The sequence below is a fragment of the Rhizobium indigoferae genome (assembly GCF_034554815.1).
Taxonomy (GTDB): Bacteria; Pseudomonadota; Alphaproteobacteria; order Rhizobiales; family Rhizobiaceae; genus Rhizobium; species Rhizobium leguminosarum.
Genome location: NZ_CP140635.1, coordinates 4,703,524 through 4,758,419, shown reverse-complemented (window position 1 = coordinate 4,758,419; position 54,896 = coordinate 4,703,524). Strand labels below are relative to the sequence as shown.

Below are 54,896 nucleotides of genomic sequence, written 5' to 3'. Positions count from 1 at the left end.
CAATCAGCGCCACCTTCATGCTGGCGAGCCTCGGCTTCATGGCGCCGGTGCTGGCGGAATATTTCGAGACGGGTCTCGTCAGCCGCATGCCGACCTGGGTGCTGTCGACGGCGCTGATGATGATATCCTTCATGCTGTTTACCGCCGGCGTCATCCTGGATTCCGTTGCGCGTGCCCGCGCCGAACAGCTTCGTATCCATTATATGGGCCTGGAGAGGCTGAGCGCGCTGAAGGCGCCGCTCAGCGACGCAGGGCCGGTATCGCGCGCCCGTCCCGGCAAGGCGGACGCGGCATGAAAAAGCTCATCCGCTTCACTATTGCCGGCGGCATCGGCTTCCTCGTCGATGCCGGCATCCTATCGGCGCTGCTCCATCTGACGCCGCTCGGGCCGTTTCTGGCGCGGCTCGCCGCGATCGCCTTCGCCATGGCGGCGACCTGGGCTTTCAACCGGCGCTTCACCTTCGATCGCACCGGCCGCTCGCTTGCCGCCGAAGGTTTCCGCTACGGCTCGGTCGGGGTGACGGCAGCGCTGGTCAATTACGGACTCTATTGCGCCCTTCTGCTGTCGCTGCCGGCACTTCAGCCGCTTGCGGCCATGGTGGTCGCCAACCTCGCCTCGATGGTCTTCAGCTTTTTCGGCTATTCGCGCTTCGTCTTCCGCGCCGAGTGATTAGAGCGCCGCGCGTCCAAAAGGACGCGCTAACACTTTAAATTGGCGCATAATCCTTTCCGAAAATCGATCCCGATTTTCGGGGTTATGCGCTAGACTGCCTCCCAGCCGTCCTTCTCGCTGGCGCGATAGATCGCGTCGATCACCTTCTGGTTCAGCTTCGAATTTTCGAGCGTGACGATCTCTTCCTTGCCGTTCGTCACCGCCCGGGCGAAGGCCTCGACCTGCCGCTTGTACTGGCGGCTGTCCTGGAAGCGGAAGATGCGCGATTCCCTGTGGCTGCGGTCGGCAAGCTCGATCTCTTCCGGGCCCCAGCGATTGGCGTTGAACGGCGACTTGACCTCGATGTAACCTTCGGTGCCGTGAAAGACCATGACCTGACGGTTGGCCATCTGCGTCGAGATATAGAAGCTCAGCTCGAAATCGCCGAAATCGGCCTTGACGCTCGAATAGATATCCGTGCCGAAATCCGCATCGCGCTCGGTGATCGCCTGGATCCAGAGCGGCTCCTTGCCAGTGGAAAAGCGCGTGCTCATGACGGGATAGACGCCGATATCGGGAAGGCCGCCACCGCCGAGCTCGGGAACGTTGCGCATATTGGCGGGGTCGCGGTTAAAATAGGTGAAGGCGCCCTGCACATGCCGGAGCGACCCGATCGCGCCCTCATCGATCAACGAGCGCACCTTCTGCCAGACCGGCGAATAGTTGATCATATAGGCTTCGGTGACCACCACCCGGTTGCGGTCGCGAGCGGCGATCACGTCGTCGATATCGCCTGATTTCAGCGCCAGCGGCTTTTCGCAAAGCACGTGCTTGCCGGCATCGGCTGATTTGATCGACCATTCGATATGCTGCGAGGTCGGCAGCGGGATGTAGACGGCGTCGATGACGTCGGAGGCCAGCATCTCCTCGTAGGAGCCGAAGGCATGCGGCACCGAGAAGCGATCGGCCATCTCCCTTGCGCGCGTCAGATCACGGCTGGCAATCGCCGTGACGACGCAATTTTCCGCATCCTGGATCGCCGGAACGACATTGTCGCGGCCGATCTTCGCCGTTGAAATGATACCGAAGCGCAGCATGATCCAAGCCTCCCAAACAGATTTCCGCGAACCATATTCAGGCCTTGGCTGCGGCGCAATGGCGCGACCTGAAATCGGAGGTTTGCCTTCCCGGATGCCCGGAATGCGCTAGGTTCTGTCAGGGCGGCGTTCTGCCGTATTCGCGATTTCAATTCCTTCACACTTCTGGAGAGCGTTATGGAAATGCGCCGGCTTGGAAAAACAGGTCTTTCGGTCGCGCCGATCGTCATCGGCGGCAATGTCTTCGGCTGGACGGCCGACGAGAAAACATCCTTCGCCATTCTCGACGCCTTCTTCGATGCGGGCCTGAACACGATCGATACGGCCGATGTCTATTCCGCCTGGGTTCCGGGCAACAAGGGTGGCGATTCCGAGGAGATCATCGGGCGCTGGCTAAGCCAAGCCAGGGTTTCCCGCGACAAGGCTGTCATCGTCACCAAGGTCGGTTCCGACATGGGACAGGGAAAGACGCTGAAGGAGACCTATATCCTCAAGGCGGTCGAGGATTCGCTGCGCCGGCTGCAGACCGACTATATCGACCTCTATCTCTCGCACTGGCCAGATGCCGATACGCCGCACGTGGAAACGCTCGGCGCCTTTGCCAAGCTGAAGCAGCAGGGCAAGATCCGTGCCATCGGCTGCTCGAACTATGACGCGAAACTGCTTCAGGCCTCGTTCGACGCTGCCGAGAAGGCCGGCCTGCCGCGTTACGATGTGCTGCAGCCGGAATATAATCTCTATGAGCGCGCCAGCTTCGAGGGGCCGCTTGCCGATCTCTGCGTCAAGGAAGACATCGGCGTCATCACCTATTTCAGCCTCGCCGCCGGCTTCCTCACCGGCAAATACCGCAACAAGGCCGATACGGAAGGCCGCGCGCGCGAGGGCCGGGTTTCGAAATATTTCGATGACAAAGGCCTGCGCATCCTGGCCGCGCTCGACAAGCTTTCGGCCGAAACCGGCGCCAAGCCCGCGGAAATTTCGCTCGCCTGGCTGCTGCGCAAGAAGGGCGTGACGGCGCCGATCGCCAGCGCGACCAGCCTTTCGCAGCTTGAAAGCCTGGCGAAATCGGCGACACTTGCGCTTTCCGATGACGCGATGGCGCTGCTCGACCAAGCCGGCGCCTGAAAGAAAGAGACGCCATGACCGTGACGATACGCGAGGCCCGCCCCGAGGACGAAGCCCGCTGGCGCGAACTTTGGGCGGCCTACCTTGCCTTTTACGAAGTCGCGGTCGATGCCGATATCACCGATCAGACATGGCGCCGGGTCTTCGATCCGGCGTCGGCAATCGCGATGCGTGTCGCCGAGGTCGACGGCAGGATGATGGGCTTTGCGCTCTATCTCACGCATGAGGGCACGTGGATCCGCGGCAAGGACTGCTATCTCGAAGACCTGTTCGTCGATGCCGAAGCGCGCGGCAAAGGCGTCGGGCGGGCACTGATGGACGATCTCGTTTCAACCTGCAAAGCCAAGGGCTGGTCGCGGCTCTATTGGCATACGAGCGAGCAGAACAGAACGGCGCGGGCGCTCTACGACAGCTATGTCGAAAGCGACGGCCATATCCGCTATCGCATCAGCTTCTGACCACCGCATCAGTTTCTGAGCGGGGGAAAGCCTTCGTAAAAGGCGGCATGATCGCCTTCCCAATTGGCCATGCCGGGTTTGGTCAGGATGCCGCGCGGACTGATATAGCCCTGGATCACCCGTTTCGGCCGTTCGTGCCATTGGATATTGAAGGCCCAGAGCTTCGGGAAGAAACAGAGCGAGGCATAAGGCAGGTGGTCGTGAATCCACCAGGCGAGCCGCTGCCAGTCACTTTCCTCGTGGTAGTGGTCGATCATCCATGGCACGGCAATGCAGACGGCTGCGCCCATGCAGCCGTCAAAGTCCCTCATATCCCAGATGTGATGCGCTGATGTGGCGGCATTGGTCGAGCAGTTCAGCTTGTTCTCATTGCCGAACCTGTTGACCGCGGGCGAGCGATAGCCGGAACGGATATGCAGGCGCCCGAACGTTGCCTCTAGCGGCTCCAGCAATTCCCCGCAGAGCCTCTTGCCCGCCTCGATCGCCAGATCGGGATCCTCGGGGATATTGGGGATGCGGTAAAAATCGGCGATTTCGGAATGCAGGAAATCGCGGAGGAAGAAGTTTTGCGACAGCCGCACGCGGCCAAGTTCCTCCAGACCCTTCATGGAATTCGGCTTTCGCATGACTTTACCTCCCACATCGACGGCAGGAATCATCGCCCGGCACCGATTTCCAGTCCACCCGAAATCGATCGGGAACAATTAGCGTGGTCTTCTCTTCTTAATGTGTCGCCGCATTCGCGGTTTTCCCCAGAACAAGGATCGAGAAAATGGCCAAGGAAAAGACGTTGGAAGATCTCTTCTACGACACCCTCAAGGACATCTACTTTGCCGAACGGCAGATATTGCGCGCCCTGCCGAAGATGGCACGCGCCGCCCAATCCCCCGAACTGAAGAAGGGCTTCGAAAAGCACCGTGAGGAAACCGAAGGGCAGGTCGAGCGCCTGCAGCAGGTTTTCGAGCTGATCGGCAAACGCGCCCAGGGCAAGACCTGCGAGGCAATCCAGGGCATCATCGCCGAGGGCGAGGAAATCATGGAGGAATTCAAGGGCACGTCAGCTCTCGATGCCGGCCTGATTTCTGCGGCTCAAGCCGTCGAGCATTATGAAATCGCCCGCTACGGCACGCTGAAGACCTGGGCCGCGACGCTCGGTCTGAAGGAGGTCGTCGGCCTGCTCGACCAGACGCTGCAGCAGGAAACGGCCACCGACAAGACCCTCTCCCAGCTCGCCACCACGGCGGCAAACCAGAAGGCAAAGGCTGCCTGATGCACATGGCGCCCTAATAAAAACGGGCGGCCCGGTCCCCATTCCTTACCGGCCGCCGCCGCCCGTATCCTGCGCGCTGTATCTGAAGAAATCGATGAAGGCGCGCAGCGCCGGGCGCATCTGCCGCCGGGTGGGATAATAGAGAAACGGCCCGGAATACGGCGCGCACCAATCCTCCAGCACCCGCACAAGCTTGCCGCTCGCCAGTTCGGCATTGACCCGCATGTCGAAGAGATAGGCAAGACCCGCACCGTTCAGCGCCGCGAGCAGGGCCAGCCGGTCCTCGCTGACGATCAGCGGCCCGTCGACTGAAACGACAAGTTCCTGCCCGTTCTTTTCGAATTCCCAGCGATAGATCGAGCCGTTGGTGAAGCGCCGCTTGATGCAGCGATGATGGACGAGATCGCGCGGATGCTCCGGCTTCGGATGATGCTCGAAATATTCGGGCGAAGCGGCGATTACCGTCGTCAGATTGGGCGAGACCCCGACCGCGATCATATCAGCCTCCAGGCTCTCCTCCAGCCGGATACCGGCATCGAAACCCTCCTTGACGATATCGGTGAAGCCATCCTCATTGGCGATCTCCAGGGTAATATCGGGATAGAGATTGAGAAAATCGCCGAGGCGCGGGGCGAGCAGGAGATCGGAGGCGAAGCGCGGCGCAGTGATGCGCAGGTTTCCGGCCGGCTTGCCGCGCGTATCGCGGACGGCCTCCAAGGCAATATCGATCTCCTCGAGTGCGGGACGAAGTCTTTCGAGAAGCAGGCGGCCCTCCTCCGTTGGCGCGACGCTGCGGGTAGTGCGCGCCAGCAGCCGCACCCCCAGACTTTCTTCGAGGCTGGAGATCGCATGGCTGACGGCCGACGGTGCGACGAGGAGTTCCTTCGCCGCGGCCCGGAAGCTGCGATGCTCCGAGACGGCGGCGAGAACGGCGAGTTGTGAGAGCTGTGTTCTGTTCATTGATCGAAATGATAGAACAACCTGTTAGAAACTGCATGTATTTTCTGATTGATGCCGCAGCGATATGGTCTGCCCGTACCGCAACAACCCCAGAACAGGATGATTTCAGGCCGGTCGGCCCAAAATCTGAATCCTGTTCTGAATTAAATAGTTAGAGCATGATGTCGTCCGAAAACCGCTCACACTTTTCGGCATCATGCTCTGGCGGTTCAAAACAGCTCAAAAAGGAGCGCATCATGAAAACCCGGAAACTCGGAAACGATCTGACCGTCTCTGCCGTCGGTCTTGGCTGCATGGGCATGAGCTTTGCCTATGGCGCCAGCGACGATGCGGAATCGATCAAGACACTGCATCGCGCCATCGATCTCGGCGTGACCTTCTTCGACACCGCCGAAGTCTATGGTCCCTTTACCAACGAGGTTCTTCTTGGCAGAGCGTTGAAGCCGTTCCGCGACCGCGTGGTGATCGCCACCAAATTCGGCTTCAAGATCGACGCCAGCAAGCCGGGTATTGCCGCCATAGCCGGCGTCGACAGCCGCCCCGAGCACGTGCGGGTGGTGGCCGAGGCCTCGCTGAAACGCCTCGGCATCGAAACCATCGACCTCTTCTACCAGCACCGGGTCGATCCCAACGTGCCGATCGAAGAGACGGTCGGCGTCATGGCAGAGCTGGTGAAGGAAGGGAAAGTCCGCGCGCTCGGACTTTCGGAAGCCGGCAGCGTCACCATTCGCCGCGCGCATGCGGTCCATCCGATCGCAGCCCTCCAGAGCGAATATTCGCTCTGGACGCGCGATCCCGAAGAGGAGGTGCTTGCGACATGCCGCGAACTCGGCATCGGCTTCGTGCCCTACAGCCCGCTGGGGCGCGGCTTCCTGACCGGGGCGATCCGCAAGGCGGAGGATCTCGACGCGGACGATTTCCGCCGGCAGGTGCCGCGTTTCCAGGCGGAAAATTTCGACGCCAATGCCGCTCTCGTGGCGACGCTCGAGCGGCTTGCCGACGAGAAAGGCGTGACGACAGCACAGCTGGCGCTGGCCTGGGTGTTGAACCAGGGCGACGACATCGTGCCGATCCCCGGCGCCCGCAAGCTTCATCATCTCGAACAGAACGCCGCGGCCGCCGATATCGTGCTGAGCCCGGCGGAACTTGCGAGGCTTGAAGAGGTCATCCCAGCCGGGCAGGTTGCCGGCAAGCGCTATTCGGACGCCTCGCTTGCCATGACGAACATCTGAACCTGAAAAGCCCGGTCGGCCACAACCGGCCGGGCTTGCCTTCGGGGCTGGCGAAACTATCTAACGCCATCTCGAAGAACGGGATGAAAATATGTCGGACAGGCAGGCAGTCGAACAGACGGTTCATCTCTATGTCGAAGGCATGGCCTTCGCCAATGAGGCAGCCTTGAAAAAGGCCTTTCACCCGAAAAGCTCGATCATCGGCCATTATGAGAATGCCGTCGAATGGCTGACGCGGGACGAATTCATCGCCGCGATCCTGGCGGAGGAGCCGGCGCCGCCCGGCACGCAGCCCTACATGGATATCCAGAGCGTCGACGTCGAGGGCGATGCGGCAAGCGTCAAGGTCACCGACGATTTCGCCGGCATGCGCTTTACCGATTATCTCTCGCTGCTGAAGATCGACGGCCGCTGGACGATCGTCGGCAAACTCTTCCATCTGCATCTGTGAAAAGACCGGCCGCTATTCGCGACCGGTCCATTATTTGACGACGCTGGGTGAAGCTCAGCTTCTGAGGACACCGCCGGTGAATTTCGTCACGCTGGCGACGATCTTCTGCGTCAGCGCCTCGAAATCTTCGTCCGTCAGCGTGCGTTCGACCGGCTGGATCTGCACCTCGATCGCCACCGACTTCTTGCCGTCGCCAACCGATGCGCCCTCGAAAATGTCGAAGACATTGACGCCGGTCACCAGCTTGCGGTCGGCGCCTGTTGCGGCCTTGACGATGGCGCCGGCTTCCACCGTCTTGTCGACGACGAAGGCGAAGTCACGCCGTACCACCTGGAAAGGCGACAGTTCGAGCGCCGGCTTGGTGCGCGTCGCCTTGCGCTTGGCGTCCGGCATGGCGTCGACATAGACCTCGAAGCCGCAGAGCGCGCCGGAGACATCAAGCGCTTCCAGCGTCAGCGGATGGAATTCGCCGAAATAGCCGAGCACGACCTTCGGCCCGATCTTGATCGTGCCGGAGCGGCCGGGATGATACCATTCCGGCCCGCCCTGCTCGATCTGGATATTGCCCATCGGCAGGCCGCAGGCTTCGATGACGGCGAGCGCGTCGGCCTTGGCGTCGAAGACATCGACCGGCTTGCCACCGCCCTTGGCGACGTTCGACCAGGCGCGACCGGCGCCGGCAAGCGAGGCCGTGCCGCGGCGAATGCCGCCGGCCACGCGGCGCTGACCGTCCGGCCGATCGTTCTCATAGGTGCCGGAGACCTCGAAGAGGGCGACGTCGGCGTAACCCTTGTCGGCATTGCGCTGGGCGGCTGACAGCAGGCCCGGCAGCAGCGAGGGGCGCATATCCGACATTTCGGCGGCGATCGGGTTGGCAAGCTTGAGGGCGGGCGAGCCGCCGCCGAACAGCTTTGCCTGGTCTTCCGGAATGAAGGACCAGGTGACGGCTTCGAGCATGCCGCGCGCGGCCAGCGCCCGCTTGGCAAGGCGGGTGCGGATCTGCAGCGTCGTCAGGATCTTGCCGTTGACGGCCGCGTGACTTTCGAGCGGCGCCGGCTTGATATTGTCGACGCCGTGGATGCGCATGACCTCTTCCACGAGATCGGCCTTGCCGTCGACATCGGGACGCCAGGAGGGAACGGCGACGGAGACCCGCTCGCCGGAACCGGAGACCGTGAAGCCAAGGCGCGTCAGAATCGTGTTGCTTTCCGCATTCGAGACGTCGAGGCCCGTCAGGCGCTTGACCTCGGAATAGGGGAAATCGACGATCTTCTGTTCATGACCCTGGTAACCAACGATCTCGGCCTTGGCGGGTTTACCGCCGCAAAGTTCCAGCACCAGTTCCGTCGTGCGTTCGAGACCGGGGACCATGTACTCCGGATCGACGCCGCGTTCGAAGCGGTAGCGGGCATCGGTGATGATGCCGAGGCTGCGGCCTGATTTGGCGATGTTCATCGGGTCCCAGAGGGCGGATTCGATCAACACGTCGACGGTGTTCTCGTCGCAGCCGGAATGTTCGCCGCCCATGATGCCACCGATCGATTCGATGCCATCCTCATCGGAGATGACGACGTTGTTCGGCGAGAGCTTGTATTCGCGCTGGTCGAGCGCCAGAACCGTCTCGCCTTCGGCGGCACGGCGGACGGTCAGGTTGCCCTTAATCTTGGCGGCATCGAAGACGTGGATCGGCCGCCCCTGATCGAAGGTCATGTAATTGGTGACGTCAACAAGCGCGTTGATGGGGCGCAGGCCGATGGCGATCAGCCGCTGCTGCATCCAGCGCGGGCTCGGGCCGTTCCTGACGCCGCGCACGAGGCGGAGCGCAAAACCCGGGCAAAGCTTCGGGTCGTCGAGATCGAGCGTCAGCTTCACCGACGTCTCGCCTTCGACAGCGAAGGACGGTGCGGGCCGCGTCTTCAGCGTACCGAGACCGGAAGCGGCGAGATCACGGGCGATGCCGTGGATGCTGGTGCAATCCGGCCGGTTGGGCGTCAGGTTGATCTCGATGAGGGGATCGTCGAGATGAGCATAGGCGGCATAACTCTGGCCGACCGGCGCATCTTCGGGCAGATCGATGATGCCGTCGTGACTGTCGGAAATCTCAAGCTCCTTTTCGGAGCACATCATGCCATGGCTTTCGACACCGCGGATATTGCCGACAGCGAGCGTCACGTCGATACCGGGAACATAGGTTCCGGGCGCTGCAAAGGCGCCGACGAGACCGGTGCGCGCATTCGGGGCGCCGCAGACGACCTGGACCGGCGCGCCGGAACCGGTATCGACCATCAGCACCTTCAGCCGATCGGCCTGGGGATGTTTTTCCGCCGAGACGACTCGCGCGATGACGAAGGGCTTGAATGCCGCCTTGTCGTCGACATCCTCGACCTCCAGTCCGATCTCGGTCAGGCGCGTGCAGATTTCATCGAGGCCGGCATCCGTTTCCAGATGCTCTTTCAGCCAGGAGAGCGTGAATTTCATCGTCCCAATTCTCCGTTCAAGCGCTGAGGCCGCCGAACAGCGTCGGCATGTCGAGCGGGCGGAAGCCGTAATGCGTCATCCAGCGGACGTCGGCGTTGAAGAAGTCGCGCAGATCGGGCATGCCGTATTTCAGCATGGCGATGCGGTCGAGGCCCATGCCCCAGGCAAAACCCTGATATTCGTCCGGATCGAGCCCGCCGTAACGCAGCACGTTCGGGTGGACCATGCCGCAGCCGAGGATTTCCATCCAGTCGGTACCCTCGCCGAACTTGACGATCGGGCCGGAGCGGTCGCACTGGATATCGACCTCGAAAGAGGGCTCGGTGAAGGGGAAGAAGGACGGGCGAAAACGCATCGTCACGCTGTCGACCTCGAAGAAGGTCTTGCAGAATTCTTCCAGCACCCAGCGGAGGTTGGCGACATTGGCCTTCTTGTCGACGACCAGGCCTTCGACCTGATGGAACATCGGCGAATGCGTGGCGTCGCTGTCCTGGCGGTAGGTCTTGCCGGGAATGATGATGCGGATCGGCGGTGTCTGCGCCTCCATGGTGCGCACCTGCACCGGCGAGGTATGGGTGCGCAGGACCTTGCGCTCGCCATTCTCATCCGGGTTGAAGAAGAAGGTGTCGTGCATCTCGCGGGCCGGATGGCCCTCGGGGAAATTCAGCGCGGTGAAATTGTAATAATCGGTCTCGATGTCGGGACCTTCGGCGATCGAGAAGCCCATGTCGGCGAAGATCGCGGTGATCTCGTCGACGATCTGGCTGATCGGATGGATGCGGCCGCGTTCGGCCGGCGAAGAGCGCACCGGCAGGCTGACGTCGACCATCTCGGCCTTCAGCCGCGCATCGATCGCCGCTTGCCGCAGCGTCGCCTTGCGGGCGCCAAGCGCCTCGGTCACTGCGTTCTTCAGAACGTTGATCGCAGCGCCCTTGCTCTGGCGCTCTTCCGGCGTCATGGCGCCGAGCGTCTTCAACAGTTCGGAGACGGAGCCCTTCTTGCCGAGGGCGGAAACGCGCACGGCTTCCAGGGCCGTTTCGTCATCGGCGGCGGCGATTTCGGCGAGCAGCGATGTGTTGAGCTGGTCGATATCTGACATTGTCACTTCTTTCCGTCCAGTATCAGGCGGGCGATCGGGAGGCAGGCGGCGCCGGCCGGCGCCAGGAATATAAAGTAAGAAAAACCCGCGCTAGCCCAAACCAGCGCGGGTTTCCCAAAATCATAAATTCAAAAGCTTGGGAAGCGCTGGTTACTTGACCGCGCCTTCAAACTCGTTCGCCGTGCCGGCTTCCTTGAGGTATTCAAGAGCCTTCTTGGCAGCGCTGACCAGCACGCCGAATGCTTCCGGCTCGTGGATCGCCATGTCGGAGAGAACCTTGCGGTCGACTTCGATGCCAGCCTTGTTCAGGCCGTCGATGAAGCGGCCGTAGGTCAGGCCGAATTCACGCACAGCGGCGTTGATGCGCTGGATCCAAAGCGCACGGAAGTTGCGCTTGTTGACCTTGCGGTCGCGGTAGGCGTACTGCTTCGAACGATCGACAGCAGCCTTGGCGGTACGGATCGTGTTCTTGCGGCGGCCGTAAAAGCCCTTTGCTGCCTTCAGAACCTTCTTGTGCTTGGCATGAGAGGTGACGCCTCTTTTTACACGTGCCATATCATGATCTCCTTAAATCTAGCGTTCGCGGACGAGTCTCAGAGACCGTTCGGCAGGTAATTCTTGATAACCTTGCGGCCATCCGGTTCTGCGAGAACCATGGTGCCACGTGCATCGCGAATGAACTTGTTGGTACGCTTGATCATGCCATGGCGCTTGCCAGCAGCGGCAGCCTTGACCTTGCCGGTTGCGGTGATTTTGAACCGCTTCTTGGCAGAGGACTTCGTCTTCATCTTGGGCATTTTGCTACTCCTTCTGTCCTCCCTGCGCGCTTTATCAAAAAAGCCCTCCTGCGAAGTCCGGTTCTCCGGCCGTCGCAACAAGGTGCGGGAGCGTTTGTTGTTGATCTGCGGCATCGGCGACGAACCGTTCCGCAAGCATTCGAAACTGCCACGGCATGCCCTGCCGGTCAGTTCGGACGCGCGCTTATAACCGCAGCGTCATGAAAGTGCAACGGGGCGGCGGAGGAATCTTCGCTCACCCGAAAACACAATGGCGCAAAGCAGAATGGCAGAAAGCACAAAAGCCGCCCTTGCGGACGGCCTTGGGCGAAAAACTGCCTTGCGCTTACTTCGGCGCCAGCACCATCATCATCTGGCGGCCTTCGAGCTTCGGTTCGGCTTCGACCTTGGCGAACTCGATCGTATCAGCCTTGACCTGCTGCAGAAGCTTCATGCCGAGTTCCTGGTGGGCCATTTCACGGCCGCGGAACTTCAGCGTCACCTTGACCTTGTCGCCTTCGTCGAAGAAGCGACCCATCGCCTTCATCTTAACCTCATAATCATGGGTGTCGATGTTCGGGCGCATCTTGATTTCTTTGACTTCGACGATCTTCTGCTTCTTGCGCGCCTCGGCAGCCTTCTTCTGGTTAGCATATTTCAGCTTGCCTAGATCGAGGATCTTGCACACCGGCGGTTCGACATTGGGGGAAATTTCGACGAGATCGAGGCCGGCTTCTTCCGCCATTCTCAAGGCCTGGTCGGTAGGCACGACGCCCATATTCTCACCGTCAGCCCCGATCAGCTGAACTTTGGGAATGCGGATTTCACGGTTCGAGCGCGGTCCGTCCTTCACGGGCGCGTCGGTTTTAAAAGGTCTGCGAATGGTCGTATTCTCCTCGCGTTGTTTCGGAACGTTGCAGCATCGCGCTCCCAATCAGGGGTGCACAAACGTGTCGCGTCATCGCTGCAACGGAGTCAATATCATCCTTTAGCGGAAAAATCACCCGCTGTCAGCCTGCCAAGAATCTGTTTTATAGGCCAAAACAACAGGAGTTTCGCCGATGTCCGATCAGTTGTCCAATGCCCAGCCGCAGTTCCTGACGGTCGGCGAGGGTGAGGCGGCGCGTGAGATCGCCATGCTTGTCCGCCCGGCGCGAGCCGGCAATGGCGCACCGGCACTCGTCTGGTTGTCCGGCTACCGCTCCGACATGAGCGGCACCAAGGCGGTGGAACTCGACGGGCTGGCGGCGGAACTTGGCGCCGCCTGCATCCGCCTCGATTATTCCGGCCACGGACTTTCCGGCGGCAGCTTCGGCGACGGCACGATCTCGCGCTGGCTGGAGGAGGCGCTTGCCGTCATCCGCCATGTCGCGCCCGATCGGATAATCCTCGTCGGCTCGTCGATGGGCGGCTGGATCGCGCTCAGGCTGGCGCAGGAGCTTGCGCGGCAGGGCGGCCCAAAGCTCGAAGGCCCAAAACTCGAAGGCATGGTGCTGATCGCCCCGGCACCCGATTTCACCTCCGAGCTGATCGAGCCGAACCTGAAGGCCAAGGAGCGCAAGTCGCTGGCCGAGCGCGGCTATTTCGAAGAGCGCTCGCAATATAGTCCCGAACCGAACATCTATACGCGGGCGCTGATCGAGGATGGCCGCGAGAACCGGGTGCTCGACGGCATCATCGAAACAGGCTGCCCGGTGCATATCCTCCAGGGCATGAAAGACGCTGATGTGCCGCATGCACATGCGTTGAAACTGGTCGAACATCTTCCCGCCGACGACGTGGTGCTGACCTTCATCCGCGACGGCGACCACCGCCTTTCCCGCCCCGGCGACATTGCGCTGCTCGTGAGCGCCGTCAAAGGCATCATCCGTTCATCAACAAATAGGCAGATGCCCGCTTGAATGGCATCGGCGGATAAATTCGCCTGATACAGGTCCCCACGCCGTTGCATTTTAACCATGTCGGCGAGTCGCAAGGTCCTACCAAGAAGTAACGATTGACTCTTTCCGGCCCTCTCCATTAACACTTTGTTAATAAATAAGGGGCGATGCAAGGAAAGAGCGGGCGTGCGGATCAAGGGTATTTTTGTGGCCATGATGGCCGTGTTTGCGATGGCAACGGCCGCCATACCGGCCCCAAGCAGAAATGCTTCAATGGTAACGGGCAATGCCACCTCACAGCCGATCGGCCACTACGATTTCTGTCAGATCCACCGCAATGAATGTGGCGCAAACCGCAACGCAGGCCCGGTCGCCATGAACCCGGGGAAGTGGTCGCTCGTCCGTTTGGTCAACGCCACGGTCAATCGCACCATCACGCCGATGACCGACAAGGAAATCTACGGCAAGGATGAGGTGTGGGCCTATCCGACCACCGCCGGTGACTGTGAGGATTTCGCTCTGCTGAAGCGCCGCATGCTGATCCAGCGCGGCTTTTCGGCGGCCGATCTGCTGATGACGGTCGTGCGCAAGCCGGATGGCGAAGGCCATGCGGTGTTGACGCTGCGCACTGCCGAGGGCGATTTCGTGCTCGATAACCTCGCCTCCGACGTCAAGCCGTGGTTTGCGACGCCCTATTCCTTCGTCAAGCGCCAGTCGAGCTACAATGCCGGCCGCTGGGTCACCATCGAGAACGGCCGCGACGTCCTGGTCGGCGCTCTGCGGTAAGGGTTGCAATAGAGAATGTGGAAAGGCCGGCGATTTGCCGGCCTTTTTGTTTTGTGGGTTTCGGACGCCGCACCGTCTCCCGACCCTTCGCTTTTGGCTCAGGGCGTTCGTTGCTGCAATCGATTCACTGGATCGATTGCTCGGGCTATGCCCGACCGCAACTCACCCATTCCCGATCAGGATGCCGGCGCCGAGCACCAGGCTGCCGCCGAGCACCACCTGGAAGGCGGCGCGCAGGAAAGGGGTTTCCATGTAGCGGTTCTGGATGAAGGCGATGGCCCAGAGTTCGAAGAAGACAACGACGGCAGCGGTGATCGTCGCCGTCCAGAAATGCGGGATCAGATAGGGCAGTGCGTGGCCGAGACCGCCGAGCGCCGTCATGATGCCGCAGGCAAGGCCGCGCTTGACCGGCGAGCCTCTGCCGGAGATCTTGCCGTCGTCATGGGCGGCTTCGGTGAAGCCCATCGAAATGCCGGCGCCGACGGAGGCCGAAAGTCCGACGAGGAAGGTCTGCCAGGTATCCTGCGTCGCGAAGGCGGCAGCGAAGATCGGCGCCAGCGTCGAGACCGAGCCATCCATCAGCCCGGCAAGGCCCGGCTGCACATAGGTCAGCACGAATTGCCGGCGCACTGTCTCGTCCTCGTCGTGCTTGACGTCTTCCGGCGTATGTTTGTCGCCCAGCATGCGGGCAATATCTTCATGCCCCTGTTCGGCGAGGGCGAGATCACCGAGAAGCTGGCGCGTCGAGGCGTCCGAGGTCCGCTTTGCCGCCTCGACATAGAAGCGATAGGCCTGCTCCTCCATCGCCTCGGTTTCCCGGCGCATCGCATCCAGCGAAAGGTTTGCCCTGAGCCAGTCCGGCTTGCGCTCGTAGAAGCCCTCCACATGCTCGCGCCGGATCAACGGAATGCGCTCACCGAAACGCTGGCGATGGATCTCGATCAACGACTTGCGATGCGTGTCCTCGACCTCGGCCATGTCCTCGAAGACCTTGGCCGAGGCCGGAAATTCGCGGCGCAGTCTGTCTGCATAGGCAAGATAGATGCGGGCATCGTCTTCCTCGGAGGCGATCCCAAGGGCAAGGATCTCCTGCTCGGACAGCGACTCGAAGGATCGTTTCGAGGATCTGAAAAACCGCGCCAGCATGATCTTCTCCAATTTTTAGAATTATTCTAAATCTAAAGAACACGGCGATGACGGTCAAGTGCGTGAGGCAATTCAAAGTGCTACAGCGCTGACAGATTGCCGCAAGCGGCGCGGGCGACTTTGGCTCGCCGCCATAGACACCTATATGGAGGCTGCCGCATCACGCGGCGCCGGGGTTTTGGAATGGACAATGACATTCAGGGCCGCCCTGCTCATGTCGCGGCGATCCGCGAAAGGGCGGAGGCCGAGATGCGGGACATGGGCGTCGACGCGGCCTTCATCGACAGGCTGGTAGAGACCTTTTACGGGCGCGTGTTAACGCATCCCGATCTCGGCCCGGTGTTCGACGCCAAGCTGGCCGGCCGCTGGCCGGAGCATATGGCGAAAATGAAGGGCTTCTGGTCGGCTGTCGCCTTCCGCAGCGGCGCCTATGGCGGCAAGCCGGCGCAGGCGCATACTCATGTGGCAAACCTGACACCGGATCTCTTTCCGAAGTGGCTGTCGCTGTTTGCCGCAACACTCGACGACATCGCCCCGTCGCCGGAGGCCAAGGCCTGGTTCATGGCGACGGCGGAACGGATCGCCAAGAGCCTGGTGCTGTCGCTGTTCTACAATCCGGCTCTCGACGATCCCAAGCGCAAACCCGCCTGATCTAAATTAATGAAATAGCGCAGGCATTCACCTCTAAGTCTTCGCCGCCGAGGCGGTGGCGCCGGCGCTGGCCGCCACCACGAGCGCCGTACCCAGTATCTGCAGCGCAGTCATCGGCTGGGCGAGGATCAGAAAGCCGGCGAGCGCGCCGATCGCCGGTTCGAGGCTCATCAGGATGCCGAACGATGCCGACGGCATGCGCCGCAGCGCCACCATTTCCAGCGCATAGGGCAAGAGCGGCACGAGGATGGCAAGGCCGAGAACCTCGACCAGTCCCTTCAGCGTGAAGGCGCCCCCTGTCTCGGCAAGGCCGAAGGGGGTTGCGACGAGGCCGGCAACGATCAGCGACATCGAGAGGCCTTCCAGACCCTTGAAGGCAGCGCCGACCTTCTTCGTCAGCAGGATATAGACCGCCCATCCCACGGCCGAGCCGAGGGCAAAGAGGACGCCCGGGAGATTGCCGACCCAGCCTTCGCCGTCATGGGCGAGAAAGAGAATGCCGGCCGCAGCGATCAACGGCCAGGCGAGCCGCCATGTCAGACCATAGCCGAAGACGGCGACCGAGAGCGGCCCGAGGAAATCGATGGCGATCGCCAGGCCGAGCGGCAGCCGCTGGATCGCCGCGAAGAAGCAGAGCGTCATGGCGGCCGTCGTCGTGCCAAGCAGCAATGTCGCCCGCCACTGGGCGCCGCTATAACGCAGCACCGAAGGCCTGACGACGACGGCAAGGATGATCGCCGCAAAAGCAAGCCGCAGCCAGGTGGCGCCGGCAACGCCATAGGTCGCAATGGCTGGCGAAGACAGTGCTGCGCCGAACTGGATCGAAGACATCGACATCAGGCACATCGCGACACCGGCCGCCAAGCCGCCCGAACTCGGCGATACGCCCGGCTGCGCAATCAAGGCTGCGCCGTCCGTCCCGGTCTCGATATTCTTGATGTCCATGTGGCCCCCGATCCTGGCGCGGTTCTAGGCCGAAGACGGGTGAGAACCAAATTCAAACTTTTCATGCCGGGATCAAGAGCGCTGATGCTGAGGCGCCAAAGATCGGCCAGCAAGGATGACCTCTTCGGCGTCTTCAAAGCTCATGTCGAAGACCTTCCTGCCGATGTCGAAGCTGAAGCCGTTGCGGGCGGAAGCCGAAAGCTCTTTCGCCTTTCGCTTTTCGTCGAGCTCGACCCGGCGGAAGGGGCCGAAGGCGCGTTTGCGGGCAAAGATCGCTGCGGCATAGAGATCGTCAGCCTCCTCAAGTGCCACTTCGACCTTGTCGCTGGAGACGCCCTTGGCAGCAAGCTTCTGGGCGATCGCGCGCTTCGATTTACCGCCGCGCACGGCCGAGCGCGTGCTGATCTCCGCATAGGCGCTATCGTCGAGCACCTTGTTGTCATAGGCAAATTTGACGGCGAAATCGGCAACGGCCTTGAGTTGCGCCGCGCTGATATCCTCGAATTTCTCCTTCGCCTTGCGGGCAATGGCGTCAAACAGCTGCTTTTCCGTCATCATCCGCCGCTCGAGGCGATAGACGGTGGAGTTGCGCGCCCAGCTCAGCATGCGGGGTGTCGGAATGTCGGAGGGAACGGTCTCGTCGGTCATCGGCAGAGATCAGGCTTCCAGGCCCTTGAGGCCCTTGAGGACATTGGCGACGTTGAGGCCGATCTCCGGCACACCGTAGCCGCCCTCCATGCAGGCGAGCACCGGCAGGCCGGCGGCTGATATCATCGCGCCCATGCGGGTGAAATCGTCGGAGGTGAGGCTGAAGAAGGAGATCGGATCGCGCTCGAAAGTGTCGACGCCGAGTGCCACGACGATCGCCTCGGCGCCGAAGGTCTTGATGCGGGTGAGCGCATCGGCAAGGGCCGAAGACCAGACATCCCAAGGCGTGCCCGGGAGCATCGGATAGTTGCGGTTGCTACCTTCGCCCTCCCCCTCGCCTTCCTCGTCGGCATGGCCGAGGAAATAGGGAAAGGCATGCATGGGATCGCCATGCAGCGAGGCGGTGAAGACATCGCCTCTGTGATAGAAAAGATCCTGCGTGCCGTTGCCGTGGTGGAAATCGACATCCAGCACCGCGACTTTCCTCGCACCATGGTCGAGCAGCCGCTGCGCCGCGACACCTGAATTGTTGATGAAGCAATAACCGCCGAAGAGATCGATGCCGGCATGGTGGCCGGGCGGGCGGCAGAGCGCGAAGGCGAAACGATTGCCGGCATTCAGCCAATCGGCGCCTGTGATCGCGCAGCGCATGGAGGCGATCGCCGCCTCGTAGGAGCCCTTGGTGATCGAGGTATCGGCGGCATTGGCGTAATGGCCGATCGCGCCGACGATATTGTTGGGCACGCGCTGGCTGGTACGGCGAACGGCGAAGGAATTGGCGATCGCCTCGCCGGTGAAACCGGCCGCCACCCAGCGGTCCCAGACGGTGGCAAGAAAATCCAGATAGGCGGGATCATGCACCTCTAGCGCCGTTTCCAATCCATGCGCATCAGGCGCCACCACGTCGGTAAAGCCCACCTCCTTGACCGCCGCCAGGATCCATTCGGCGCGAAACGGCGCCTCGAAGGGCGTCACCAGTTGGCCGGCATGCAGCTCGGTCCTGGCATCGCGCAGCTTGTGGTCTTCGGAATAGATGACGCGCATTTCAGATCCTGCCCTTGATTGACGATGGAGATTTACACGGCTCGGCCGCGACAAAAAAGTGGCGCGCCGTCTTGAACGTCCAGGCGGATGACGCCACCTTCGCCGGTGTTTTGAGAACGAGGAAATATTCCGCATGAAAGTGCTGATGGTCGATGTCGACGGCGTACTCATTCATGGTCGCCCCGCCGACGGCCTGCCTCACTTCACCTATCTGGAACGCGACCTCGGCCTGCGGGTCGACCTGCTGCAGCAGGAATTCTTCCAGACCCACTGGCGCGATATCATCGTCGGCCGCGAGGCACTGGAGCCGAGGCTCGCCGGCGTTCTCGCAAAGATTGCGCCCCACCTCAGCGCCGAAACACTGATCGACTACTGGTTCGAAAACGATTCCCGTCTCGACCGCAATCTGCTCGAAGAACTCGCTGCTCTCAGGCAAAGCGGCATCACTCTCTTGCTGGCGACCAACCAGGAGCATAGGCGGGCACGCTACCTGATGGAGCAGATCGGCCTTAGCGCACATTTCGACGACATCATCTATTCCGCAGCACTCGGACACAACAAGCCTTCTCCCGATTTCTTCCGGCTGGCGACCGAGCGGGCCGGCGTGCTGCCCGGCGACATCGCCTTCATCGACGATATGGCCGAAAACATCGAAGCGGCGCGACAGTTCGGCTGGAATGCGGCGCAATGGACGGCGGGCACGACGCTTGGCGGCGCGCTTCCGGTCTTCGCCAGGCCGGCATGAGCGGGGCCGGCGCAATCAGGTAAGCCGCTTGTAGAACAGGGTGGTGGCGCAGAAGCCGCCTTCCGGCCACAGCGCGTAATCGGGGATGACACCGACACGCTGCCAGCCCAGGCGCGGATAAATCGCCTCGGCATCGCTGCCGGTTGCCGTGTCGAGCACGAGCAGGGTCTTGCCGCGGCTTGCCGCCTCACGCTCGGCGGCATCCATCAGCAGCCGGGCGAGCCCCTTGCCGCGGGCGGAGCGATGCACCAGCAGCTTCTTCAGGTCGCCGCGATGCGGCTGGTTCGGCATCTGCGCGGCACCCACCTGCACGGTACCAACGATCCTGCCGTCGAGTTCGGCAACCAGCAGCAGATTGCCGCCGGTGGCAACGGCATCGGCGACATCACGCCAATAGGGCTCGGCATCCTCAGGGCCATAGGGCTGCATGAAGCCGACGGAGGCGCCGCCCGCGACACAATCGACAAGCACCTGCGAAAGGGCCGGAACGGCGGCGCGGGCCTCCTCGGCGGAAAGGGTACGAATAGCAGGCATGCTGTTCTCCTGAAATGAATACTGTTATCGGCCGCCGCGATCGAGCACGACGCAATAGCGTGCCGGCATATTGCCGGGATTGTGGAAGAAGTGGCCCTCGCCGACCGGCATGAAGAGGCAATCGCCCGGCCGCAGCCGGTAGACGATCTCAGCCGCCGTCATCTCCAGCTCGCCGTCGAACAGCCAGATATGCTGCGTCATGCCATGGGCGCTCGCATGCGGGGGGAAGCTGACGCGGGCGCCGGCCGGGAATTCAACCTCGACGATATCGACATCGGAAGCCGTGCCCGGGGGTGAAACAGACCGTCTGATATAACCGGTCTCCGGATCGCGCCAGACCTGCTGTTCCTGCCTCCGGGCGAGCGGCGAGGCCTGCCCCTCTTCCGCAAAGAAGGCCGACAGCGACAGGCCGAGCGCGGCGCAGATCCTCGCCAGCAGCGAGGCGGTCGGGCTCGCCTCCGCCCGCTCGATGCGCGAGATCATCGCCCGGCTGACGCCGGAGGCCGCAGCAAGATCATCGAGCGTCAGAGCCTTTTCCTGCCGCAGCGTGCGGATGCGGATGCCGATCGCCCGTTCGAGTTCCGGTTCCATTTTCCAATTTCGTGATTCCACTATAAGAGAAATACATTATCCGATGATGGAATCAAGTGCCCACGAAAAGCGGCCAAACGCGCCTTGCTTTCGCCGCTGCGCCGTCCATATATGGCGGCGTAATCCGAGGAGAGAGTGATGGACGCCAGCACGCAGAGCACGGAACTGACAGGAAGCTTCACGGCTGCCGCTTGGGACAGGATCGCGCCCATCATGGCTGAAATCGAGGCATTGCCGCTGCTGCAGCGCCTTTCGGACGGCACGCTGCCGCCGGAGGTTTTCCGGCACTACATCCTGCAGGATGCGCTCTACCTCAAGCATTATGCGCGATGCCTGGCGATCGTCGCGGCCAAAGCGCCCGACAATGCGCAGGTCCTGCGCTTCCTCGGTTCGGCGCAGAAGGCGATCACCGTCGAACAGGGCCTGCATGCCGGCTTCCTCACCCAATTCGGCATCACCTCCGCCGATGTTACATCAGCCGAGCCCTCGCCGGCCGGCTTTGCCTATACGAACTTCCTGCTTGCCACCGCCTATCACAACTCCTACGCGGTGGCGCTGTCCTCCATCCTTCCCTGCTTCTGGATCTACTGGCACGTCGGCGAAGCGATCAAGAACCGGCCTGTTATCGAAGGCAATGCCTTCCAGGCCTGGATCAACACCTATGGCGATCCGCAATTTGCCGCCGGTGCCCGCGAGGTGATCGCGCTGACCGACATCGCCGCCCGCGCCGCATCGCCGGTGGAACGGGCGCAAATGACCGATGTCTTCGTGCGCGCCTCGCAATATGAATGGATGTTCTGGGATTCGGCCTGGCGGCTGGAGACGTGGCCGGTCTGACAGGCGCCCGATAGAGGACGAAATAGCGTAAACAGCGGGATAATTAGCGCTTTGCGGCAGGGGGCGGCGCTGCTATATGGCGCGCATGAGCACCAATTCCACCACTCCGCTGTCCCATATCCGCAACTTTTCGATCGTGGCCCATATCGACCACGGCAAATCGACGCTGGCCGACCGCCTGATCCAGACGACGGGCGGCCTTGCCGAGCGCGAGATGTCCGAGCAGGTGCTCGACAATATGGATATCGAGCGCGAGCGCGGCATCACCATCAAGGCCCAGACCGTGCGCCTGCATTACCAGGCGAATAACGGCGAGAAATACATTCTCAACCTGATCGACACGCCCGGCCATGTCGACTTCGCCTATGAGGTCTCACGGTCGCTGTCGGCCTGCGAGGGTTCGCTGCTTGTCGTCGATGCCAGCCAGGGCGTCGAAGCGCAGACGCTCGCCAACGTCTACCAGGCGATCGACAACAATCACGAGATCGTCACTGTCCTCAACAAGATCGACCTGCCGGCCGCCGAACCCGACCGCATCAAGGAGCAGATCGAGGAAGTGATCGGCATCGACGCTTCGGAGGCGGTGCTGATTTCGGCGAAGACCGGCCTCGGCATTCCCGATGTGCTGGAGGCGATCGTCCACAAGCTGCCGGCGCCGAAGAGCCCCGGCGGCGAAAAGGCGCCGCTGAAGGCGCTGCTGGTCGACAGCTGGTACGATGCCTATCTCGGCGTCATGGTTCTGGTCCGCGTCATCGACGGCGTGCTGACCAAGGGCCAGACGGTGCGGATGATGGGCACCGATGCGAAATACCAGGTGGAGCGCGTCGGCGTGCTGACGCCGAAGATGGTCAATATCGACCGCCTCGGCCCCGGCGAGATCGGCTTCATCACCGCCTCGATCAAGGAAGTGGCCGATACCCGCGTCGGCGACACGATCACCGAAGACAAGCGGCCGACGGCCCAGGCGCTGCCGGGCTTCAAGCCGGCCCAGCCGGTGGTGTTCTGCGGCCTCTTCCCGGTCGATGCCGCCGATTTCGAGGATCTGCGCGCCGCCATGGGCAAGCTTCGCCTCAACGACGCCTCCTTCTCCTTCGAAATGGAATCTTCGGCGGCACTCGGCTTCGGTTTCCGCTGCGGCTTCCTCGGCCTGCTGCATCTCGAAATCATCCAGGAACGGCTGGAGCGCGAGTTCGACCTCGACCTCATCGCCACCGCACCCTCCGTCGTCTACAAGATGTACATGACCGACGGCACGGAGCGCGAGCTGCACAATCCGGCCGACATGCCAGATGTCGTCAAGATCTCGGAAATCCACGAGCCGTGGATCCGCGCGACGATCCTGACGCCCGACGACTATCTCGGCGGCATCCTGAAGCTCTGCCAGGACCGCCGCGGCATCCAGATCGAACTCACCTATGTCGGCACGCGCGCGATGCTGACCTACGACCTGCCGCTCAACGAAGTCGTGTTCGATTTCTACGACCGGTTGAAGTCGATCTCGAAGGGTTATGCCTCCTTCGACTACACGCTGACCGACCACCGCGAGGGCAACCTCGTGAAGATGTCGATCCTCGTCAACGGCGAACCGGTCGACGCGCTGTCGATGATGGTGCACCGGACGGCCGCCGAAAAGCGCGGCCGCGACATGTGCGAGAAGCTCAAGGAGCTGATCCCGAAGCACATGTTCAAGATCCCGATCCAGGCGGCGATCGGCGGCAACGTCATTGCCCGCGAGACGATCTCGGCGCTGCGCAAGGACGTGACCGCGAAATGCTACGGCGGCGACGCCACCCGCAAGCGCAAGCTGCTCGACAAGCAGAAGGCCGGCAAGAAGCGCATGCGCCAGTTCGGCAAGGTGGAGATCCCCCAGGAAGCCTTCATCGCCGCGCTGAAGATGGGCGACGAATAACGCTTCTCAACGGTATTTTATGCGCATACACTGTGCGCATAAAATTGAGGAGATCGTTATGGCTCAGCGACCAAGAAAAGCAGCGAACCTGTCTCTTGATGAAGGTCTCGTTTCCCAGGCGCGCGAGCTCAAGATCAACATATCCCGGGCGGCGGAAGATGGTATCGCACAAGCCATAAAGGCGGAGCGCGAGCGGCTTTGGCGTATCGAGAACGCCGAGGCTATTGCCGCTTCCAATGCCTATGTCGAAAAGCACGGTCTGCCGTTTCAGAAATATCGACAGTTCTGATGGCTCGGTTTCATGTTTACAATCTTATGCATACCGACGCGCTTGCCCTCGATCTGCAGTCCGACTTGCTTGGTGAGCTGACAACGCGGACCATGGCGCCGATGCTTCCATTGCAAGCGCTTCCCAAAATCATGCGTCAGCTCAATCCACAATTCGTGATCAATGACCTGCCCTATGTGATGGCTACCCAATTCACCGGCGCAATTTCCGTAAAGGAGATTGGAGGCGTGGTGGCGGATCTTACCGCCGACAGTGATCGAATTATCGCCGCCGTCGATTTTCTCTTCCAGGGTTTCTGAGCCTCATCCCCTGCCCATATATTCCTTCACCAGCCCCTCATAGGCGTCCATTTCAGGCAGCGCCGCGTAGCTGTACACCGCCCCGGTCTCGGCGAATGACAGCTTCTCGCTTGTCCAGGTTTCGATGAAGGGCGTGAACCAGCTCGGATCGTCGAGCATGGTCGCGCGCAGATTGACGAACCAGTCCATGCCTTCCGGCCGGGTGAACATCCAGCTCATGCAATGCGGGCAGAAATAATGCTTCGTGACGCCATGCAGGCCGCCGATCACCGGCTCGCCTTGCGTCACCTCGAAGCCTTCGCTTGGGATGGCCGCACTCAGCGAATAGGCGCTTGATGTCATCTTCTGGCACCCCGTGCAATGACAGGCCATGGTGAGCAGCGGCGGGGCGCTGATCTTCAATCGCACCCGGCCGCAACGGCAGCCGCCCTCCATCGGTAAATTCAGTTCGCTCATGCCTCCCTCCCGTTTTGCCCTCTCATCTAGCGGAATGATCGCCGCTGTCGAGATGGCGAGGGGCCATCACGGGATAGGAGCCGGCGTTAGCGGATGCGGGCCGGATTGCCGACTACGGTTGCGCCGGCCGGCACATCCCTGGTGACCACCGCACCGGCGCCGACGATCGCGCCGTCGCCGATGGTGACGCCGCCGAGGATGATGGCGCTGCCACCGATCCAGACGTCGTTGCCGATGGTGACCGGCCTGGCAATCTCGATGCCCGTGCTGCGAAGTGCCGGCTCCTTGTGATGCTCGGCGCAATAGATCTGCACCCCCGGGCCGAACATGCTGCGATCACCGATCGTCACCCGGCCGGAATCAAGAATCGTGCAGCCGGCATTGAAATAGACGCGTTCGCCGAGAGTGATGTTGATGCCGTAGGAGCAGTGAAACGGTGCTTCGATGAAGACATTGAGTGCTGCCTGCGCAAAGAGTGCCCTCAGGGCCGGAGCCATCGCGCCGCGCTCATCCGGCGGCAGCGAGTTATGCGCATGGACGGCCATGCGCGCCTGCCGGCGCAAGAGATCGAGCTCGTCATCGAGGCAGCAATACCATTCGCCTACCGCCATCTTTTCGCGTTCACTGGCCGCCATCGCATCACCCCTCACGCCGAGGCCTGCGACAGCATTTCGACCTCTTCCCGTTCGATCAGGCTGACCCAGGCGCGCGCAATGGCAAGGCCCGCGGCATTGGCGGCTCCGCCATGCCTTGCCGCCAGCTCGGCATGTTTCTCCAGCCAGCCCGGCGCAATACGCGCGATCGTGTCGGGAAATTCGGCCTTCCATTGCTCGACGACGTCCAAATTGGCCTCGAAATGGAACTGGGTGCCATAGACGGCGCGACCGATGCGGAAGGCCTGGTTCTCGGCAACGGGGCTCGAGGCGAGACGCACCGCGCCCTCAGGCAGGGAAAACGTGTCGGCATGCCATTCGAAGATGGTGAACTCGCCGCCAAGCGCCAACAGCAGCGGATCGGCCCGGCCATCGGCGGTGACGCCGATCCGGTGCCAGCCGAATTCGCGGGCGATCCCTAAGTGATTGTCGGCGCCATAAGCGCGGGCGAGAATCTGGCTGCCGAGGCAGATGCCGAGCACGGCCTTGCCGGCATCGCCGAAGCGGCGCGTGAGCCGGGCGAGCTCCGGCAGATAGGGATGGGTTTCGTCATCCAGCGCGCTCTGCTCGCCGCCGAGAACGACCAGCGCGTCATGGCCGGATATCTCTTTTGGCAGGATGCCGTCCTGCCACACCCGGAACCATTCGATCTCCGCGCCCGCTTCTTCGAGCGCTGCGGCAAGCGCGCCGAGGCCGGTATTCCGCATATTTTCGATGACTGCGACGCGCATAGGCTCTTCCTGGTATGGCCGACCACGGGAAGAGACCATGCCGGAGGACGGCGCGCAAGACGCCAGAACAGGATTCAGGCTTTAGGCCGGTTCGGCCCAAAATCTGAATCCTGTTCTTAATTAAATAGTTGGAGCATGATGTCGCCCGAAAACCGCTCACACTTTTCGGCATCATGCTCTAGCGAGGGCGATTGCGCGCACGCGCCACAGGGCTTAAATCTCAGCAAACGAAAGGACATCGCCATGACCGAAAAAGCCCGCGTCACGATCCTCTACTGCACCCAGTGCAACTGGCTGCTGCGCGCCAGCTGGATGGCGCAGGAGCTTCTGCACACCTTTTCCGACAGCCTCGGTGAAGTGGCGCTGATCCCCGCTACCGGCGGCAATTTCGAGATCCGCGTCAATGGCGATCTGATCTGGGAGCGCAAGCGCGACGGCGGCTTTCCCGGGCCGAAGGAGCTGAAGCAGCGGGTCCGCGACATCGTCGAGCCCGGCCGCGATCTCGGCCACGTCGACCGCGTCTCGCTCGAAAGCTGACCACGACCGCTCAGCGATAGGGCGAGCGGCAGGTCTTGTAGATGCCCTCATAGGTGAGGAAACGATCGGTCCTCGGATTGTAGGAGCGGTATTCGTTGCTGCACCAGGCGGCATGGCTGTTCATGTCACGCGCCTTCGGCTGCACCCTTTGCACCGGCGGCGGATCATAGGTCAGCTGCGGCGGCCCGGCAGCGCCCGGCCGGTAATAGGTCGGCCCCGCGCCGCGCGGACGGTAGTTCGGCTGGACATAGGCGGGACGATGCCATTGCTGCGGCCCGAAGCCGAAGCAGCCGCGAAAATCGCAAAGCGTCGAGCCGGTATTGAGCGGCCCGACCCCGCGCTTGCCCAGCTTCAGCGAATCGGCCCCGGCGATGGCGGGTGACAAAACGGCCAACAGACCGGCGAGCAGAAGCGTGCGGGGAGCAAGCATGATGCATTCCTTTCGATATTTCCTCTATATAGGGCGTGCCAACCGGAGCGCTATGCCCACCCTTCGGCGCTCCCTCGCATGTGATCGGCCGCTTTTTCGCCAACTGTCAGAAAAACTTCAAAAACCCAGTTGACAGTCAGGGGCCACCCCCTTACATCGCTCTCCGTCGCCCAGATGGCGGAATTGGTAGACGCGCCAGCTTCAGGTGCTGGTACCCGAAAGGGTGTGGAGGTTCGAGTCCTCTTCTGGGCACCATTCCATTCTTGATCGCTACCAAGATCAAGGAGTTAAGCCTTTTCAACTAAAGTTGCGCAGGCCTTGCAACAAAGGCCAGTCGCGATGCGCGCAAGGGCTTGTTCGCTCAATAGCTCCCAAGAACTCTCCGAAGTCCTCATTTCTAGACGCTTATTCCCGCCGCTCTTGATAGCTGGCCTGCATTGACTCCCTCACTCCCAAATGCGAACATAAAGCGAACAAAATGGAGTCTTGCTGATGATCCGATACGCCGCACCCGCCGCCAGCAACCCCGAGCCTATAAAGGCTCGCGAGGTGTCAGCCGCCAAGCCGGCCATTGAAATGCCGCCCCCTAAGCCGGTCATTGAGGTAGCCGCTGCGGCGCCTGCGGCCGGCCCGCTGCTGCCCGGCTCCGAGGCAGACGAACTCGGCTCCTACACTCGAGCGAAAACCACCAAGCCAGCACGCCGTGCGGCAACAAAGCGTAAGTCCAAGGTCGCCGAGGCAGACGACGCTCCACTCCAGCTTAATCTGGAGACTTAGCCGCAACGATCCGGCCAAGGTATGGCAGAGCCTGGGAACTCCCACCATAATCTATATAGCACTTCGGAATCCCGAAATTGGCTGATGGATTGAAATCATTGAATGTTTCTCCGCGACGACAGCCCACGAAAGGCGTCGGATTTCGGAATCCCGAAGCGGGGGAATTTCGAGATTCCGAAGTGGGATTTTTCTTTCTGCCGACGCGCCCGCCTTTGTCGGCGGCCATCGGCCGGCGGAATGGGATCCGGCGCCGTCCTGTCCAGATCAGCCGCCGTCTGTGCCGTCAGCCGCTGGAGGCTACCACAACAGCACGACATTGCAGCAGTCGGCCCGAAGCGTTCACCGCACCGGCTGATAGTGGCCGCGCAGGGGGACCTTGTCGTCCATCGAGATGAAGCCGTCGCGTTCGCAGACATACATCAGCGTCGGCATGCCGCCGGAGCGGAAGATCTCGTCGTAACGGCGGCGGATCTGCACGGTTTCGGTGCGGCAATTGTAGGAATCCTCCTCTTTCTTGTCCGGCTGCGCCTTGACGCCGGGAAGACCCTTATAGGGATAGAGGGGTTGAACCCCGGAATCGACGGATTTTGTCCAGTCGACGGCAAAGGCGGACGCCGGGGCGAGGCTTGAGACGGCAACGAGCGATATCAGAAGCATCATCAACAGCCGCATGGGAACTCTCCTGCCGGCAATAGGCCGCTCTTCCGATGTAGGAAAACCGGCGACCGTCATCAAGCGGCCGCAGCGGGGGACTTCCTGAAATAACTTCTGATGACGGGATGGCCGAAGAGACCGGCGAGGATCGCAAAACCGGCGCCGATGACGAAACCCGCGAGAAAACCGCCGATGACGCCGGCAACCAATAGAATCGTCTTTCCGGGACCGTCTCCCTTGACCGGCGGCTCGGCCGGCGAAATGACGCGAATGTTACTCTGGTTGAAGTTCTGTTCCTCGCTCGTCTGGCCGGAGCGTTTCAGCACCGTCTCGTAAATATCGCGCGCCGCCGTCGCCTTGCGCTGCAATTCGTTCAATTCCACCTGCTTGTCGGAGGTACTCGCCTGCAGCGCCTTCTGCACGGCAAGTTCCTTGGCGATGCTGTCCTCGGCGGCCTTGGCCTGCTCGTATTCGCCCCTTGCCGAGGTGGCGAGACGCTGCAATTCGCCCTTGATTTCGCCTGATATGCTCTGCAGCGAGGAGCGGGCCGCCTGCAGGCGCGGATGACGCGTGCCCATCTGGCTTTCGAGGCTGCCGACGGCGGCGGCCTGGGTGGCATATTGCTGACGCAGACTGACGAGCGGCGAGGTGACGCCGCCCTCCGCCTGGTTGCCGGCGACGATGTCCTCGACGCGGAGATTGGCGACGGCATCGGCGCGCGCCTTCGCCTGGATGGTCTTTTCCTGTGCCGTCACCAGCATCGTGTTCAGCGACACGAGCCGCTGATCGGAAATCAGGTTACCTTCTGTCGCGGCCATGTCGTTGTCGGCGCGGAAGGTTTCGACAGCCTGCTCGGCCTCCAGCACCTTCTGGCGCAGGTCGTTGAGGCGTCCGTCGAGCGTCGAGGAGGTATTTTCGTAAATGCCGTTCGAAGCACTGTTCTCTTCCTCGGTGAAGGAGGTGACGACCTGGTTGGCAAGCCTTGCGGATTTTTCGGGATCATTGGTCGTGGCGGCAAGCGAGACGACATAGGTGCTGGCCTCACGGGTGATGACCAGCGCCTTTTGCAGTGTGCCGATCACGGCGGCGCCATCCGTGCGGCCGCCGGTGAATTCGGGATCCTGGTCGAGCTTCATGGCTTCAGCGACGCGCCGCAGCACATTGCCCGAGGTCAGGATCTGCACCTGGCTATCGATCAGCGCCGAGATCATTTCCGGCGAGGGACCCGAAGATTGCGCGCCGGTATCGGCAAGGCCGATCTGGCGCGGGTCGAAATAGAGGCTGCTGACGGCGGTGAATTTCTGGGCGATGCGCGGCGCCACCGCCCCGCCTGCCACAGCTCCGAGAAGCGCCAGGCCCAGCACGATCAGCCGTCGGCTCCAGATCGCGGCGATACTCGAGCGGAGGTCGAGAAGTGGTGCCGCAGGCGCGGATGCTGCGTTCGACGGCGCGTCGACGACAGGTTGTTTTGGAAGCGGCGGCGGAGGTGCCGGACGCTCATACTGGCGGGTTTCCGTAGTATTTTCCGGCGGCACGAAAGGGGGCGAAGCGGGTTCGGGCGACGGCCGGACGAAATCATCCGGGCGGATGACGGGACTGCGCATGCGCACGCCTTCCGGCGCAGTCTGAGATGGCTCAAAACTGCGCCAGCCAGGGAGCCGGCTTACCCTGTTCCTGTCATACTGGTTCATACGCGCACTCGTGTCCCGCCCAGCGTGAAAGACTGAAGCCGAGGTGCTGATACTTTAGAAATTCTTAGCTAACGGACCGTTAAAATAACTTCAGCGACGCCGACGTTGCGATTGCCGCGATAGCGAGGATGGCCATGAGGACGACACGACATCTGACAGCGCTGCTGCTTGCGGTCGCTCTCACCCCGTCGCCGGTCCTTGCGGCTGAGGCCCCGTGCTACCGCGGCGTCAATTTGTCCGGCGGCGAATATGGCGAGCGCGGCGGCATCTATGGCACCAACTATACCTATCCCGGCGAAGACACGATTAGCTATTTCGCCAAAAAGGGCATGACGATCATCCGACTGCCCTTCCGCTGGGAGCGGCTGCAGTCCGCACTCGGCGGGCGGCTCGACGAGGACGAGCTCAAGCGGCTCAAGGATACCATCGGCCTGATCCGCAAACACGGCATGGCGGTTCTGCTCGACCCGCATAATTTCGGCTATTACGACAAGACCCAGGTCGGCACGGCGCCGGCAACGGATGCCGCCTTCGGGGATTTCTGGGCAAGGCTCGCCGTTGAATTCGCCAATCAGGACGGTGTTCTCTTCGGCCTAATGAACGAACCGCACGACATCAAGGCGACCGACTGGCTGGATGCCGCCAATGCGGCGATCCGCAGCATCCGCGCCGTCGGCGCGCGCAACCTCATCCTGGTGCCGGGCACAGCCTGGAGCGGCGCGTCAAGCTGGGAAAAGGATGTGATCGGCGGCGCCAACGGCACGGTGATGCTCGGCGTGCGCGATCCACTCGATTTCTACGCCTATGAGGTTCACCAGTATCTCGATGCCGATTCCTCCGGCACCCATCCGACCTGCGAAGGCTCGACTGCTGCGGTCGAGGCGATCGCCGGGGTCACCGCCTGGCTGAAGCGGAACCACAAGCGCGGCTTTCTCGGTGAATTCGGCGCCTCCGCCGACAAGGACTGCATGAGCGGATTGACCGAAATCTACGCCACCATGACTGATAATAGCGACGTCTGGCTCGGCTGGTCCTACTGGGCGGCCGGCGAATGGTGGCCGGCGGACGAGCCCTTCAACGTCCAGCCGCGCAAGGGCTCTGAGCGGCCGCAGATGCGGCTTCTTGCCGAGGCGGCAAAAGCCGATGCCGGCACTTGCTCCGCCGTCAAGCCCGCGGGGAAATGAGCATGGCAGTCGTCGATCACAGGACAGCGACATTCCCTGTAGCCGGCAACCGGCTCGATGCTGCCCGCGAGGCATCACGCACCGATCATACGGTGTTCTGGCTCGGCCTGCTCTCCGTGCTCTACAACGGAATTCTGGCCTTCATCAACCACAACATCGTGCCGCTGTCGATGACGCATGTCGCAGCCAGTGAAGGCCTGATCATGGCAAGCGCCATCATCTACATCCTGCACAAGGGGATCTACGAGACTGACCTGCCGGCCTTCCTGTTCCTGCTGTTCACGCTCATCGTGACCATCTATGTCAGCGTGCTCAACCGCATGCTGTTCATCGATCACTTCCGCAACGTGCTGATCATCTTCTGCTTTACCGGGCTCGGCGGCTGGAGCAACGAGAAAACGATGAAGCTCGCCTTTCGCTGGGCAAGTCTTGCCGTCATGATCTTCCTGATCTTCGAGATCATCAGCGTGCCGTTCTATGTCAGCATCGTCCACCCGTCCGATTATTTCGCCAATACGCGCGGGCTGCTGCCGCTGAGCTACAACACGACGGGCCTCTTCCAGAACGCGCTCGGCTTTCCCGAACGCTTCTCCTTCGGCATCATCGACCATCGTTCCTCCTCGATCTTCCTCGAACAGGTGTCGCTGGCCAATTTCTGCGGCGTGATCGCGGTCTACCTGATCTCGATGTGGGAGAGGCTTGGCCGCTGGGACCGGTTGCTGATGATCAGCACGGCCGTGCTGATCCTGGTGACGAACGACACGCGCACGATGCTGATCTTCTGCTTTGCCTGCATCGTCGGCTACTTCGTCTTTCCGAAGATCCCGAAGAATTTCAATCTGGCGCTGATGCCGCTGATCGTCGCCGCCGGCTTCCTCGTCTACGTGATGAAACCCAATGCGACGGGCGACAATTTCACCGGCCGCATCAACCTGACGATGAAGAAAATCATGGAGCTCGATCCGCTTGCCATCCTTGGACTTTCGGTCGACCGGGTCGCCGAATTCGCCGACAGCGGCTATGTCTACCTGATCTACGCGGCGACGATCTTCGGCGTCATCGCCTTGTGGCTGTTCGTCTGCCTCTTTCCCGCCGGGCGCACGGCGGCGCAGCGGCGCTGCGCCCATTCACTTTCTCTTTTCATTTTTCTGAATATGATGATCGGGGGAACCGCGGTCTTCTCGATGAAGATCGCCGGTCTCCTATGGTTCGTCGTCGGATATATGCGCTTCCACGACAGCCCGCGCATCCGGCAGGGTCGTCCGGCAGATGTATTGAGTTGACCGCAGCGGCGCCTGTCCGCGCGAGCCCGAGGGAGCAAGACGCTCGATGCTTGTCCAGCTTCAATATCTGCGTGCCATCGCGGCGCTGATGGTCGTCTATTTCCACGCGATATTGCAGCTTGCCAAGGTCAATCCCGCGGTCGACGCCACCGCCTTCATCTATGGCGAAACCGGCGTCGACATCTTCTTCGTCCTGAGCGGTTTCGTGATGTGGCTGACGACGAGCGGACGCGCGATGAGCCCGGTCGATTTCGCCCGGCGGCGCATCAAAAGGATCGTGCCGCTCTACTGGCTGGCGACGCTGTTTTCGGCGACTGTGGCGCTGGTGGCCCCGTCATTGTTGAAATCGACGGTGTTCGACCTGCCGCATCTCATCGCCTCGCTGTTGTTCCTGCCATGGGCCAATCCCGCCGATCCCAGCACGATCACGCCGGTGGTCGTTCCGGGATGGACGCTGAATTACGAAATGTTCTTCTACTTGGTCTTTGCGCTTCTGCTGCCGCTGCAGGAAGTTCGCCGCATCCCGGCGATGTTTGCCGTCTTTGCCGTTATCCTGATCACCTGCCGGCTGCTGCCGGAAACGACTGTGAGCCGGTTCTACCGCGAGCCGATCATGCTGGAGTTTCTCGCCGGTGTCGTGCTCGGCTGGCTCTACGGACAGAAGGTCCTGCTACCGAACCGCTGGGCTTGGGCAGCCCTTGCCATCGGCTTCGCCTTTCTCTTCATCAACGAGGCGCTGATGCCGCCGGAAAGCCGGTTCTACGCCTGGGGAATCCCAGCGATCTTCATCATCTACGGCGCGATCTCCATCGATTTTTCCAGGCTGCCGGTTGTGGGATGGCTGAACTACCTCGGCGACTGCTCCTACAGCATCTATATCACCCACGCCTTCACGCTGGCTTTTCTCAGGGTCGCCGCCGATCGGCTGCCGATCGGCATACTGCAGCAGCCCGTGCTCTTCGTCATCCTCTCGCTGGTGCTCTCGTCGATCGGCGGTGCGATCATCCATGAGATCACCTCGCCGCGCCGGAAGGTTGCGGTGGCGAGCCGCCCGCCGGCCTAAAGCGCGTCGAAGGCGAGAATACGCATCCAAGCGGCGCTGACGGTACAGTTTTTCGCGCAACTTCTCCTAAGCTTCAACCTTGGCAAATGAGAGAACTTGCAGAAACGTGATGGTTTCTCTTGCAATTTGTCGCATGAATGAAAGTGCGCCGGCCTATTCGCGGCCCGGGCTTTGATCTAAGCACGGCGGCGGCCTTGGAGAGGGAAAGACATGACAAGTTACGTATTGACGGTATCCTGCAAATCGACACGCGGCATCGTCGCGGCGATTTCGAGCTATCTGGCAGACAAGGGCTGCAACATCGTCGATAGTTCCCAGTTCGACGATCTGGATACCGGCAAGTTCTTCACGCGGGTGAGCTTCATCTCCGAGGAAGGCGTGCCCCTTGCCGAACTCAAGGAAGGCTTCGAGCCGATCTCCAAGCGGTTCGCCATGGATGCCGAGATCCATGACGGCAACGCCCGCATGAAGGTGCTGCTGATGGTGTCGCGCTTCGGCCATTGTCTCAACGACCTGCTCTACCGCTGGAAGATCGGCGCACTGCCGATCGATATCGTCGGCGTCGTCTCCAACCATTTCGATTACCAGAAGGTCGTGGTCAACCACGACATCCCCTTCCACCACATCAAGGTGACGAAGGAGAACAAACTGCAGGCCGAAGGCCAGATCATGGATATCGTCGAACAGACGGGTACGGAGCTGATCGTTCTCGCCCGTTACATGCAGGTGCTTTCGGATGCGATGTGCCAGAAAATGTCTGGCCGGATCATCAACATCCATCATTCCTTCCTGCCGAGCTTCAAGGGCGCCAACCCTTACAAGCAGGCCTACGGCCGCGGCGTGAAGCTGATCGGGGCGACGGCGCATTACGTCACCGCCGATCTCGACGAGGGCCCGATCATCGAGCAGGACACGGCACGCATCACCCATGCACAGTCGCCCGACGACTATGTCTCGATCGGCCGCGACGTCGAAAGCCAGGTGCTGGCCCGCGCCATCCACGCTCACATCCACCACCGCACCTTCCTGAACGGCAACCGCACCGTGGTCTTTCCGGCAAGCCCCGGCGGCTACGCTTCCGAACGCATGGGTTGAGCGCCGCCTAGACCCTGCATCTCTTTTGCTGGCGAATGACAATCTCCCGTTGCCTGCCGGCGGCAAGTACTTGATTATCTCGTTCAATAGGTAATCGAATCATGCTGCGGAGGGGTGTCATGACCGACGAGGCGCTTGTTGATCGCATGGCGCTGCCGCGTCCCGACGTCACCGCTAGCGACGCGGAAGAGATACTCCTTGCTCATTACAGCCTCTCCGGCACGCTTACCGAACTCGGCAGCCAGCAGGATCGAAACTATCGCGTCGATAACGATCGTGGCCGCTACGTCCTGAAGATCTGCCATGCAGCCTACGAGACCCGCGAGCTCGAAGCGCAGAATGCGGCGATCCGTCACCTCAAAAGCCGGCAAGATGCGCCGCGCGTTCCGCAGGTGATCCCCACCAATGACGGGCGGGAGATCGTCGTCCTGACCGTGCGCGGGCGGGGCTATCAGGTCCGGCTGCTGGAATATCTGGAAGGCCAGGGGCTGACAGAACTGACCTATCTGGCGCCGGCCTCCGTTGCGGCCCTCGGCGCGCTCTGCGCCAGGCTGGCGCTAGCGCTTGCCGATTTCAACCATCCTGGTCTCGACCGCAGCCTGCAATGGGATCTCAGGCGCGCCGGGCCGGTCGCGGTGCAGCTGCTGTCCGCGATCACCGACAGTGCGGCGCGCGACCGGATCGCCAAGACCATGGTGATGGCCATCCGCCGCATCCAGCCGTTGGCGGCATCGCTTCGGCTGCAGGCCGTGCATCATGACGTCACCGGCGACAATGTCGTCGGCCACCGCAACGCCCGTGGCCATACGATCCCCGACGGGGTGATCGATTTCGGCGACATCATCCGCGGCTGGCTGGTCGGCGACCTCGCCGTCACATGCGCTTCGCTGCTGCATCAGGCGGATGGCGACCCTTTTTATATCCTGCCAGCCGTCACCGCCTATCAGGCGATCTATCCGCTGACCGAGGAGGAGCTGAAGGCGCTCTGGCCGTTGACCGTCGCGCGCGCGGTCATTCTCGTCGCCAGCAGCGAGCAGCAGATTTCGGTCGATCCCGATAATGACTATGTCCGCGGCAACCTCAAGCACGAGCGGGCGATCTTCGATACGGCGATGTCCGTTCCCTTCGAACTGATGGAAGCCGCGATCCTCAAGGCGGCCGGCGCAAATGTCGCCGCCCCGGAAACATCGGGATGGCTGCCGTTGCTGCCGGACATCGATCCCGCCGGGATCGCCTTTGTCGATCTTGGGGTGCGGAGCCCGCATTTTTCCGCCGGCAATTGGCTGAATACCGACATGGACTGGCGGCTGCTTGCCCGCGTGGCAACGGAAAACGGCATCGCAGCGACGCGCTATGGCGAATATCGGCTTTCCCGCGCGAGCTTGGGAAATGCGACGGGACAGGCAACCTGCGCCCTGCATATCGACATTTGCCTCGCGGCAGGCAACGCGATTGCTGCACCCTTTGCCGGTCGCATCGGCTGGAAGGACCAGCATCTGACGCTTGCCAGCGACAGCATGACCCTGCATCTCGATGGGCTCGATCTCTCGGTCGAGGATGGAGCTGAGGTGGCCGCCGGCGATCCGCTCGGCACGGTTTTCGGAGAGGCTGCGTCGCTCGGCGGGCTGCGCGTCCAGCTTTGCAGCGTCGCAGGTCTCGAACCGCCGCTTTTTGCCACGCCGCGCACGGCTGCGGCCTGGTCGGCGCTCTGCCCCTCACCCTCGCTCCTTCTCAGCCCGGAAGCCGATGCACCGAGATCTGATGCCGCCGAACTGCTCGCCAGGCGGCAGGCGCATCTCGCAAGGCCGCAGAAGAACTATTACGCGGCGGCGCCGCAGATCGAGCGCGGCTGGCGGGAGCATCTGTTCGATGTCGAGGGCCGCGCCTATCTCGACATGGTCAACAACGTCACCATTCTCGGCCATGGCCATCCCAGGTTCGCGGCAGCGATCCACGCCCAATGGCTGCGGCTCAACACGAATTCGCGCTTCCACTATGCCGCGATCACGGAATTTTCCGAACGCCTCGCCGCCCTGTCGCCGGACGGGCTGGACGCGGTCTTCCTGGTCAACAGCGGCTCGGAGGCGAACGATCTGGCGCTTCGGCTGGCGCAAGCCCATAGCGGCGCGCGCAACATGCTCTGCCTGCTCGAAGCCTATCATGGCTGGTCAGCAGCGAGCGACGCCGTCTCCACCTCGATCGCCGACAATCCGCAGGCACCGACCACCCGGCCGGACTGGGTGCATACCGTCGTTTCGCCGAACACCTATCGCGGCGACTTCCGTGGTCCCGATACGGCAGCGGATTATCTCGGCATGGCGACGCCGGTGCTGGAAGCAATTGATGCTGCGGGCGAAGGCCTTGCGGGCTTCATCGCCGAATCGGTCTACGGCAATGCCGGCGGCATTCCGCTGCCGGACGGTTATCTCAGGGAAATCTACGCGCAGGTACGCGCTCGCGGCGGCCTCTGCATCGCCGATGAGGTGCAGGTCGGCTATGCCAGGCTCGGACATTATTTCTGGGGCTTCGAGCAGCAAGGGGTCGTGCCTGATATCATCACCGTCGCCAAGGGCATGGGCAACGGCCATCCGCTCGGCGCCGTCATCACCACGCGGGAGATTGCGCAATCGCTGGAGAAGGAGGGCTCTTTCTTTTCCTCCACGGGCGGCAGCCCCGTCAGCTGCATCGCCGGCATGGCGGTGCTCGACATCATGGCCGAGGAAAAGCTGCAGGAAAATGCCCGGACAGTCGGCGATCATCTGAAGGCGCGGCTCGCCGCGCTGATCGACCGTCATCCGATTGCGGGCGCCGTGCACGGCATGGGCCTCTATCTCGGCCTCGAATTCGTCCGCGACAGAACGACGCTGGAGCCGGCGACGGAAGAGACGGCTGCAATCTGCGACCGGCTTCTCGAACTCGGCGTCATCATGCAGCCGACCGGCGATCACCAAAATGTCCTGAAGATCAAACCGCCGCTCTGCCTCAGCATCGACAGCGCAGATTTTTTCGCGGACATGCTGGAGAAGGTGCTCGAAGAAGGCTGGTGACACGGGGCTTCCAGCATTAACCAAATCGGTCATTTCGAGGCATGGCGATTTTTAATGAAACGGGCCATTGCCTGATACAGCAAGGCTTCCTATGTCTGCCGCTGTGATCGATCGAACTTCCGATTCTGTCATGCGAATTTAACGAAGGACTGATATGTTTCTTTCTGCAAGTTCGGGCTGCGACGGAATGAATTTTTTCGGATCGTCGATATTTTGACACGTTTCGGAATATGTTTCCGACAGGCTATCGGGTAATCTCTACCAAGATAGTAGATTATTGAAGACAGCCATCACCGGCCCCGGGCTGTACCGGGACCTCTCAAGTGCAACGCCAACACAAGGAACGAGCATGATAGACATCGATATTCTCGCCGATCTCCTTGGGCGATCTGTGCTTGGCAATGACCGTCCGGGCGCCCTCTCCCGCCCGAACTGTCGAATGTGACGTTCGTCCTCCTTTCAACGGTACCAGACAAGTCAATTCGCCATGGCTGCGCATGTCGCGCGGCAGGAGTTCTATCTATGAAGAAGCAAGTTATCGAATATGCAGGCGTTCCCGTCGGGATCGTCATTCCCGATGAAGACCGGCTGAAGTTCATCGCCGTGAAATTTCATGTCCACGACCTCGACGAGCAGCGTTTCGGCTCGCCCGACGAGGTGCGGCTGGCCATCCATGACCTGATGACCCGCCGTCATCCGAAGCCGCTTCATGCCTGAGGGCATGAGGCCGCTATTGGCATTCGCGGCTTTTCCCGATGTCCGACCGGTCCCGCCAAATGGGGCCGGTCTTGTTTTTTGAGGGCAATTGCAGTCCTATCGGCGGCCTTTCCGCATAAGGATCCGCCCTTGCCCGATCTTCTGAACCTCATCACCGACATCGAAGGCGTTTCCGTCGGCCATGCAACCGACCTTGCGCTCGGTTCCGGCGTCACGGTCATCATCTTCGACGAACCGGCCGTCGCATCCGGCACGGTGCTCGGCGGTGCGCCCGGCGGGCGCGACACCGGCCTGCTCGATCCGTCGATGACCGTCAATGCCGTGGATGCCTTCGTGCTCTCCGGCGGCTCGGCCTTCGGGCTGGATGCCGCCGGCGGCGTGCAGGCGGGCCTGCGCGAACTCGGCCGCGGTTTTGTAGTCGGGCCGCTGCGCATTCCGATCGTGCCACAGGCGATTCTGATGGACCTGCTGAATGGCGGCGACAAGGATTGGGGCCTTCACTCGCCCTATCGCGATATGGGCTATGCGGCGTTGAAGGCCGCCGCCAAGGGCGCATTCGCGCTCGGCACGACAGGTGCCGGCACAGGAGCGACGACGGCCACCGTCAAGGGCGGGCTCGGCTCGGCCAGCGCCGTCAGCAGCACCGGGCATCGCGTTGCGGCGATCGTCGCCGTCAATGCGCTGGGCTCCGCAACGATCGGCGACGGACCGCATTTCTGGGCGGCGCCTTTTGAAAAGGATGCGGAATTCGGTGGGCTCGGCATGCCTGATGTGGCCGACCACCGGATGCGGCTCAAGGGCATGAACACGCCGGCAACGACGATCGGCGCTGTTGTGACCGATGCGCAGCTGACGAAGGCCGAGGCGCACCGGCTTTCGCTCGCCGGCCATGACGGCCTCGCCCGAGCACTGCTGCCGGCGCATCTGCCGCTCGACGGCGACACCGTCTTTGCCGCTTCGACGGCCAAGCATCGAAGAGACGACATGGTGAGCCTGATGGAGCTTTGCCACCTCGCGACCATCGTCATGGCGCGGGCGATCGCCCGTGGCGTCTATGCCGCGACCGCCCTTCCGGTTGAGGGCGCGCAAAAGGCCTGGCGCGACCGCTACCCGAATGGCCACTGATTGAATACGGTCGGAACCGGAACCCACAACGTGCCGAATGGCGGAGAGACGTGAATGCAGATCCGGGCGCTGATGTATTTCGACGAGCTGGTCAGGACCAATTCGATGCGCCAGGCGGCCGAGAATCTCAATGTCGCGCCGACGGCGATCAGCCGGCAGATCGAGAACCTCGAATATCATTTCGGCGCGCCGCTCGTCGAACGCAGCGCCCGCGGCGTCAAGCTGACGGCCGCCGGCGAACTGCTTGCTGCCCGCGCCGGCCGGACGCTGCGCGAACTCGATCACGTGCAGCAGCTGATCGAAGATCTTAAAGGCCTGCAGCGCGGCCGTGTCAGCATCTATGCCAATGGGGCGACCGTCGCCAATCTGCTGGCGCCGGCGCTTGCCGAATTCAGCCTGAAATATCCGAAGCTGCGCTTTACCGTGACAATCACCAGCGCGCGGCAGGCGGTCGATGCGGTCAACAGCGCCGAGGCGGATATTGCGGTGACGCTGTTTGCGCCACCGATGTCCGGCACCAAGGTGCGGCTGCGCTCCGAGATCGCCTATGATCTCATCGTCACGCCGCAGCATCCGGCCGCCGCGCATGCCGAGATCCCTATCGGGCAACTCGCCGACTACGCATTGGCGCTGCCGGATCAATCCTTCGGCTTCCGCCAGGCTTTCGACGCGCTGTTCGAGAAGGAGGGGTTGAGCCTCGATCCCGTCTTCGTCACCAGCTCGCTCGAAATGCTGAAGGAACTTGTGCTCAGCGGGGCTGCGGCCACGCTGCTGCCAGCGCTGACTGTCCGCCGCGAGATCGAGGCGGGTCAGCTCCTTGCCATTCCGCTCGCCGGCAAGACCGGCATCCGCACCCATGTCGATCTCTGCGTTGCACCGGACCGGCAGCTGTCCTTCGCCGCGACGAAACTGCTCGACTTCATCGAGAGGTTCATGCGCGAGCGCACGAACCGCCGGACCGAGACGAAAGACTGACGCTTCGCGCTTGCATTGCCCGCAGATTTGCGGTGTAGCTTTTTCGGCTACACTGAGCACACAAAATCGTCATTGTGTGTGCACCGGCATAGTGTCACTCTCCTCGCAAAAGGTCTTCGTCATCGACGCGCGGCCAGATAAGGGAACATGATGATCAAGCTTTCGTTTGCGCCTTCAGCGCGTTTCGCCCGGCGGCTTTCGCTCGGTGCTGCGCTTTCGGCCGGCCTGGTGATGACGGCGATGACGCCGGCCGAGGCGGCGAAGACCACGCTTAATCTCGGCATGAGCGTCGAGCCAACCGGTCTCGACCCGACGATCGCAGCACCAGTCGCAATCGGCCAGGTGACCTGGCAGAACGTGTTCGAGGGGCTGGTGACGATCGACCAGGCCGGCAAGATCCAGCCGCAGCTGGCAAAAAGCTGGGAGATCTCTCCCGATGGCCTGACCTATACGTTCAAGCTACAGACCGGCGTCAAATTCCATGACGGTCAGGCCTTCGATGCCACTGCTGCCAAGTTTTCGCTCGACCGCGCCCGCGGCGCCGATTCCGTCAATCCGCAGAAGCGCTTCTTCGCTTCGATCGCCTCGGTCGATACGCCCGATGCCGAAACGCTGGTGCTGCATCTCTCGGCACCGACCGGCAGCCTGATCTACTGGCTCGGCTGGCCAGCCTCGGTGATGGTCGCACCGAAGACGGCTGCCGACGACAAGACGACGCCAGTAGGCACCGGTCCGTTCAAATTCGCCAGCTGGGCGAAGGGCGACAAGGTCGAACTCGCCAGGAATGCCGATTATTGGAACAAGAATGCGGCCGCCAAGCTCGACACGGTGACCTTCCGCTTCATCGCCGATCCGCAGGCGCAGGCGGCTGCGCTGAAATCCGGCGATCTCGATGCCTTTCCGGAATTTGCCGCGCCTGAGCTGATGAGTTCTTTCGACGGCGATGCGAGGCTGGTCACCAAGATCGGCAATACCGAGCTCAAGGTCGTTGCCGGCGTGAACAATGCCAAGAAGCCGTTCGACGACAAACGCGTCCGCCAGGCGCTGATGATGGCGATCGACCGCAAGACGGTAATCGACGGCGCATGGTCGGGCCTCGGCACACCGATCGGCAGCCACTACACGCCGAACGATCCGGGGTATCAGGACACGACCAATGTGCTGCCCTACGACGTCGAGAAGGCGAAGGCGTTGCTCGCCGAAGCCGGCTATCCCAACGGCTTCACCTTCACGATCAAATCGCCGCAGATGGCTTATGCGCCGCGCAGCGCCCAGGTGATGCAGGCGATGTTTGCCGAGATCGGCGTAACGATGAATATCGAGCCGACCGAATTTCCGGCGAAATGGGTCCAGGACATCATGAAGGACCGCAACTTCGACATGACGATCGTTGCCCATGCCGAACCGCTCGACATCGACATCTATGCCCGCGATCCCTATTATTTCAATTATAAGAACCCCGCTTTCAACGCGCTGATGAAGAAGGTCCAAGAGACGACCGATCCCGCCGCGCAGAATGCGATCTATGGCGACGCGCAGAAGATCCTCGCCGAGGACGTGCCGGCGCTCTACCTCTTCGTCATGCCGAAACTCGGCGTCTGGGACAAGAAGCTGAAGGGACTGTGGGAGAACGAGCCGATCCCTTCCAACGTACTCTCCGGCGTTTCCTGGGACGAGTAGGCGAACAGTTAAGGCGGATTGAGAGGCATGAACGAGGGGAAGCCGCATAACGAACCGTTCGATGCCGGTCGCAGCCCTCCCCGTTCCACATCGAAAGTGTGGCAAGCATGATCTCACTCCTCGCCCGCCGCTTCGCCGGTCTCCTCGTCACCCTCGTCGTCGTCTCACTGCTGATCTTCGCCGTCATGGATCTTCTGCCCGGTGATCCCGCCTCGATCATGCTCGGCACCTCGGCAACACCTGAAACGCTTGCCGCACTGCGCCACGATCTCGGGCTCGATCAGCCGCTGCTGCTGCGCTACGGGCAATGGTTGACCGGCGTGCTCTCCGGCAATCTTGGCAATTCCTTAACTTATGGCGTGCCAGTCGCGGGATTGATCGTCGAGCGGCTGGCAGTGACGCTGCCGCTGGCGCTGATGGCGATTATGCTTTCTGTGGCGATTGCCTTGCCGCTCGGGGTGCTGGCCGCCTCGCGCCGCGGCGGTGTCTTCGACATCATCGCAACGCTGTTTTCGCAGGTCAGCATCGCCGTGCCCGCCTTCTGGGTGGCACTGCTGTTGATCATTCTATTTTCGACGATGCTCGGGCTGATGCCGGCCGGCGGCTTCCCGGGCTGGAGCTCCGGGCTGATGCCGGCATTGCAGGCGCTGGTTATGCCCGCCGTCGCGCTGGCGATGCCGCAAGCGGGCGTGTTGACGCGGGTGGCGCGCTCGGCGGTGCTCGATACGATGCATGAGGATTTTGCCCGCACCGCCGTGGCGAAGGGACTGTCACGCAGTGCAGTGCTTTGGCGGCATATCGTGCCGAACGCGCTGATCCCGATCCTGACAATGATCGGGCTGCAATTCACCTTTCTCGTCGCCGGCGCGGTGCTGGTGGAAAACGTCTTCAACCTGCCCGGCCTCGGGCGGCTCGCGCTGCAGGCGCTCTCCCAGCGCGACATCATCGTGATGCAGGATGTCGTGCTGTTCTTCGCAGGCCTTGTCATCGTGATGAATTTCATCGTCGATCTCTCCTATCTGGCGATTGATCCCAGGATGAGAAAGGCGGCCTGACGCATGGCACCGATCGTATCCACCGCAATCATGAGCCGCCGCCGCCGGGTCTTTAGACTTAGCCGGCGAATGAACCTGATTTCAGGGGCTGTCATCATCGGGCTGCTGGTCACCGTTGCACTGCTGTCGCTTGTCTGGACGCCGCTGCCGCCGGCGAAAATGCAGATCATCCACAAATTACAGCCACCGCTTGCCTTCGGCCTGCTCGGCACGGACCAGTTCGGCCGTGATGTGCTTTCGATGCTGATGGCAGGCTGCTGGAATTCACTGTCGATCGCCATTACCGCGGTGGCGATCGGCGGGACGCTCGGCTCGATCGCCGGCATTTCGGCGGCGGCGATCCGCGGTCCTTTCGAGGCGTTGCTGATGCGCATCTGCGACGTCATCTTCGCCTTGCCGCCGATCCTGTCCGCCATGGTGCTCGGCGCCTTTCTCGGGCCGGGGCGGTTCACCGCGATCACCGCGATTGCCGTCTTCATGATCCCGGTCTTTGCCCGCGTCACACTCGCGACCTCGCTGCAGGCCTGGAGCCGCGACTATGTGACGGCGGCGCGCGCGATCGGCAATACGCGCCTGACCATTTCGCTACGCCATGTGCTGCCGAATATCATGAGCCAGATCATCGTGCATGGCGCGATCCAGCTGGGGCTGGCGATCCTCACCGAAGCGGGGCTCAGCTTCCTTGGGCTCGGCATGGCGCCGCCGGCGCCGACCTGGGGCCGGATGCTTGCCGATGCGCAAACCTATCTGGCGCTCGCCCCCTGGCTGGCGATCCTGCCCGGCCTTGCCATCGCGCTCACCGTCTTCGGCTTCAACATGCTCGGCGACGGTTTGCGCGATCTGCTCGACCCGCGCGAGGCGAGCCGCTGATGTCCTCCCAAGACGAAAAGCCCGAAAGACCATGCCATGACCGAAACCGACCTTACCATTCGCGAACTCAGGCGGCGCTTCACCGATAAGAGCCTCTCCCCTCTCGAATACTGGCTTTCCCTCGAAGGCCATATAGCGGCCTGGGAGCCTTCGATTTCGGCGCTCTACCTCTACGATCCGGAATCGGCGCGCGCGCAGGCGAAAGCGTCGACGGAGCGCTGGGCCAAGGGAGAAACGCTGGGCCCCCTCGACGGCATCCCGGTGACGCTGAAAGAGCTGATCGCCACGAAGGGCCAGCCGGTGCCGCTCGGCACGAGGGCAGTGGAACTGAAGCCGGCGGACGCCGACGCACCGGCCGCCGCCCGACTGCGCGAAGACGGCGCGGTGATCTTCGCCAAGACGACCTGCCCCGATTACGGCATGCTTTCCTCCGGGCTTTCGAGCTTTCATCCTCTCAGCCGCAATCCCTGGAACACCGCGCAGAATCCCGGCGGATCGAGCGCCGGGGCTTCCGCAGCGGCGGCGGCCGGCTACGGACCGCTGCATATCGGCACCGATATCGGCGGCTCGGTGCGCCTTCCCGCCGGCTGGACCGGCATCTTCGGCTTCAAGCCGAGCCATGGGCGCATTCCGGCCGATCCCTATTATGTCGGGCGCTGCGTCGGGCCGATGGCGCGTACAGTCGAGGATGCGGCCTTTTCGATGGCGACGCTGTCACGGCCGGACTGGCGCGACGGCACCAGTCTGCCGCCGAACGATTTCAACTGGATGGATCTCGACATCGACCTATCGGGCATGAAGATCGGGCTAATGCTCGATGCCGGCTGCGGGCTTACGGTGGAGGACGAGATCAGGGTCGCAGTCGAAGCGGCGGCGCAACAGTTCGAGAAGGCCGGCGCGACCATTGTATCAGTCCAGCCGGTGCTGACGCGCGCGATGCTGGATGGCCTCGACAAATTCTGGCGGTCCCGGTTCTGGGGCGATATCGCCGAGCTCGACGACAACAGGCGCGACAGCATCCTGCCCTATATCAGGGATTGGGCGATGGGCGGCGCCGACATCAGCGGTGTCGATGCGGTCAGGGGCTTCAACCAGACGATCGAGATGCGCAAGAGCTGCGGACAGCTGTTTACCGAGGTCGACGCCCTGCTTTCGCCGACCAATCCGATCATCTCCTATCCGGCCGAATGGGCATCGCCGACCAACGATCCGGCCCTGCCGTTCGAGCATATCGGTTTCACCGTGCCGTGGAACATGTCGGAGCAGCCGGCCGCGTCGATCAATTGTGGTTTCTCCCGATCAGGGATGCCGATCGGCCTGCAGATCGTCGGGCCGCGTTTCGACGACATGCGGGTGCTGAGGCTGTCGAAAGCCTTCGAAGACTGGACCGGCGGGGTAAGATCCTGGCCGCGGCCTCCGATCAGCTGATCGGGCGGCGATAGCCGGTCGGTTGCTCGTAGAGCCAGCCGATGCGCTCGACGGCGGCCGCGAAATTCTCGCGCGCCACCGTCATGCTATGCCCGTTGGCGTGTAGAATGGTTTCCGGATCCTCGAAGACGGCGACATGGCCCTTCCAGAATACGAGGTCGCCGCGGCGGATTTCGGAGCGGTCGATCGGCTGGCCGAGGCTTGCTGCCTGCAGGTCGGTATCGCGCGGCGCAGCTCTGCCCGTCATCAGCATCGCCAGCTGGACGAGGCCGGAGCAATCGATGCCGAGGCCGGAACGTCCGCCCCAGAGGTAGGGCGTTTCCAGGAAACGGGCGACGATCTCCACGTAATCGGCGCCATCGAGAGCGCCGATCGGCTGGACGTGCTTGGCAAAGATCGCCGTTCCGTCCTCGAGCACGACGTAGCGATTGCCTCGCGCTTCCGCCTCGCCGGCGACGTAGACGCGGCTTCCCATCGACACGATGGCCTGGTGGGGCCTGCGCAGTTCCGGTTCGGGATAGACGAAGCTGCGCTGCACGGTGACGATATGGGTCGGCGCCGGCCTGCCTTCTAAGAGCGCGTCCGCCGCGACATAACCGACATAACCGTCCGCGGCGGCTTTCACCCAGCACCAGCCTTTGGCGCGGTCGAAAACCGTCAAATCCTCGCCGAGAAGCAGTTCCGTATCGATGCCGCGGGCAAGGTCCGGTTCAGGGCGCACGGCCAGGACAGGAACGGCGACACGCGCCGGCGCGCCCTTCACAAAGCGCGACGCCTCGACCTTGCCTTCGAGGCCGGCTTCCGCGAGATCAGGCCGGTAGGCATGCAGGCGGCGGTCGAGCATCGTCATTCGCGTTCCTTTCAGATCGGCAGCCGGCGGGCCTGATCTCGTATGAGATCGCCGAGCTTTTCCAGGTAAAGCGCACCGCCGACGGTGCGCTTGATGATCACGTTGCGCCGGTCGGCATCGTCACGCACGCGGTCGACCAGACCCATCTCGCCCATCGTATCCAAGGCGCGGGTGATGACCGGCTTGGTGACATCAAGTGTGGCGGCAAGCCCGCGCACCGTGTGCGGCGGCGGCACCAGATAAATATGCAGCAGGATCGCCATCTGGCGCAACGTCAAATCGCGATCGTCGTGGCGGACCTGATCGAGCGCCGCGCCATGCCAGAGCCCCAGCGCCTGCGAGGCGGTCAGTTCGATCGGCACGGCCCCTCCGGAAGATCGTTACGCTAGCGTTCCATTTTCCGGTAGTTGCCATGCACATGCAAGGGGCGCTGGAAATTGCCGCCCGGCAGGGTGAATAAAATTTTAACGATCGGCAGCGAGGCGCAGCGCGTGAACAGGGATCACGCGATGCGCCTCAGCGCTTATTTCTGAAGCATGTTGCGCAAAAGTGTGCAGCGGTTTTGCGATACGACATGCGTAAAACAAAGACTTAAAGCGCAAGGAGCGGATCTGAAAGATCGCGACGCGCTTTAGCATGGCATCAGCGCAAGCTCTCGCGGATATGGTGAAAGAGCGCGCGGATCGCCTGTGCCTCGCCGCCGCCCGGCGAATGTGGTCGTTCGGCTTGAGCCCAGCCGTAAATGTCGAAATGCGCCCAACTCTTCGCCTTGCTGACGAAACGCTTGAGGAAGAGGGCTGCGGTAATCGCCCCCGCCATGCCGCCGGCAGGGGCATTGGTAAGATCGGCGAACTTGGTGCGGATATCCTTTTCGTAGCCGGAATAGAGCGGCAGGCGCCAGATCGGATCGTCGGTTTCCAGGCTCGCTTCGGTCAGGTCATGCGCCAGATTGGCGTCGTCGGTGAAGAAGGGCGGGAGATCCGGGCCAAGGGCAACGCGGGCAGCGCCGGTCAGCGTCGCCATATCGATCAGTAGATCGGGCTCTTCCTCGTCAGCATAGGCAAGCGCATCGGCAAGGATCAAACGGCCTTCGGCGTCGGTATTGTCGATCTGGACGGTCAGGCCCTTGCGGCTCCGATAGATGTCGCCGGGCCGGAAGGCATTGGACGAGATCGCGTTTTCGACGACAGGGACGATGACGCGCAGGTCGACCTTCAGCTTGGCGTCCATGATCATCAGGGCAAGCCCCATGACATTCGCCGCGCCGCCCATGTCCTTCTTCATCAGCAGCATGGAGGCGGCAGGCTTGATGTCGAGACCGCCGGTGTCGAAGCAGACGCCCTTGCCGACGAGCGTCACCTTGCGATGGCCCCTCTTGCCCCAGCGCAGTTCGAGAAGGCGCGGCGCATCGGCGCTGGCGCGGCCAACGGTATGGACCAGCGGGAAGTTTTGCTTGAGCAGGTCGTCACCCGTAATAACCGATATCTCCGCCTTGTAATGTCCGGCCAGGCCACGGAAAACGGCCTCGAGCTGTACCGGCCCCATGTCATTCGTCGGCGTATTGATCAGGTCGCGGGCGAGAAAGACGCCGGCGAGCTGGCGCTTGATGTCGGCGGCGTCGGCATCACGGGGGATCATCAGCGTCGCCGCCGGCGATTTTTCGGATTTGTAACGGTCGAAACGGTAGCTGCCGAGCCCAAAGCCGAGAGCCAGGCGATTTGCCGTCAGCGGCGCGGTCTCGATGTGCCAGTCGCCGGCCGGCAGCGCACGAGCGAGCCGGCCGGTGATGTAAGGCTGCTCGGATGGATTGGTGCCGAGGCCGTAAAGCGCGCCGCCGAGATGGCCTTCGGCCGTCGGGATCAGCAGCAGCGACCCACTTTCGGCCTTGTAGCCTGCCCGGCGCGCCCAATCGAGCGCGATCGGATCGATCGTGCCGGTCTCGATATGGGCAGGCGTGACGGCAAAGATCGGCAGCGTCAAACCGCCCTTCGTATTGAAAGGGGTCGGTCTCTCGATGAACTGATAGGGGGCCATGATTGTCCTTCGGCGGTCGTAAGGAATCGTTCCTTAACGGTCTGTTAGGGTTAACAGACTATTGCTGGAGCGAAGATTGCGTCAAACCTTTCCCTGTTCCGCTTCGAGGTCAGGCGCCGATTTCGGAATCCAGGAACGCATCATGCCTGCCTCGCTCACCACATTCACGAATCGTATCCTGCAGGGCGCTGCGGCCTCGCTGATCGTCCTTGCGCTTGCCGGCTGCTCGACGACCAAGGACCGGATGACAACCGGCTCGGTGCCGAAGCTCACCAAGCCGGTTGAGGAGATGGACGCGACGGAGCTGCGCTCGGCGACGGACCGGCTCGGCCAGGCCTACGAAAAGAACCCGCGCGATCCCGTCACCGGCGTCAATTATGCCAATCTGCTGCGCATGAACGGCCGCGACACCCAGGCGCTCGCCGTCATGCAGCAAGTGGCCATCGCCAATCCCGGCGACCGCAACGTGCTGGCCGCCTACGGCAAGGCGCAGGCGGCGGCCGGCCAGTTCCAGCAGGCGCTCGACACGATCGGCCGCGCCCAGACACCCGACCGTCCGGACTGGAAGCTGATTTCGGCCCAAGGCGCGATCCTCGACCAGATGGGCCGGGCAAGCGATGCCAGGCAGCGCTACCGCGACGCGCTCGACATCCAGCCGAACGAGCCCTCCATCCTTTCCAACCTCGGCATGTCCTATGTGCTGACCGGCGATTTGCGCACGGCCGAAACCTACCTGCGCTCCGCCGCCGGCCAACCCACAGCCGACAGCCGTGTCAGGCAGAACCTTGCCCTCGTCGTCGGCCTTCAGGGACGATTCCCGGAAGCCGAGCAGATCGCCCGGCGCGAACTTTCGCCGCAGCAGGCCGACGCCAATGTCGCCTATCTTAGAGGCATGCTCTCGCAGCAGAATTCCTGGCAGAAACTCGCCGCCAAGGACAAGACGCCGAGCGACAGCAATACCAACTGACCGGATCTCCTCTGAGCTTGAAGCGTCCGAAGTCACTCGCGCGCCAGCCTATCGATCACTTACGCCCGCGAGAATGAGCCGAAGGCCGAGGCCGGCCATGACGGCACCCGCGGTGCGGTCGATCCAGCTCTTGGCGGCAAGATAGAGCCGCCGCGGGCGGCGGGCCGAAAAGGCGAAGGCCACGATCGAATACCACCCCGCCTCCACGACGAACACGCCGAGCGGCAGCGCGACGATGAGACTGACCGGCACCGTCCTCGGTAAAAGTGCGGCAAAGATGCTGGCATAAACGATGATGGTCTTCGGGTTGCTGAGCTGGGTCAGCAGCGCGGTCATGAAGCTCAATCTCGGCGCGCGATTGCCGTTGACGGCGTCGGAGACCTCGAGCGGCTGACCGGCGCTCCTCCAGATATTGACAGCGATATAGACGAGATAGGCGCCGCCTGCGACCTTCAGCAGGATATAGAGCCATTCGAACTGCGACAGCAGCGCCGTCAGCCCGGCAAGCGCCAGCACGGCAAAAACGACCCCGCCGGCGCCCATGCCGAGTGCGGCCACAAGGCCATCCAGCCTCGAACGCGAGATGGCAATCCTGGAGACGACGACGAAGCTCGGGCCGGGGCTCATCGCGCCGACCGCCAAGGCTGCCATGATGCTGACGAAAATGCCCGCAGAAGACATCGGAAACCTCTCTTTTGGATTGAACGAACGCCAGAGCGCTGCGGTTGCATCCGCGGCTGCGATGGTCGTCCATCCCATTTACCAGCTCTGCCGGCGGCGGTCACGCGCGTTTGCCGACGGCGGATCGGACCGACAGTCCTTGATGCACATCGTCCTCTGCCGGAAGCGGTATCCGCTTTCCGGCGCCGGCGCAGCCGTCAGAACTTGTCTGCCACCTGGATGCCGGCCGGACCGAGAATGACGGCGATCAGCACCGGCAGGAAGAACAGGATCATCGGCACCGTCAGTTTCGGCGGCAGGGCGGCCGCCTTCTTTTCCGCTTCGTTCATGCGCTCGTCGCGTCCTTCCTGGGCGAGAACGCGTAGCGCCTGGGCGACCGGCGTGCCGTAGCGATCGGCCTGGATCAGCGCCTGAGTCACCGAGCGCACCAGCTCGATCTGGGTGCGCATTGCAAGATTTTCGAGCGCCACCCGGCGATCCGGCAGGAAGGAGAGCTCGGCCGTGGTCAGCACCATCTCCTCGGCGAGCGCCGGCGACTGCTCGCCGAGCTCTTCCGACACACGACGCATCGCGGCCTCGATCGAGATGCCGGATTCAACGCAGATCAGCATCAGGTCCAACGCATCCGGCCAGGCGCGCTTGATCGAGTGCTGGCGCTTGCCCATGCGGTTCGAGATATAGATGTTCGGCGCGTAGAAGCCGAGATAACCGACGCCGATGATGGCGAAGAGACGGATGGGCGTGCCTCGTCCGGCGAGGTTGCCGAGGCCGAAGACCCAGACAGCGGCAAGCGTCAGGAAAAGGAAGGGCAGCAGGAAACGCGCCACGAGGAAGGTATTCAGCGCGTTCTCCGAGCGAAACCCCGCGGCACGCAGCTTGTTGATCGTATTGTCGTCGACGAGCGCTTTACGCAGGTTGAAGCGCTCGACGATCTGACGGACCGAGCGATTGTTCTGGCTCCTGAGCGAGGCCTTGCCAGCGCCGGTTTCCATATTCATGCGGGCGCGTTCGCGAGCACGGATCTGCTCGCGCTCAGTCGAAACTGCCTTCATGCGCTTGTTGAGATCGCCGCGCTCGAAGAAAGGAATTGCGATCGTGTAAAAGGTGGCGAAGACGGCGATCGCAACGAATACGGCGATCAGCATGCTCGAATTGGTCAGCGTTGCGGCAAGGTCCTGCGACATGGTGCTTCCTTCCGGCTAAATGTCAAAATTGACCATGTTGCGCATGACGAAGATGCCGATCGACATCCAGATTGCCGAGACACCCATGATGAAATGGCCGCGCGGATCGGTGAAAAGGATCATCATGTAATTCGGCGAGGTAAGATAGACGAGGGTCGCGACAATGAAGGGCAGAGCGCCGATGATAACCGCCGATGCCTTGGCTTCCATCGACAGCGCCGAGACCTTGGCCTTCATCTTCCTGCGCTCGCGCAGTACCTTCGAGAGGTTGCCGATCGCTTCCGACAGATTGCCGCCGGCCTGCGACTGGATGGCGATGACGATGGCGAAGAAGTTGACTTCCTGGAGCGGCATGTGGAGCGTCATGCGGGCGCAGGCGTCGGGGATGCTGAGGCCTACCTGCTGCGCCTCGATCACGCGCCGGAATTCGCTCTTCACCGGGTCGGTGCCTTCGGTGGCGATAAGGCGGATCGCATCGTTGAGCGGCAGACCCGATTTGATCGAGCGCGTGATGACGTCAAGCGCATTGGGAAGCTCGTTGAGAAACTTGGTCTGGCGGCGCTTGATCAGGAAGCCGAGAACCCAGCGCGGCAGACCGAGACCGGCGACGACGGCGATACCGACCATGACCATCCACGATACACCAACGACGAAGGCGACGAACAGCAGCACGGAGGCCAAGATGGCGCTGATGAGATAGAATTTCGCCACTGTGATCGTCAGGCCGGCCTGCACCAGCCGGGATTTCATCGACAGGGTCTTCTTGGTCTTTTCGTGCTGGCGCTTTTCCAGATCCTTCAGATTGTCCTGCACCGATTTGCGGCGCTTCGACAGTTCCTGCACCCGGTCACGGGCAGCCTTGACCTTGACGCGGTCACTTTCGGCCGACTTGACGCGGTTGATGCGACTCGCCGATTTCTTGTCGGCCTCGATCTTCGAAAACAACAGGGCATAGGCGACCGCCGCCGCGGAGACGGCGGCGAGGACGACGATTGCCAGCACTACCGGATCGAACCCGAACATCTCACCTATTCCTTGGTTTTCGCTTCCATCGCGTCGAGGGCGGCGGCAAGACGCTTTTCCTCGTTGAAGTAGCGGGCGCGATCCCAGAAATGCGGCTTGCCGACGCCGGTCGACATGTGCCGGCCGATCAGGCGACCGTTCGCATCCTCGCCTTCGATCTCGTAGCGCATCAGATCCTGGGTGATGATGACATCGCCTTCCATGCCGATCACCTCGGTGATCTGGGTGATGCGGCGCGAACCGTCACGAAGGCGTGCCGCCTGAATGACGACGTCGACCGAGCTGGAAATGATCTCGCGCACCGTCTTTGCCGGCAAGGTAAAGCCGCCCATGGCGATCATCGATTCGATACGGCTCAGGCATTCGCGCGGCGTGTTGGCGTGGATCGTGCCCATCGAACCGTCGTGACCGGTGTTCATCGCCTGCAGCAGGTCGAAAACCTCCGGTCCGCGCACTTCGCCGACGATGATGCGCTCGGGACGCATGCGCAGGCAGTTCTTGACGAGATCGCGCATGGTGATTTCGCCCTCGCCTTCGATATTCGGCGGGCGCGTTTCGAGGCGCACGACATGCGGCTGCTGCAGCTGCAGTTCGGCCGTATCCTCGCAGGTGATGACGCGCTCATCCCTGTCGATATAGTTGGTAAGGCAGTTCAGCAGCGTCGTTTTGCCCGAGCCGGTGCCGCCCGAAATGACGACGTTGCAGCGCACGCGCCCGATGATCTGCAGCACGGTTGCGCCTTCCGGCGTGATCGCGCCGAAACGGACGAGTTGATCGAGCGTCAGCTTGTCCTTCTTGAACTTGCGGATGGTGAGCGCCGGCCCGTCGATCGACAGCGGCGGCGCGATGACGTTGACGCGCGAACCATCCGGCAGGCGCGCGTCGCAGATCGGGCTCGATTCGTCGACACGGCGGCCGACCTGGCTGACGATGCGTTGGCAGATCGAGAGAAGCTGCGCATTGTCGCGGAAGCGGATCTCCGATTCAATCGTCTTGCCGCCGACTTCGATGAAAGTCTGGCCGGCGCCGTTGACCATGATATCGGCGATATCGTCGCGCGCGAGCAACGGCTCCAGCGGGCCGTAGCCGAGGACGTCGTTGCAGATATCCTCGAGCAGCTCTTCCTGCTCGGAGATCGACATCGCAAAGTTCTTGATGGTGATGATGTCGTTGACGATGTCGCGGATTTCCTCACGCGCACTTTCACCGTCAAGCTTGGAAAGCTGCGAGAGATCGATCGTATCGATCAGCGCGGAAAAGACCTGCGCCTTGGTGTCGTAATATTCATCGGTGCGGGCCGGGCGCTTGCGCTGCGGCGTCTGCATTGGCGGTGGCGTCACCTGCTGGCGCACGGGCTCGCGCGAGGGTTCGACCAGAATGGAGGGGGAAGAGGCCGCAGGGGCGGCGGCCGGAACCGGCGGCGGCGGAGCAATCGCCCCTCCGACCTTTCCGGAACCTTCGTTTCCGCGTTTTCCAAACATACCGCTCGATCCAATCTGCTCGTTCTAGAGCATTTCCCGATCTCTCCGAGTCAAGGAAATGCTCTATCTTTTAGTTTTCACGCAATTCCGGACGAAAACCGCTGCACACTTTTGCTGGAATTGCTCATCGTCTACTTGCGCTTCAAGAGGCCCAGCAGGCCGCCTTTCTTCGCCTTCTTGATTGCGACCCGGCCGGTGACGATGTGCGATATCTGCGAAAATGTTTCCGCCGTCGGCGATTTCGGGTCGACTTCGGAAATCATCCGGCCGCTATTGGCGGCGTTGCCGAAAAGATTGATGTCGAAGGGGATGATCGCGATCGGATCGATCTCCAGTGGTTCACAGAAATCCGACGGCGAAATCTCCGGACGTTTCGGCATGCCGACCTGATTGAGGATGAGATGCGGCGGCCTGTCGTTCGGCCGCATCTTGCGCAGCGCGTCCAGCATGTTCTTGGCGTTGCGCAAGTTGGCGAGATCGGGAACCGCTGTGATGACCACCTCGTCGACGCTCGACAGCACTGAGCGCGTCCATTCCGACCATGCATGCGGAACATCGAGCACGGTGACAGGCGCGCTGCGCTGCAGAACATCGAGCACCGGCTGGAAAGCCTGGCCGTCGAAATCATAGGCCCGGTCGAGCAGCGAGGGTGCCGCAAGCAGCGACAGATGCTCGGAGCATTTCGTCAGCAGGCGGTCGAGGAAGACTTCGTCGAGACGATCGGGCGCGAAGACCGCTTCGGCGATGCCCTGGGCCGGATCCTGGTCGAAATCGATGTTCGCCGTGCCATAGGGCAGGTCGAGATCGGCGAGGATCGTCTCGGTGGAGAAGAGATTGGAAATGCCGAAGGCGCAATTATGCGCGATGGTCGAGGCACCGGTGCCACCCTTCGAGCCGATGAAGGCGATGCTGCGGCCAAGCGGCTCGGCGTCCGGATCGACGAAGATCGAGGCCATCGCCGCAAGGATATCGGGCATGGCGACGGGCTGGACCATATATTCGGAAATGCCGTTGCGGATGAGCTCGCGATAAAGCCCGATATCATTGTAATAACCGATAATGACGACCTTGGTCGTCGGATCGCAGACGGCGGCAAGCGGCGCGAGTTCGGCGAGTAGGTTCGCGGCATTCGCCTTGGTCTCGAGGATGATGAGGTTCGGCGTCGGGGCGCCAGAAAACATATTGGCGGCAGCGGCGATGCCGCCGCTGGTGATGCGCATGCTGACCTTCGCCACGCGCCGATCATTGGCACAGCGTTCCATGACATGCTGCAGGGCCTCGCTCTCGCAGAAAGCATGGACGGAGATGCGCGGCAGCGGCCGC

58 protein-coding genes and 1 tRNA gene (2 of these 59 only partly in view) are annotated in these 54,896 nt (G+C 62.0%); 31 read left to right on the top strand and 28 right to left on the bottom strand.

The window, feature by feature from the left end; genetic code table 11:
* Both U5G49_RS23320 and U5G49_RS23315 read left to right on the top strand, forming a co-directional pair.
* Positions 1 to 296 carry the end of a glycosyltransferase gene (locus tag U5G49_RS23320; protein WP_065276963.1) on the top strand. It extends 712 nt beyond the left edge of the window, so the window shows 296 of its 1,008 coding nt (coding positions 713-1,008); its start codon lies off the left edge, out of view; the stop codon is at positions 294 to 296.
* Positions 293 to 670, top strand: coding sequence for a GtrA family protein (locus tag U5G49_RS23315; protein WP_131605440.1), 378 nt, complete (start codon positions 293 to 295; stop codon positions 668 to 670). The genes U5G49_RS23320 and U5G49_RS23315 overlap by 4 nt, the downstream gene beginning before the upstream one ends.
* A 92-nt stretch (positions 671 to 762) precedes the next feature.
* Here U5G49_RS23315 and U5G49_RS23310 read toward each other — a convergent pair whose 3' ends face one another.
* On the bottom strand, positions 763 to 1,749 hold the full coding sequence (locus tag U5G49_RS23310; RefSeq protein WP_018244392.1) for a Gfo/Idh/MocA family protein: 987 nt from the start codon (positions 1,747 to 1,749) through the stop codon (positions 763 to 765).
* A gap of 177 nt (positions 1,750 to 1,926) precedes the next feature.
* Between U5G49_RS23310 and U5G49_RS23305 the strand changes: the two genes are divergently transcribed.
* Both U5G49_RS23305 and U5G49_RS23300 read left to right on the top strand, forming a co-directional pair.
* Positions 1,927 to 2,874: an aldo/keto reductase gene (locus U5G49_RS23305; RefSeq protein WP_131631012.1), complete on the top strand. Its 948-nt coding sequence runs from the start codon at positions 1,927 to 1,929 to the stop codon at positions 2,872 to 2,874.
* 14 nt (positions 2,875 to 2,888) lie between these two features.
* Positions 2,889 to 3,332, top strand: a complete 444-nt coding sequence (locus U5G49_RS23300) for a GNAT family N-acetyltransferase (protein WP_193446438.1) — start codon at positions 2,889 to 2,891, stop codon at positions 3,330 to 3,332.
* 8 nt (positions 3,333 to 3,340) lie between these two features.
* Here the strand turns inward: U5G49_RS23300 and U5G49_RS23295 are convergent, their stop codons facing one another.
* On the bottom strand, positions 3,341 to 3,991 hold the full coding sequence (locus U5G49_RS23295) for a hypothetical protein (protein ID WP_183619882.1): 651 nt from the start codon (positions 3,989 to 3,991) through the stop codon (positions 3,341 to 3,343).
* Positions 3,992 to 4,104: 113 nt separating this feature from the next.
* Between U5G49_RS23295 and U5G49_RS23290 the strand changes: the two genes are divergently transcribed.
* Positions 4,105 to 4,602: a YciE/YciF ferroxidase family protein gene (locus U5G49_RS23290; protein WP_028731767.1), complete on the top strand. Its 498-nt coding sequence runs from the start codon at positions 4,105 to 4,107 to the stop codon at positions 4,600 to 4,602.
* A 45-nt stretch (positions 4,603 to 4,647) separates the two neighbouring features.
* Here the strand turns inward: U5G49_RS23290 and U5G49_RS23285 are convergent, their stop codons facing one another.
* Positions 4,648 to 5,562 (bottom strand): LysR family transcriptional regulator, encoded by a 915-nt coding sequence (locus U5G49_RS23285; protein ID WP_193446439.1) that lies wholly within the window; start codon positions 5,560 to 5,562, stop codon positions 4,648 to 4,650.
* Positions 5,563 to 5,798: 236 nt separating this feature from the next.
* Between U5G49_RS23285 and U5G49_RS23280 the strand changes: the two genes are divergently transcribed.
* On the top strand, positions 5,799 to 6,794 hold the full coding sequence (locus U5G49_RS23280) for an aldo/keto reductase (protein ID WP_131631008.1): 996 nt from the start codon (positions 5,799 to 5,801) through the stop codon (positions 6,792 to 6,794).
* 91 nt (positions 6,795 to 6,885) lie between these two features.
* Positions 6,886 to 7,245 carry a nuclear transport factor 2 family protein gene (locus U5G49_RS23275; protein ID WP_018244386.1) on the top strand — a complete coding sequence of 120 codons (360 nt, stop codon included), beginning with the start codon at positions 6,886 to 6,888 and terminating at the stop codon, positions 7,243 to 7,245.
* Between the two features lie 54 nt (positions 7,246 to 7,299).
* Here U5G49_RS23275 and pheT read toward each other — a convergent pair whose 3' ends face one another.
* From pheT to infC, 5 genes are all read right to left on the bottom strand, one after another.
* On the bottom strand, positions 7,300 to 9,723 hold the full coding sequence (gene pheT / locus U5G49_RS23270; RefSeq protein ID WP_131631007.1) for a phenylalanine--tRNA ligase subunit beta: 2,424 nt from the start codon (positions 9,721 to 9,723) through the stop codon (positions 7,300 to 7,302).
* Between the two features lie 16 nt (positions 9,724 to 9,739).
* Positions 9,740 to 10,822, bottom strand: coding sequence for a phenylalanine--tRNA ligase subunit alpha (gene pheS, locus U5G49_RS23265; RefSeq protein ID WP_193446440.1), 1,083 nt, complete (start codon positions 10,820 to 10,822; stop codon positions 9,740 to 9,742).
* 150 nt (positions 10,823 to 10,972) lie between these two features.
* Positions 10,973 to 11,377: a 50S ribosomal protein L20 gene (gene rplT, locus U5G49_RS23260; RefSeq protein ID WP_131631006.1), complete on the bottom strand. Its 405-nt coding sequence runs from the start codon at positions 11,375 to 11,377 to the stop codon at positions 10,973 to 10,975.
* A gap of 38 nt (positions 11,378 to 11,415) precedes the next feature.
* Positions 11,416 to 11,619: a 50S ribosomal protein L35 gene (gene rpmI / locus U5G49_RS23255; RefSeq protein ID WP_003570998.1), complete on the bottom strand. Its 204-nt coding sequence runs from the start codon at positions 11,617 to 11,619 to the stop codon at positions 11,416 to 11,418.
* Positions 11,620 to 11,944: 325 nt separating this feature from the next.
* Positions 11,945 to 12,481 (bottom strand): translation initiation factor IF-3, encoded by a 537-nt coding sequence (gene infC, locus U5G49_RS23250; RefSeq protein ID WP_075225634.1) that lies wholly within the window; start codon positions 12,479 to 12,481, stop codon positions 11,945 to 11,947.
* 178 nt (positions 12,482 to 12,659) lie between these two features.
* Between infC and U5G49_RS23245 the strand changes: the two genes are divergently transcribed.
* Both U5G49_RS23245 and U5G49_RS23240 read left to right on the top strand, forming a co-directional pair.
* Positions 12,660 to 13,499 carry an alpha/beta hydrolase gene (locus U5G49_RS23245; RefSeq protein WP_193446441.1) on the top strand — a complete coding sequence of 280 codons (840 nt, stop codon included), beginning with the start codon at positions 12,660 to 12,662 and terminating at the stop codon, positions 13,497 to 13,499.
* A gap of 165 nt (positions 13,500 to 13,664) precedes the next feature.
* Positions 13,665 to 14,264, top strand: coding sequence for a transglutaminase-like cysteine peptidase (locus tag U5G49_RS23240; RefSeq protein ID WP_018244382.1), 600 nt, complete (start codon positions 13,665 to 13,667; stop codon positions 14,262 to 14,264).
* 162 nt (positions 14,265 to 14,426) lie between these two features.
* Here U5G49_RS23240 and mbfA read toward each other — a convergent pair whose 3' ends face one another.
* Positions 14,427 to 15,410: an iron exporter MbfA gene (gene mbfA, locus U5G49_RS23235; protein WP_018244381.1), complete on the bottom strand. Its 984-nt coding sequence runs from the start codon at positions 15,408 to 15,410 to the stop codon at positions 14,427 to 14,429.
* Between the two features lie 183 nt (positions 15,411 to 15,593).
* On the opposite strand from mbfA, the gene U5G49_RS23230 reads away from it, so the two are divergent.
* Positions 15,594 to 16,061, top strand: a complete 468-nt coding sequence (locus tag U5G49_RS23230) for a group III truncated hemoglobin (RefSeq protein ID WP_131631004.1) — start codon at positions 15,594 to 15,596, stop codon at positions 16,059 to 16,061.
* A gap of 33 nt (positions 16,062 to 16,094) precedes the next feature.
* Here the strand turns inward: U5G49_RS23230 and U5G49_RS23225 are convergent, their stop codons facing one another.
* The 3 genes from U5G49_RS23225 to U5G49_RS23215 form a co-directional block, all read right to left on the bottom strand.
* Positions 16,095 to 17,006 (bottom strand): EamA family transporter, encoded by a 912-nt coding sequence (locus U5G49_RS23225; protein WP_018244379.1) that lies wholly within the window; start codon positions 17,004 to 17,006, stop codon positions 16,095 to 16,097.
* Positions 17,007 to 17,078: 72 nt separating this feature from the next.
* A complete protein-coding gene (gene recX / locus U5G49_RS23220; protein ID WP_193446442.1) occupies positions 17,079 to 17,654 on the bottom strand; it encodes a recombination regulator RecX in 576 nt (191 codons plus the stop codon).
* A gap of 9 nt (positions 17,655 to 17,663) precedes the next feature.
* Positions 17,664 to 18,698: a histone deacetylase family protein gene (locus U5G49_RS23215; RefSeq protein WP_131631002.1), complete on the bottom strand. Its 1,035-nt coding sequence runs from the start codon at positions 18,696 to 18,698 to the stop codon at positions 17,664 to 17,666.
* 133 nt (positions 18,699 to 18,831) lie between these two features.
* On the opposite strand from U5G49_RS23215, the gene U5G49_RS23210 reads away from it, so the two are divergent.
* Entirely contained in the window at positions 18,832 to 19,443 is a 612-nt protein-coding gene (locus tag U5G49_RS23210; RefSeq protein ID WP_193446443.1) for an HAD-IA family hydrolase, read from the top strand.
* A gap of 15 nt (positions 19,444 to 19,458) precedes the next feature.
* On the opposite strand, the gene U5G49_RS23205 is transcribed toward U5G49_RS23210, so the two are convergent.
* Entirely contained in the window at positions 19,459 to 19,977 is a 519-nt protein-coding gene (locus U5G49_RS23205; protein ID WP_018447939.1) for a GNAT family N-acetyltransferase, read from the bottom strand.
* A 24-nt stretch (positions 19,978 to 20,001) separates the two neighbouring features.
* Entirely contained in the window at positions 20,002 to 20,568 is a 567-nt protein-coding gene (locus U5G49_RS23200; RefSeq protein WP_193446444.1) for a helix-turn-helix domain-containing protein, read from the bottom strand.
* 138 nt (positions 20,569 to 20,706) lie between these two features.
* On the opposite strand from U5G49_RS23200, the gene tenA reads away from it, so the two are divergent.
* The 4 genes from tenA (at position 20,707) to U5G49_RS23180 (ending at position 23,902) form a co-directional block, all read left to right on the top strand.
* Positions 20,707 to 21,405 (top strand): thiaminase II, encoded by a 699-nt coding sequence (tenA, locus tag U5G49_RS23195; protein WP_193446445.1) that lies wholly within the window; start codon positions 20,707 to 20,709, stop codon positions 21,403 to 21,405.
* 76 nt (positions 21,406 to 21,481) lie between these two features.
* The gene (gene lepA / locus U5G49_RS23190) at positions 21,482 to 23,314 is read left to right on the top strand and encodes a translation elongation factor 4 (protein WP_003544593.1); all 1,833 of its coding nucleotides are present in this window, start codon (positions 21,482 to 21,484) and stop codon (positions 23,312 to 23,314) included.
* 58 nt (positions 23,315 to 23,372) lie between these two features.
* On the top strand, positions 23,373 to 23,603 hold the full coding sequence (locus U5G49_RS23185) for a type II toxin-antitoxin system CcdA family antitoxin (protein ID WP_018447942.1): 231 nt from the start codon (positions 23,373 to 23,375) through the stop codon (positions 23,601 to 23,603).
* Entirely contained in the window at positions 23,603 to 23,902 is a 300-nt protein-coding gene (locus tag U5G49_RS23180; protein WP_065276977.1) for a CcdB family protein, read from the top strand. Before U5G49_RS23185 ends, U5G49_RS23180 begins: the two co-directional genes overlap by 1 nt.
* Before the next feature lie 3 nt (positions 23,903 to 23,905).
* Here the strand turns inward: U5G49_RS23180 and U5G49_RS23175 are convergent, their stop codons facing one another.
* The 3 genes from U5G49_RS23175 to U5G49_RS23165 form a co-directional block, all read right to left on the bottom strand.
* Positions 23,906 to 24,358, bottom strand: a complete 453-nt coding sequence (locus U5G49_RS23175) for a GFA family protein (RefSeq protein WP_018244370.1) — start codon at positions 24,356 to 24,358, stop codon at positions 23,906 to 23,908.
* An 86-nt stretch (positions 24,359 to 24,444) separates the two neighbouring features.
* Positions 24,445 to 24,993, bottom strand: coding sequence for a sugar O-acetyltransferase (locus U5G49_RS23170; protein WP_128408876.1), 549 nt, complete (start codon positions 24,991 to 24,993; stop codon positions 24,445 to 24,447).
* Positions 24,994 to 25,004: 11 nt separating this feature from the next.
* Entirely contained in the window at positions 25,005 to 25,781 is a 777-nt protein-coding gene (locus U5G49_RS23165; RefSeq protein WP_193446446.1) for a type 1 glutamine amidotransferase, read from the bottom strand.
* A 204-nt stretch (positions 25,782 to 25,985) separates the two neighbouring features.
* On the opposite strand from U5G49_RS23165, the gene U5G49_RS23160 reads away from it, so the two are divergent.
* Entirely contained in the window at positions 25,986 to 26,279 is a 294-nt protein-coding gene (locus U5G49_RS23160) for a SelT/SelW/SelH family protein (RefSeq protein WP_026265540.1), read from the top strand.
* Positions 26,280 to 26,289: 10 nt separating this feature from the next.
* On the opposite strand, the gene U5G49_RS23155 is transcribed toward U5G49_RS23160, so the two are convergent.
* The gene (locus U5G49_RS23155; protein ID WP_193446447.1) at positions 26,290 to 26,709 is read right to left on the bottom strand and encodes a BA14K family protein; all 420 of its coding nucleotides are present in this window, start codon (positions 26,707 to 26,709) and stop codon (positions 26,290 to 26,292) included.
* Between the two features lie 168 nt (positions 26,710 to 26,877).
* Here U5G49_RS23155 and U5G49_RS23150 point away from each other — a divergent pair.
* Together U5G49_RS23150 and U5G49_RS23145 are read left to right on the top strand one after the other, a co-directional pair.
* Positions 26,878 to 26,964, top strand: a tRNA-Leu gene (locus tag U5G49_RS23150).
* A gap of 237 nt (positions 26,965 to 27,201) precedes the next feature.
* The gene (locus U5G49_RS23145; RefSeq protein ID WP_018447946.1) at positions 27,202 to 27,486 is read left to right on the top strand and encodes a hypothetical protein; all 285 of its coding nucleotides are present in this window, start codon (positions 27,202 to 27,204) and stop codon (positions 27,484 to 27,486) included.
* 339 nt (positions 27,487 to 27,825) lie between these two features.
* On the opposite strand, the gene U5G49_RS23140 is transcribed toward U5G49_RS23145, so the two are convergent.
* Together U5G49_RS23140 and U5G49_RS23135 are read right to left on the bottom strand one after the other, a co-directional pair.
* Entirely contained in the window at positions 27,826 to 28,158 is a 333-nt protein-coding gene (locus U5G49_RS23140) for a hypothetical protein (RefSeq protein ID WP_018447947.1), read from the bottom strand.
* Positions 28,159 to 28,217: 59 nt separating this feature from the next.
* Complete coding sequence (locus U5G49_RS23135) at positions 28,218 to 29,831, bottom strand: GumC family protein (protein WP_018244364.1); 1,614 nt, start codon at positions 29,829 to 29,831, stop codon at positions 28,218 to 28,220.
* A gap of 134 nt (positions 29,832 to 29,965) precedes the next feature.
* On the opposite strand from U5G49_RS23135, the gene U5G49_RS23130 reads away from it, so the two are divergent.
* The 12 genes from U5G49_RS23130 to U5G49_RS23075 all read left to right on the top strand — a co-directional run bounded on the left by U5G49_RS23130 (position 29,966) and on the right by U5G49_RS23075 (position 45,353).
* On the top strand, positions 29,966 to 31,015 hold the full coding sequence (locus U5G49_RS23130) for a glycoside hydrolase family 5 protein (RefSeq protein ID WP_018447949.1): 1,050 nt from the start codon (positions 29,966 to 29,968) through the stop codon (positions 31,013 to 31,015).
* A gap of 2 nt (positions 31,016 to 31,017) precedes the next feature.
* A complete protein-coding gene (locus U5G49_RS23125) occupies positions 31,018 to 32,298 on the top strand; it encodes a hypothetical protein (protein WP_131630992.1) in 1,281 nt (426 codons plus the stop codon).
* 46 nt (positions 32,299 to 32,344) lie between these two features.
* A complete protein-coding gene (locus tag U5G49_RS23120) occupies positions 32,345 to 33,361 on the top strand; it encodes an acyltransferase family protein (RefSeq protein WP_193446448.1) in 1,017 nt (338 codons plus the stop codon).
* Between the two features lie 210 nt (positions 33,362 to 33,571).
* Positions 33,572 to 34,456, top strand: coding sequence for a formyltetrahydrofolate deformylase (gene purU, locus U5G49_RS23115; RefSeq protein WP_018244360.1), 885 nt, complete (start codon positions 33,572 to 33,574; stop codon positions 34,454 to 34,456).
* A 119-nt stretch (positions 34,457 to 34,575) separates the two neighbouring features.
* Entirely contained in the window at positions 34,576 to 37,503 is a 2,928-nt protein-coding gene (locus tag U5G49_RS23110) for an aminotransferase (RefSeq protein WP_193446449.1), read from the top strand.
* 522 nt (positions 37,504 to 38,025) lie between these two features.
* Positions 38,026 to 38,220 (top strand): hypothetical protein, encoded by a 195-nt coding sequence (locus tag U5G49_RS23105; RefSeq protein WP_003544544.1) that lies wholly within the window; start codon positions 38,026 to 38,028, stop codon positions 38,218 to 38,220.
* A gap of 129 nt (positions 38,221 to 38,349) precedes the next feature.
* The gene (locus U5G49_RS23100; protein WP_193446450.1) at positions 38,350 to 39,345 is read left to right on the top strand and encodes a P1 family peptidase; all 996 of its coding nucleotides are present in this window, start codon (positions 38,350 to 38,352) and stop codon (positions 39,343 to 39,345) included.
* A 54-nt stretch (positions 39,346 to 39,399) separates the two neighbouring features.
* Positions 39,400 to 40,320 carry a LysR family transcriptional regulator gene (locus U5G49_RS23095; protein ID WP_018447954.1) on the top strand — a complete coding sequence of 307 codons (921 nt, stop codon included), beginning with the start codon at positions 39,400 to 39,402 and terminating at the stop codon, positions 40,318 to 40,320.
* Between the two features lie 150 nt (positions 40,321 to 40,470).
* Complete coding sequence (locus U5G49_RS23090; RefSeq protein ID WP_193446520.1) at positions 40,471 to 42,000, top strand: ABC transporter substrate-binding protein; 1,530 nt, start codon at positions 40,471 to 40,473, stop codon at positions 41,998 to 42,000.
* 107 nt (positions 42,001 to 42,107) lie between these two features.
* Entirely contained in the window at positions 42,108 to 43,055 is a 948-nt protein-coding gene (locus U5G49_RS23085) for an ABC transporter permease (protein ID WP_193446451.1), read from the top strand.
* Between the two features lie 3 nt (positions 43,056 to 43,058).
* Positions 43,059 to 43,925, top strand: coding sequence for an ABC transporter permease (locus U5G49_RS23080; protein WP_193446452.1), 867 nt, complete (start codon positions 43,059 to 43,061; stop codon positions 43,923 to 43,925).
* A 36-nt stretch (positions 43,926 to 43,961) separates the two neighbouring features.
* Entirely contained in the window at positions 43,962 to 45,353 is a 1,392-nt protein-coding gene (locus U5G49_RS23075) for an amidase (RefSeq protein ID WP_131702098.1), read from the top strand.
* Here the strand turns inward: U5G49_RS23075 and U5G49_RS23070 are convergent.
* The 3 genes from U5G49_RS23070 to U5G49_RS23060 form a co-directional block, all read right to left on the bottom strand.
* Complete coding sequence (locus U5G49_RS23070) at positions 45,346 to 46,203, bottom strand: C40 family peptidase (protein ID WP_193446453.1); 858 nt, start codon at positions 46,201 to 46,203, stop codon at positions 45,346 to 45,348. The genes U5G49_RS23075 and U5G49_RS23070 overlap by 8 nt on opposite strands.
* An 11-nt stretch (positions 46,204 to 46,214) precedes the next feature.
* Positions 46,215 to 46,565, bottom strand: coding sequence for a MarR family transcriptional regulator (locus U5G49_RS23065; protein ID WP_003544522.1), 351 nt, complete (start codon positions 46,563 to 46,565; stop codon positions 46,215 to 46,217).
* Positions 46,566 to 46,845: 280 nt separating this feature from the next.
* Positions 46,846 to 48,237 carry a leucyl aminopeptidase family protein gene (locus tag U5G49_RS23060; protein WP_193446454.1) on the bottom strand — a complete coding sequence of 464 codons (1,392 nt, stop codon included), beginning with the start codon at positions 48,235 to 48,237 and terminating at the stop codon, positions 46,846 to 46,848.
* A 142-nt stretch (positions 48,238 to 48,379) separates the two neighbouring features.
* Between U5G49_RS23060 and U5G49_RS23055 the strand changes: the two genes are divergently transcribed.
* Positions 48,380 to 49,204 (top strand): tetratricopeptide repeat protein, encoded by an 825-nt coding sequence (locus tag U5G49_RS23055; RefSeq protein ID WP_130653419.1) that lies wholly within the window; start codon positions 48,380 to 48,382, stop codon positions 49,202 to 49,204.
* 48 nt (positions 49,205 to 49,252) lie between these two features.
* On the opposite strand, the gene U5G49_RS23050 is transcribed toward U5G49_RS23055, so the two are convergent.
* The 5 genes from U5G49_RS23050 to U5G49_RS23030 form a co-directional block, all read right to left on the bottom strand.
* The gene (locus U5G49_RS23050) at positions 49,253 to 49,885 is read right to left on the bottom strand and encodes a LysE family translocator (protein ID WP_193446455.1); all 633 of its coding nucleotides are present in this window, start codon (positions 49,883 to 49,885) and stop codon (positions 49,253 to 49,255) included.
* Positions 49,886 to 50,082: 197 nt separating this feature from the next.
* Positions 50,083 to 51,069: a type II secretion system F family protein gene (locus tag U5G49_RS23045; RefSeq protein WP_193446456.1), complete on the bottom strand. Its 987-nt coding sequence runs from the start codon at positions 51,067 to 51,069 to the stop codon at positions 50,083 to 50,085.
* A 15-nt stretch (positions 51,070 to 51,084) separates the two neighbouring features.
* Positions 51,085 to 52,092: a type II secretion system F family protein gene (locus U5G49_RS23040; RefSeq protein WP_193446457.1), complete on the bottom strand. Its 1,008-nt coding sequence runs from the start codon at positions 52,090 to 52,092 to the stop codon at positions 51,085 to 51,087.
* A gap of 5 nt (positions 52,093 to 52,097) precedes the next feature.
* Positions 52,098 to 53,573: a CpaF family protein gene (locus tag U5G49_RS23035; protein WP_047617509.1), complete on the bottom strand. Its 1,476-nt coding sequence runs from the start codon at positions 53,571 to 53,573 to the stop codon at positions 52,098 to 52,100.
* A gap of 131 nt (positions 53,574 to 53,704) precedes the next feature.
* Positions 53,705 to 54,896: the 3' portion of an AAA family ATPase gene (locus U5G49_RS23030; protein WP_047617511.1), read on the bottom strand. Its footprint extends 86 nt past the window's final position; 1,192 of the gene's 1,278 nt are visible here — the last part of the coding sequence; its start codon lies beyond the right edge, outside the window — the gene reads right to left on this strand; the stop codon is at positions 53,705 to 53,707.

Excerpts from the sequence above, each read along its gene's own strand:
- U5G49_RS23315 (WP_131605440.1), top strand. The coding sequence starts at position 293 with ATGAAAAAGCTCATCCGCTTCACTATTGCCGGCGGCATCGGCTTCCTC.
- U5G49_RS23310 (WP_018244392.1), bottom strand. The coding sequence starts at position 1,749 with ATGCTGCGCTTCGGTATCATTTCAACGGCGAAGATCGGCCGCGACAAT.
- U5G49_RS23305 (WP_131631012.1), top strand. The coding sequence starts at position 1,927 with ATGGAAATGCGCCGGCTTGGAAAAACAGGTCTTTCGGTCGCGCCGATC.
- U5G49_RS23300 (WP_193446438.1), top strand. The coding sequence starts at position 2,889 with ATGACCGTGACGATACGCGAGGCCCGCCCCGAGGACGAAGCCCGCTGG.
- U5G49_RS23295 (WP_183619882.1), bottom strand. The coding sequence starts at position 3,991 with ATGATTCCTGCCGTCGATGTGGGAGGTAAAGTCATGCGAAAGCCGAAT.
- U5G49_RS23290 (WP_028731767.1), top strand. The coding sequence starts at position 4,105 with ATGGCCAAGGAAAAGACGTTGGAAGATCTCTTCTACGACACCCTCAAG.
- U5G49_RS23285 (WP_193446439.1), bottom strand. The coding sequence starts at position 5,562 with ATGAACAGAACACAGCTCTCACAACTCGCCGTTCTCGCCGCCGTCTCG.
- U5G49_RS23280 (WP_131631008.1), top strand. The coding sequence starts at position 5,799 with ATGAAAACCCGGAAACTCGGAAACGATCTGACCGTCTCTGCCGTCGGT.
- U5G49_RS23275 (WP_018244386.1), top strand. The coding sequence starts at position 6,886 with ATGTCGGACAGGCAGGCAGTCGAACAGACGGTTCATCTCTATGTCGAA.
- pheT (WP_131631007.1), bottom strand. The coding sequence starts at position 9,723 with ATGAAATTCACGCTCTCCTGGCTGAAAGAGCATCTGGAAACGGATGCC.
- pheS (WP_193446440.1), bottom strand. The coding sequence starts at position 10,822 with ATGTCAGATATCGACCAGCTCAACACATCGCTGCTCGCCGAAATCGCC.
- rplT (WP_131631006.1), bottom strand. The coding sequence starts at position 11,377 with ATGGCACGTGTAAAAAGAGGCGTCACCTCTCATGCCAAGCACAAGAAG.
- rpmI (WP_003570998.1), bottom strand. The coding sequence starts at position 11,619 with ATGCCCAAGATGAAGACGAAGTCCTCTGCCAAGAAGCGGTTCAAAATC.
- U5G49_RS23245 (WP_193446441.1), top strand. The coding sequence starts at position 12,660 with ATGTCCGATCAGTTGTCCAATGCCCAGCCGCAGTTCCTGACGGTCGGC.
- mbfA (WP_018244381.1), bottom strand. The coding sequence starts at position 15,410 with ATGCTGGCGCGGTTTTTCAGATCCTCGAAACGATCCTTCGAGTCGCTG.
- U5G49_RS23230 (WP_131631004.1), top strand. The coding sequence starts at position 15,594 with ATGGACAATGACATTCAGGGCCGCCCTGCTCATGTCGCGGCGATCCGC.
- U5G49_RS23225 (WP_018244379.1), bottom strand. The coding sequence starts at position 17,006 with ATGGACATCAAGAATATCGAGACCGGGACGGACGGCGCAGCCTTGATT.
- recX (WP_193446442.1), bottom strand. The coding sequence starts at position 17,654 with ATGACCGACGAGACCGTTCCCTCCGACATTCCGACACCCCGCATGCTG.
- U5G49_RS23215 (WP_131631002.1), bottom strand. The coding sequence starts at position 18,698 with ATGCGCGTCATCTATTCCGAAGACCACAAGCTGCGCGATGCCAGGACC.
- U5G49_RS23210 (WP_193446443.1), top strand. The coding sequence starts at position 18,832 with ATGAAAGTGCTGATGGTCGATGTCGACGGCGTACTCATTCATGGTCGC.
- U5G49_RS23205 (WP_018447939.1), bottom strand. The coding sequence starts at position 19,977 with ATGCCTGCTATTCGTACCCTTTCCGCCGAGGAGGCCCGCGCCGCCGTT.
- U5G49_RS23200 (WP_193446444.1), bottom strand. The coding sequence starts at position 20,568 with ATGGAACCGGAACTCGAACGGGCGATCGGCATCCGCATCCGCACGCTG.
- tenA (WP_193446445.1), top strand. The coding sequence starts at position 20,707 with ATGGACGCCAGCACGCAGAGCACGGAACTGACAGGAAGCTTCACGGCT.
- lepA (WP_003544593.1), top strand. The coding sequence starts at position 21,482 with ATGGCGCGCATGAGCACCAATTCCACCACTCCGCTGTCCCATATCCGC.
- U5G49_RS23185 (WP_018447942.1), top strand. The coding sequence starts at position 23,373 with ATGGCTCAGCGACCAAGAAAAGCAGCGAACCTGTCTCTTGATGAAGGT.
- U5G49_RS23180 (WP_065276977.1), top strand. The coding sequence starts at position 23,603 with ATGGCTCGGTTTCATGTTTACAATCTTATGCATACCGACGCGCTTGCC.
- U5G49_RS23175 (WP_018244370.1), bottom strand. The coding sequence starts at position 24,358 with ATGAGCGAACTGAATTTACCGATGGAGGGCGGCTGCCGTTGCGGCCGG.
- U5G49_RS23170 (WP_128408876.1), bottom strand. The coding sequence starts at position 24,993 with ATGGCGGCCAGTGAACGCGAAAAGATGGCGGTAGGCGAATGGTATTGC.
- U5G49_RS23165 (WP_193446446.1), bottom strand. The coding sequence starts at position 25,781 with ATGGTCTCTTCCCGTGGTCGGCCATACCAGGAAGAGCCTATGCGCGTC.
- U5G49_RS23160 (WP_026265540.1), top strand. The coding sequence starts at position 25,986 with ATGACCGAAAAAGCCCGCGTCACGATCCTCTACTGCACCCAGTGCAAC.
- U5G49_RS23155 (WP_193446447.1), bottom strand. The coding sequence starts at position 26,709 with ATGCTTGCTCCCCGCACGCTTCTGCTCGCCGGTCTGTTGGCCGTTTTG.
- U5G49_RS23145 (WP_018447946.1), top strand. The coding sequence starts at position 27,202 with ATGATCCGATACGCCGCACCCGCCGCCAGCAACCCCGAGCCTATAAAG.
- U5G49_RS23140 (WP_018447947.1), bottom strand. The coding sequence starts at position 28,158 with ATGCGGCTGTTGATGATGCTTCTGATATCGCTCGTTGCCGTCTCAAGC.
- U5G49_RS23135 (WP_018244364.1), bottom strand. The coding sequence starts at position 29,831 with ATGAACCAGTATGACAGGAACAGGGTAAGCCGGCTCCCTGGCTGGCGC.
- U5G49_RS23130 (WP_018447949.1), top strand. The coding sequence starts at position 29,966 with ATGAGGACGACACGACATCTGACAGCGCTGCTGCTTGCGGTCGCTCTC.
- U5G49_RS23125 (WP_131630992.1), top strand. The coding sequence starts at position 31,018 with ATGGCAGTCGTCGATCACAGGACAGCGACATTCCCTGTAGCCGGCAAC.
- U5G49_RS23120 (WP_193446448.1), top strand. The coding sequence starts at position 32,345 with ATGCTTGTCCAGCTTCAATATCTGCGTGCCATCGCGGCGCTGATGGTC.
- purU (WP_018244360.1), top strand. The coding sequence starts at position 33,572 with ATGACAAGTTACGTATTGACGGTATCCTGCAAATCGACACGCGGCATC.
- U5G49_RS23110 (WP_193446449.1), top strand. The coding sequence starts at position 34,576 with ATGACCGACGAGGCGCTTGTTGATCGCATGGCGCTGCCGCGTCCCGAC.
- U5G49_RS23105 (WP_003544544.1), top strand. The coding sequence starts at position 38,026 with ATGAAGAAGCAAGTTATCGAATATGCAGGCGTTCCCGTCGGGATCGTC.
- U5G49_RS23095 (WP_018447954.1), top strand. The coding sequence starts at position 39,400 with ATGCAGATCCGGGCGCTGATGTATTTCGACGAGCTGGTCAGGACCAAT.
- U5G49_RS23090 (WP_193446520.1), top strand. The coding sequence starts at position 40,471 with ATGATCAAGCTTTCGTTTGCGCCTTCAGCGCGTTTCGCCCGGCGGCTT.
- U5G49_RS23085 (WP_193446451.1), top strand. The coding sequence starts at position 42,108 with ATGATCTCACTCCTCGCCCGCCGCTTCGCCGGTCTCCTCGTCACCCTC.
- U5G49_RS23080 (WP_193446452.1), top strand. The coding sequence starts at position 43,059 with ATGGCACCGATCGTATCCACCGCAATCATGAGCCGCCGCCGCCGGGTC.
- U5G49_RS23075 (WP_131702098.1), top strand. The coding sequence starts at position 43,962 with ATGACCGAAACCGACCTTACCATTCGCGAACTCAGGCGGCGCTTCACC.
- U5G49_RS23070 (WP_193446453.1), bottom strand. The coding sequence starts at position 46,203 with ATGACGATGCTCGACCGCCGCCTGCATGCCTACCGGCCTGATCTCGCG.
- U5G49_RS23060 (WP_193446454.1), bottom strand. The coding sequence starts at position 48,237 with ATGGCCCCCTATCAGTTCATCGAGAGACCGACCCCTTTCAATACGAAG.
- U5G49_RS23055 (WP_130653419.1), top strand. The coding sequence starts at position 48,380 with ATGCCTGCCTCGCTCACCACATTCACGAATCGTATCCTGCAGGGCGCT.
- U5G49_RS23050 (WP_193446455.1), bottom strand. The coding sequence starts at position 49,885 with ATGTCTTCTGCGGGCATTTTCGTCAGCATCATGGCAGCCTTGGCGGTC.
- U5G49_RS23045 (WP_193446456.1), bottom strand. The coding sequence starts at position 51,069 with ATGTCGCAGGACCTTGCCGCAACGCTGACCAATTCGAGCATGCTGATC.
- U5G49_RS23040 (WP_193446457.1), bottom strand. The coding sequence starts at position 52,092 with ATGTTCGGGTTCGATCCGGTAGTGCTGGCAATCGTCGTCCTCGCCGCC.
- U5G49_RS23035 (WP_047617509.1), bottom strand. The coding sequence starts at position 53,573 with ATGTTTGGAAAACGCGGAAACGAAGGTTCCGGAAAGGTCGGAGGGGCG.